This window comes from Bacillus sp. sid0103, assembly GCF_019219025.1.
This window is the reverse complement of the sequence record NZ_JAHUWN010000001.1, coordinates 115,343-173,013: the sequence shown is the minus strand read 5'-3', so window position 1 is coordinate 173,013 and position 57,671 is coordinate 115,343. Positions and strand designations below refer to the sequence as shown.

General features: G+C 39.5%; 55 protein-coding genes and 1 pseudogene (2 of these 56 running past the window's edge). 54 read left to right on the top strand and 2 right to left on the bottom strand.

Annotated elements, in window-relative coordinates:
• The 7 genes in view from KW850_RS00790 to pyrE are tightly spaced (each overlapping or abutting the next) and all read left to right on the top strand, a layout consistent with a single transcriptional unit that may run on beyond the window.
• Positions 1-158, top strand: the final stretch of a protein-coding gene (locus KW850_RS00790; RefSeq protein WP_218345680.1) for a dihydroorotase. The gene continues 1,129 nt to the left of window position 1, outside the view; 158 of the gene's 1,287 nt are visible here — the last part of the coding sequence; its start codon lies beyond the left edge, outside the window; the stop codon is at positions 156-158.
• Positions 155-1,246 carry a carbamoyl phosphate synthase small subunit gene (locus KW850_RS00785; RefSeq protein ID WP_218345679.1) on the top strand — a complete coding sequence of 364 codons (1,092 nt, stop codon included), beginning with the start codon at positions 155-157 and terminating at the stop codon, positions 1,244-1,246. The genes KW850_RS00790 and KW850_RS00785 overlap by 4 nt, the downstream gene beginning before the upstream one ends.
• Positions 1,239-4,445: a carbamoyl-phosphate synthase large subunit gene (carB, locus tag KW850_RS00780; protein WP_218345678.1), complete on the top strand. Its 3,207-nt coding sequence runs from the start codon at positions 1,239-1,241 to the stop codon at positions 4,443-4,445. The genes KW850_RS00785 and carB overlap by 8 nt, the downstream gene beginning before the upstream one ends.
• The gene (locus KW850_RS00775) at positions 4,442-5,215 is read left to right on the top strand and encodes a dihydroorotate dehydrogenase electron transfer subunit (RefSeq protein WP_218345677.1); all 774 of its coding nucleotides are present in this window, start codon (positions 4,442-4,444) and stop codon (positions 5,213-5,215) included. Before carB ends, KW850_RS00775 begins: the two co-directional genes overlap by 4 nt.
• Complete coding sequence (locus KW850_RS00770) at positions 5,212-6,153, top strand: dihydroorotate dehydrogenase (RefSeq protein ID WP_218345676.1); 942 nt, start codon at positions 5,212-5,214, stop codon at positions 6,151-6,153. Before KW850_RS00775 ends, KW850_RS00770 begins: the two co-directional genes overlap by 4 nt.
• Positions 6,125-6,841: an orotidine-5'-phosphate decarboxylase gene (pyrF, locus tag KW850_RS00765; protein ID WP_218345675.1), complete on the top strand. Its 717-nt coding sequence runs from the start codon at positions 6,125-6,127 to the stop codon at positions 6,839-6,841. The genes KW850_RS00770 and pyrF overlap by 29 nt, the downstream gene beginning before the upstream one ends.
• Complete coding sequence (gene pyrE / locus KW850_RS00760) at positions 6,838-7,485, top strand: orotate phosphoribosyltransferase (protein WP_218345674.1); 648 nt, start codon at positions 6,838-6,840, stop codon at positions 7,483-7,485. The genes pyrF and pyrE overlap by 4 nt, the downstream gene beginning before the upstream one ends.
• 112 nt (positions 7,486-7,597) lie before the next feature.
• On the opposite strand, the gene KW850_RS00755 is transcribed toward pyrE, so the two are convergent.
• Positions 7,598-9,307, bottom strand: a complete 1,710-nt coding sequence (locus KW850_RS00755) for an Rqc2 family fibronectin-binding protein (RefSeq protein ID WP_218345673.1) — start codon at positions 9,305-9,307, stop codon at positions 7,598-7,600.
• Between the two features lie 184 nt (positions 9,308-9,491).
• On the opposite strand from KW850_RS00755, the gene KW850_RS00750 reads away from it, so the two are divergent.
• The 17 genes from KW850_RS00750 (at position 9,492) to spoVM (ending at position 27,427) form a co-directional block, all read left to right on the top strand.
• Positions 9,492-12,170, top strand: a complete 2,679-nt coding sequence (locus KW850_RS00750; protein WP_218345672.1) for a calcium-translocating P-type ATPase, SERCA-type — start codon at positions 9,492-9,494, stop codon at positions 12,168-12,170.
• Between the two features lie 102 nt (positions 12,171-12,272).
• On the top strand, positions 12,273-13,148 hold the full coding sequence (locus tag KW850_RS00745) for a YicC/YloC family endoribonuclease (RefSeq protein WP_218345671.1): 876 nt from the start codon (positions 12,273-12,275) through the stop codon (positions 13,146-13,148).
• A 60-nt stretch (positions 13,149-13,208) separates the two neighbouring features.
• Entirely contained in the window at positions 13,209-13,472 is a 264-nt protein-coding gene (remA, locus tag KW850_RS00740) for an extracellular matrix/biofilm regulator RemA (protein ID WP_026566410.1), read from the top strand.
• Positions 13,473-13,483: 11 nt separating this feature from the next.
• Entirely contained in the window at positions 13,484-14,098 is a 615-nt protein-coding gene (gene gmk / locus KW850_RS00735; RefSeq protein ID WP_218345923.1) for a guanylate kinase, read from the top strand.
• 1 nt (position 14,099) lies between these two features.
• On the top strand, positions 14,100-14,321 hold the full coding sequence (rpoZ, locus tag KW850_RS00730) for a DNA-directed RNA polymerase subunit omega (protein ID WP_218345670.1): 222 nt from the start codon (positions 14,100-14,102) through the stop codon (positions 14,319-14,321).
• A 188-nt stretch (positions 14,322-14,509) separates the two neighbouring features.
• On the top strand, positions 14,510-15,733 hold the full coding sequence (gene coaBC / locus KW850_RS00725) for a bifunctional phosphopantothenoylcysteine decarboxylase/phosphopantothenate--cysteine ligase CoaBC (protein WP_218345669.1): 1,224 nt from the start codon (positions 14,510-14,512) through the stop codon (positions 15,731-15,733).
• Positions 15,720-18,131: a primosomal protein N' gene (priA, locus tag KW850_RS00720; RefSeq protein WP_218345922.1), complete on the top strand. Its 2,412-nt coding sequence runs from the start codon at positions 15,720-15,722 to the stop codon at positions 18,129-18,131. The genes coaBC and priA overlap by 14 nt, the downstream gene beginning before the upstream one ends.
• Before the next feature lie 114 nt (positions 18,132-18,245).
• Positions 18,246-18,731, top strand: coding sequence for a peptide deformylase (def, locus tag KW850_RS00715; protein WP_218345668.1), 486 nt, complete (start codon positions 18,246-18,248; stop codon positions 18,729-18,731).
• Positions 18,728-19,666 (top strand): methionyl-tRNA formyltransferase, encoded by a 939-nt coding sequence (gene fmt / locus KW850_RS00710; protein WP_218345667.1) that lies wholly within the window; start codon positions 18,728-18,730, stop codon positions 19,664-19,666. The genes def and fmt overlap by 4 nt, the downstream gene beginning before the upstream one ends.
• A 1-nt stretch (position 19,667) precedes the next feature.
• Complete coding sequence (rsmB, locus tag KW850_RS00705) at positions 19,668-21,017, top strand: 16S rRNA (cytosine(967)-C(5))-methyltransferase RsmB (RefSeq protein ID WP_218345666.1); 1,350 nt, start codon at positions 19,668-19,670, stop codon at positions 21,015-21,017.
• Positions 21,018-21,020: 3 nt separating this feature from the next.
• The gene (rlmN, locus tag KW850_RS00700) at positions 21,021-22,112 is read left to right on the top strand and encodes a dual-specificity RNA methyltransferase RlmN (protein ID WP_218345665.1); all 1,092 of its coding nucleotides are present in this window, start codon (positions 21,021-21,023) and stop codon (positions 22,110-22,112) included.
• Positions 22,113-22,117: 5 nt separating this feature from the next.
• On the top strand, positions 22,118-22,876 hold the full coding sequence (locus tag KW850_RS00695) for a Stp1/IreP family PP2C-type Ser/Thr phosphatase (protein WP_308128739.1): 759 nt from the start codon (positions 22,118-22,120) through the stop codon (positions 22,874-22,876).
• Positions 22,873-24,867, top strand: coding sequence for a Stk1 family PASTA domain-containing Ser/Thr kinase (pknB, locus tag KW850_RS00690; RefSeq protein WP_218345663.1), 1,995 nt, complete (start codon positions 22,873-22,875; stop codon positions 24,865-24,867). The genes KW850_RS00695 and pknB overlap by 4 nt, the downstream gene beginning before the upstream one ends.
• 93 nt (positions 24,868-24,960) lie before the next feature.
• Complete coding sequence (rsgA, locus tag KW850_RS00685; protein WP_218345662.1) at positions 24,961-25,842, top strand: ribosome small subunit-dependent GTPase A; 882 nt, start codon at positions 24,961-24,963, stop codon at positions 25,840-25,842.
• 2 nt (positions 25,843-25,844) lie between these two features.
• Positions 25,845-26,489 (top strand): ribulose-phosphate 3-epimerase, encoded by a 645-nt coding sequence (gene rpe, locus KW850_RS00680; protein WP_218345661.1) that lies wholly within the window; start codon positions 25,845-25,847, stop codon positions 26,487-26,489.
• 53 nt (positions 26,490-26,542) lie between these two features.
• Positions 26,543-27,190 carry a thiamine diphosphokinase gene (locus KW850_RS00675; protein ID WP_218345660.1) on the top strand — a complete coding sequence of 216 codons (648 nt, stop codon included), beginning with the start codon at positions 26,543-26,545 and terminating at the stop codon, positions 27,188-27,190.
• A 153-nt stretch (positions 27,191-27,343) separates the two neighbouring features.
• Positions 27,344-27,427 (top strand): stage V sporulation protein SpoVM, encoded by an 84-nt coding sequence (gene spoVM / locus KW850_RS00670; protein WP_035445740.1) that lies wholly within the window; start codon positions 27,344-27,346, stop codon positions 27,425-27,427.
• Positions 27,428-27,668: 241 nt separating this feature from the next.
• On the opposite strand, the gene rpmB is transcribed toward spoVM, so the two are convergent.
• Entirely contained in the window at positions 27,669-27,857 is a 189-nt protein-coding gene (gene rpmB / locus KW850_RS00665) for a 50S ribosomal protein L28 (RefSeq protein ID WP_026566424.1), read from the bottom strand.
• Between the two features lie 283 nt (positions 27,858-28,140).
• On the opposite strand from rpmB, the gene KW850_RS00660 reads away from it, so the two are divergent.
• The 30 genes and pseudogenes from KW850_RS00660 to trmFO form a co-directional block, all read left to right on the top strand.
• Positions 28,141-28,503, top strand: coding sequence for an Asp23/Gls24 family envelope stress response protein (locus KW850_RS00660; RefSeq protein ID WP_026566425.1), 363 nt, complete (start codon positions 28,141-28,143; stop codon positions 28,501-28,503).
• Between the two features lie 36 nt (positions 28,504-28,539).
• Positions 28,540-30,222: a DAK2 domain-containing protein gene (locus KW850_RS00655; protein ID WP_218345659.1), complete on the top strand. Its 1,683-nt coding sequence runs from the start codon at positions 28,540-28,542 to the stop codon at positions 30,220-30,222.
• 157 nt (positions 30,223-30,379) lie between these two features.
• Positions 30,380-30,565 (top strand): annotated as a pseudogene (locus KW850_RS00650) (L-serine ammonia-lyase, iron-sulfur-dependent, subunit alpha); the annotation flags it as partial.
• Positions 30,549-32,597, top strand: coding sequence for an ATP-dependent DNA helicase RecG (gene recG, locus KW850_RS00645; RefSeq protein WP_218345658.1), 2,049 nt, complete (start codon positions 30,549-30,551; stop codon positions 32,595-32,597). The pseudogene KW850_RS00650 and the gene recG, both read left to right, overlap by 17 nt.
• Positions 32,598-32,739: 142 nt before the next feature.
• Complete coding sequence (fapR, locus tag KW850_RS00640) at positions 32,740-33,306, top strand: transcription factor FapR (RefSeq protein WP_218345657.1); 567 nt, start codon at positions 32,740-32,742, stop codon at positions 33,304-33,306.
• 12 nt (positions 33,307-33,318) lie between these two features.
• Positions 33,319-34,323: a phosphate acyltransferase PlsX gene (plsX, locus tag KW850_RS00635; RefSeq protein ID WP_218345656.1), complete on the top strand. Its 1,005-nt coding sequence runs from the start codon at positions 33,319-33,321 to the stop codon at positions 34,321-34,323.
• A 12-nt stretch (positions 34,324-34,335) separates the two neighbouring features.
• Positions 34,336-35,283: an ACP S-malonyltransferase gene (gene fabD / locus KW850_RS00630; protein WP_218345655.1), complete on the top strand. Its 948-nt coding sequence runs from the start codon at positions 34,336-34,338 to the stop codon at positions 35,281-35,283.
• Positions 35,280-36,023 (top strand): 3-oxoacyl-[acyl-carrier-protein] reductase, encoded by a 744-nt coding sequence (gene fabG, locus KW850_RS00625; protein ID WP_218345654.1) that lies wholly within the window; start codon positions 35,280-35,282, stop codon positions 36,021-36,023. The genes fabD and fabG overlap by 4 nt, the downstream gene beginning before the upstream one ends.
• 143 nt (positions 36,024-36,166) lie before the next feature.
• A complete protein-coding gene (gene acpP, locus KW850_RS00620; protein WP_026566432.1) occupies positions 36,167-36,400 on the top strand; it encodes an acyl carrier protein in 234 nt (77 codons plus the stop codon).
• Between the two features lie 170 nt (positions 36,401-36,570).
• Positions 36,571-37,311, top strand: a complete 741-nt coding sequence (gene rnc, locus KW850_RS00615; RefSeq protein WP_218345653.1) for a ribonuclease III — start codon at positions 36,571-36,573, stop codon at positions 37,309-37,311.
• 54 nt (positions 37,312-37,365) lie between these two features.
• Positions 37,366-40,932 carry a chromosome segregation protein SMC gene (gene smc, locus KW850_RS00610; RefSeq protein ID WP_218345652.1) on the top strand — a complete coding sequence of 1,189 codons (3,567 nt, stop codon included), beginning with the start codon at positions 37,366-37,368 and terminating at the stop codon, positions 40,930-40,932.
• Positions 40,933-40,949: 17 nt separating this feature from the next.
• Entirely contained in the window at positions 40,950-41,936 is a 987-nt protein-coding gene (gene ftsY / locus KW850_RS00605; protein ID WP_218345651.1) for a signal recognition particle-docking protein FtsY, read from the top strand.
• A gap of 96 nt (positions 41,937-42,032) precedes the next feature.
• Positions 42,033-42,365, top strand: a complete 333-nt coding sequence (locus tag KW850_RS00600; RefSeq protein WP_218345650.1) for a putative DNA-binding protein — start codon at positions 42,033-42,035, stop codon at positions 42,363-42,365.
• Between the two features lie 12 nt (positions 42,366-42,377).
• The gene (ffh, locus tag KW850_RS00595; RefSeq protein ID WP_218345649.1) at positions 42,378-43,730 is read left to right on the top strand and encodes a signal recognition particle protein; all 1,353 of its coding nucleotides are present in this window, start codon (positions 42,378-42,380) and stop codon (positions 43,728-43,730) included.
• Between the two features lie 177 nt (positions 43,731-43,907).
• Positions 43,908-44,180: a 30S ribosomal protein S16 gene (rpsP, locus tag KW850_RS00590; protein ID WP_088086361.1), complete on the top strand. Its 273-nt coding sequence runs from the start codon at positions 43,908-43,910 to the stop codon at positions 44,178-44,180.
• An 11-nt stretch (positions 44,181-44,191) separates the two neighbouring features.
• Positions 44,192-44,422 (top strand): KH domain-containing protein, encoded by a 231-nt coding sequence (locus KW850_RS00585; RefSeq protein WP_218345648.1) that lies wholly within the window; start codon positions 44,192-44,194, stop codon positions 44,420-44,422.
• 126 nt (positions 44,423-44,548) lie between these two features.
• Positions 44,549-44,944 (top strand): YlqD family protein, encoded by a 396-nt coding sequence (locus tag KW850_RS00580; RefSeq protein WP_218345647.1) that lies wholly within the window; start codon positions 44,549-44,551, stop codon positions 44,942-44,944.
• Between the two features lie 4 nt (positions 44,945-44,948).
• Positions 44,949-45,467, top strand: a complete 519-nt coding sequence (rimM, locus tag KW850_RS00575) for a ribosome maturation factor RimM (protein WP_218345646.1) — start codon at positions 44,949-44,951, stop codon at positions 45,465-45,467.
• Positions 45,467-46,207 carry a tRNA (guanosine(37)-N1)-methyltransferase TrmD gene (gene trmD / locus KW850_RS00570; RefSeq protein WP_218345921.1) on the top strand — a complete coding sequence of 247 codons (741 nt, stop codon included), beginning with the start codon at positions 45,467-45,469 and terminating at the stop codon, positions 46,205-46,207. The genes rimM and trmD overlap by 1 nt, the downstream gene beginning before the upstream one ends.
• Before the next feature lie 145 nt (positions 46,208-46,352).
• On the top strand, positions 46,353-46,697 hold the full coding sequence (rplS, locus tag KW850_RS00565; protein WP_026566443.1) for a 50S ribosomal protein L19: 345 nt from the start codon (positions 46,353-46,355) through the stop codon (positions 46,695-46,697).
• 216 nt (positions 46,698-46,913) lie between these two features.
• Positions 46,914-47,471 (top strand): signal peptidase I, encoded by a 558-nt coding sequence (gene lepB, locus KW850_RS00560; RefSeq protein ID WP_218345645.1) that lies wholly within the window; start codon positions 46,914-46,916, stop codon positions 47,469-47,471.
• Positions 47,472-47,614: 143 nt separating this feature from the next.
• Positions 47,615-48,478, top strand: coding sequence for a ribosome biogenesis GTPase YlqF (ylqF, locus tag KW850_RS00555; RefSeq protein WP_218345644.1), 864 nt, complete (start codon positions 47,615-47,617; stop codon positions 48,476-48,478).
• 130 nt (positions 48,479-48,608) lie between these two features.
• Entirely contained in the window at positions 48,609-49,271 is a 663-nt protein-coding gene (gene sdaAB, locus KW850_RS00550) for an L-serine ammonia-lyase, iron-sulfur-dependent subunit beta (RefSeq protein WP_218345643.1), read from the top strand.
• 31 nt (positions 49,272-49,302) lie between these two features.
• Positions 49,303-50,208, top strand: a complete 906-nt coding sequence (gene sdaAA / locus KW850_RS00545) for an L-serine ammonia-lyase, iron-sulfur-dependent, subunit alpha (protein WP_218345642.1) — start codon at positions 49,303-49,305, stop codon at positions 50,206-50,208.
• Between the two features lie 100 nt (positions 50,209-50,308).
• Positions 50,309-51,076, top strand: a complete 768-nt coding sequence (locus tag KW850_RS00540; protein WP_218345641.1) for a ribonuclease HII — start codon at positions 50,309-50,311, stop codon at positions 51,074-51,076.
• Positions 51,077-51,476: 400 nt separating this feature from the next.
• On the top strand, positions 51,477-52,637 hold the full coding sequence (sucC, locus tag KW850_RS00535; protein ID WP_218345640.1) for an ADP-forming succinate--CoA ligase subunit beta: 1,161 nt from the start codon (positions 51,477-51,479) through the stop codon (positions 52,635-52,637).
• Positions 52,638-52,659: 22 nt separating this feature from the next.
• Complete coding sequence (sucD, locus tag KW850_RS00530; RefSeq protein WP_218345639.1) at positions 52,660-53,562, top strand: succinate--CoA ligase subunit alpha; 903 nt, start codon at positions 52,660-52,662, stop codon at positions 53,560-53,562.
• A 114-nt stretch (positions 53,563-53,676) separates the two neighbouring features.
• Entirely contained in the window at positions 53,677-54,564 is an 888-nt protein-coding gene (gene dprA, locus KW850_RS00525) for a DNA-processing protein DprA (protein WP_218345638.1), read from the top strand.
• A 539-nt stretch (positions 54,565-55,103) separates the two neighbouring features.
• The gene (topA, locus tag KW850_RS00520) at positions 55,104-57,182 is read left to right on the top strand and encodes a type I DNA topoisomerase (protein ID WP_218345637.1); all 2,079 of its coding nucleotides are present in this window, start codon (positions 55,104-55,106) and stop codon (positions 57,180-57,182) included.
• 211 nt (positions 57,183-57,393) lie between these two features.
• Positions 57,394-57,671, top strand: partial view of an FADH(2)-oxidizing methylenetetrahydrofolate--tRNA-(uracil(54)-C(5))-methyltransferase TrmFO gene (gene trmFO / locus KW850_RS00515; protein WP_218345636.1) — the 5' end (the start) only. 1,030 nt of this gene lie beyond the right edge of the window; only the first 278 of its 1,308 coding nucleotides appear in the window; the start codon lies at positions 57,394-57,396; its stop codon lies off the right edge, out of view.

Here is a 57,671-nt window from a genome sequence, read left to right as displayed (position 1 = left end):
TACTGTTGAACTTAGAGGAAGAACGTGCAATTAACACAGAAGAATTCTTATCAAAAGGAAAAAATACACCATTTGGCGGTTGGAAATGTAAGGGATGGCCTGAGATGACAATCGCTAGAGGAGAAATTGCTTGGGAAAAAGGATGTGTATTAGCATGAAAAAACAGCTAATTTTAGAAGATGGAACCATTTTTATCGGTAAAGGCTTTGGCAGTGATACGGAAACAATTGGTGAAGTCGTTTTTAATACAGGGATGACCGGTTACCAGGAAATCATTTCTGACCCATCCTACTGCGGACAAATTGTAACCCTTACCTATCCATTGATCGGGAATTACGGAATCAACCGAGATGATTTCGAATCAATCAATCCTGCAATAAAGGGATTGATTGTAAAGGAAGCAGCGGACTTCCCTTCTAACTGGAGAAACGAATACACTTTAGACGAATATTTTGATATGAAAAAAATCCCAGGAATTGCAGGGATCGATACACGTAAATTGACTCGGATTATCCGTCAATACGGAACATTGAAAGGGGCTATCTGCAGCATTGAAAAGGATGCGAATGAGGTTTTAGCCCAATTACGTAAAGCACCGCTTCCAACAAATCAAGTAAAACAAGTTTCCACTAAAAATGCCTATCCAAGTCCAGGACGCGGCAAAAGAGTAGTCCTCGTTGATTTTGGAATGAAGCACGGAATCCTGCGAGAACTCAACCAGCGGGATTGTGATATTGTGGTCGTCCCATATCACACAACTGCAGATGAAATCCTTCAGTTGCGTCCAGACGGAATCATGCTTTCAAATGGACCTGGGGATCCAAAGGATGTACCAGAAGCGATTGATATGTTAAAAGGAGTATTAGGCAGAGTACCATTATTCGGAATTTGCTTAGGCCATCAGTTGTTTGCACTAGCGTGCGGCGCTAATACGGAAAAAATGAAATTCGGTCATCGCGGTTCAAACCATCCTGTCAAAGACCTATCAACAGGAAAAATAGCGATTACCTCGCAAAATCACGGCTATACAGTAGAAGAAGACTCTATTAAGAATACAAGATTAGAAATTACTCACATCGCAGTAAATGACGGAACAGTCGAAGGATTAAAACATCTAGATTATCCAGCATTTACAGTTCAATACCATCCCGAAGCATCCCCAGGACCAGAAGATGCAAACGGCCTATTTAATCAATTTATTGACTTGATGGAAAAGAACAAACAGGAGGTTACAGCAAATGCCTAAACGTACAGATATCAACTCCATTTTAGTAATCGGTTCAGGACCAATTGTCATCGGGCAGGCTGCAGAATTTGACTATGCCGGTGCCCAAGCATGTATCGCTCTTAAAGAAGAAGGCTACCGTGTTATTCTAGTTAACTCCAATCCTGCCACCATCATGACAGATACAGAGATGGCAGATGCCGTTTATATCGAGCCCTTGACTGTAGAATTCGTCAGCAGAATCATTCGCAAAGAACGTCCAGATGCGCTTCTCGCGACTCTTGGCGGACAAACCGGTCTTAACCTGGCTGTCGAACTAACAAAATCAGGCGTTTTAGCTGAATGCGAAGTAGAAATTCTTGGTACGAAACTTTCAGCGATTAACCAAGCAGAGGACCGCGACCTTTTCCGCAGCCTTATGAATGAATTAAACGAACCAGTACCCGATAGCGAAATAATCCATGAATTAGCTGAAGCAAAAGCATTCGTTGAAAAAATTGGTTTCCCTGTGATTGTTCGACCAGCGTTTACATTAGGAGGAACAGGAGGCGGTATCTGTCATAACGACGAGGAACTAGAGGAAATTGTCACAAGCGGATTAAAGCACAGCCCAGTGAATCAATGTCTGCTAGAAAAAAGTATCGCTGGCTTCAAGGAAATTGAATACGAAGTAATGCGAGATAGAAATGACAATGCGATTGTTGTTTGTAATATGGAAAACATCGATCCGGTCGGGGTCCATACCGGAGATTCCATCGTCGTTGCTCCAAGTCAGACATTAAGCGATCGTGAATACCAGCTGCTTCGAAATGTTTCGTTAAAGATAATCCGTGCCTTAGGAATTGAAGGTGGCTGTAATGTTCAGCTTGCTCTAGATCCAGATAGCTTTAATTACTATATTATTGAAGTAAATCCACGTGTTAGCCGTTCTTCAGCACTAGCGTCCAAAGCAACCGGTTATCCAATTGCTAAGCTTGCTGCTAAGATTGCAGTCGGTTTAACACTTGATGAAATGTTAAACCCTGTTACAGGAAAAACGTATGCAAGCTTTGAACCGGCGCTAGATTATATCGTAACCAAAATCCCGAGATGGCCGTTTGACAAGTTTGAATCGGGTAACCGTTCACTTGGAACGCAAATGAAAGCAACGGGAGAGATTATGGCGATTGGCCGTACATTTGAAGAATCCTTATTGAAAGCGATCCGATCACTTGAGGCAGGGGTTTATCATTTCGAATTAAACGACGCTGCAGAAATCGATGATGAATTACTCGAAAAACGGATTCGCAAAGCAGGGGACGAACGCCTCTTTTACATCGCAGAAGGGTTAAAACGTGGATTAACCATAGAGACAATTCATCAATGGAGCAAAATAGACTTATTCTTCTTAAAGAAGATGGAAGGTATTATTGAACTGGAATCAATTCTTGCAGCCCACCCTTTTGATACTGAAATCCTGCTAGAGGCAAAACAAAAAGGCTTTACTGATAAAAAAATCGCCCAGCTTTGGAATACATCCGAAAAAGAAATTTATAATACAAGAAAAAATCTCGGTATTATCCCAGTTTATAAAATGGTTGATACTTGTGCAGCCGAATTTGAATCGGCAACACCATACTACTATGGCACATATGAAGACGAAAACGAGTCAATTGTGACAGAGAAAAATAGTGTCATTGTACTAGGGTCTGGCCCAATTCGAATCGGCCAGGGAATTGAATTTGATTATGCGACCGTACACTCTGTAAAAGCCATTAAAGAAGCAGGCTATGAAGCGATTATCATTAACAACAATCCTGAAACAGTATCTACCGACTTCAGTATTTCCGACAAGCTTTACTTCGAACCACTGACGATCGAAGATGTTATGAGTATTATTAATTTAGAGAAACCAATGGGGGTAGTCGTTCAGTTTGGCGGACAAACTGCGATCAACTTGGCTGCAAAACTTGAAGAAAACGGCGTGAAAATTCTCGGAACAAGCTTAGAAGACCTAGACCGTGCTGAAAATCGTGATAAATTTGAACAGGCGCTAGAAAAGTTAAACATTCCACAGCCATTAGGGAAAACAGCCATGTCAGTGGAACAAGCTCTTGTTATCGCCGAAGAAATAGGTTATCCAGTCCTTGTCCGTCCTTCTTATGTGCTTGGTGGAAGAGCTATGGAAATTGTCTACCATGAAGAAGAACTTCTTCACTATATGAAAAACGCTGTAAAAGTGAATCCAGAGCATCCAGTCTTGATTGACCGTTACTTAACAGGAAAAGAAATTGAAGTTGATGCTATTTGTGACGGCACTAATGTTTTAATCCCGGGTATTATGGAACATATCGAACGAGCAGGGGTTCATTCAGGTGACTCAATTGCAGTTTATCCTCCGCAAACTCTTAGTGAAAAAGTAAAACAAACACTTGTTGAGTACACCGAGAAATTAGCGAAGGGCCTAAATATTATTGGACTACTAAACATTCAATATGTGCTCGCGGGAGATCATGTTTATGTACTAGAGGTAAACCCAAGATCAAGCCGTACCGTTCCATTCTTAAGTAAAATTACGAATATCCCAATGGCAAAAATCGCAACGAAAGCGATCCTTGGGGTATCGATTCTCGACCAAGGCTTCATCCCAGGACTAGTTACTGAGAAAGAAGGAGTATACGTTAAAGTTCCGGTTTTCTCCTTTGCTAAATTGAAGAGTGTCGATATTACGCTCGGACCTGAAATGAAGTCGACAGGAGAAGTAATGGGTAAGGATGTTACACTCGAAAAAGCCCTATACAAAGGCTTAGTTGCTTCAGGTATGAAAATTCAGCAGTTCGGTACCGTATTGTTTACGGTAGCAGATAAGGATAAGCAGGAAGCCTTAAAACTTGCGAAACGTTTCTCTGCAAACGGCTATCGTTTAATGGCAACAAGCGGAACAGCGGCTATATTAGAAGAAGCAGGCCTAAGAGTGAAGGTTGTCGGCAAAATTGGTTCAGAAGGAAAAACTTTATTAGATGTCATTCATCATGGTGAGGCACAGTTCATTATCAATACATTAACAAAAGGGAAACAGCCTGAACGTGACGGGTTTAGAATTCGCCGGGAAGCTGTTGAAAATGGAGTCCCATGCTTAACTTCACTAGACACGGCTGATGCGATCTTAAAAGTAATTGAATCAATGAACTTTTCAGCAGAACCAATGACAGCGATGAAAAAGGAGGCCGTGTTTGCATGATCCAAAAAGAGTTATGCAAAGTACTCAGCCAAAAAGAAATTGCTTCAGATATCTTTGAGCTCACTATTCATGGAGATTTGGTCAGCCAGATAAATGCTCCCGGGCAGTTTGTGCACCTTAAAGTTTCAAATGGTCTAGATCCATTGTTGCGCAGACCGATTAGTATATCTTCATTTGACATCGAACAAAATAGTTTGACAATGATTTACCGCAAGGAAGGGAAAGGAACCTCCATGCTGTCAGAATTACGACCAGGGATGAATGTCGACATCCTTGGTCCATTAGGTAATGGTTTTCCTGTTGAGGAAGTCAGCACAGGAGATACTGCCTTACTTGTCGGCGGCGGAATTGGCGTTCCTCCATTATATGAATTATCAAATCAGTTAGTCGCAAAAGGTGTTAAAGTCATCCATGTGCTTGGCTTTCAGACTGCATCAGCTGTCTTTTACGAAGAGGAGTTTTTGAAAAATGGGGAAACCTATGTAGCGACTGTTGATGGTTCTTTTGGTAGAAAGGGCTTTGTGACGGATGTGATGAAAGAATTGCAATTTGATTGTATCTATACATGCGGACCAACTCCGATGTTAAGAGCAATTGAGCAGAATTATCAAGATAAAAAAGTATTCTTATCGCTTGAAGAGCGGATGGGCTGCGGCATCGGTGCCTGCTTTGCTTGTGTATGTAAAAAGAAGGATGATCCAACAGGAGTTTCTTATAAAAAGGTCTGCAGTGATGGTCCTGTATTTCGAGCCGGGGAGGTATTGATATGAGTCGATTAAACATTGAATTACCAGGCTTAAACTTAAAAAACCCAATCATGCCTGCATCCGGCTGCTTTGGGTTCGGCAGAGAATACAGTCAGTTCTATGATCTGAGTGTACTTGGCGCGATTATGATTAAAGCTACAACAGTAGAACCAAGGTTCGGAAATGCAACACCACGTGTCGCAGAAACCTCTGCAGGCATGTTAAATGCGATTGGCCTGCAAAATCCTGGACTAGAAAAGGTCCTTGGCGAAGAGCTTCCTTTTTTATCTCAGTACGATGTACCAATTATTGCAAATGTGGCCGGCTCGCTTGAAGAGGATTACGTGGAGGTAGCCCGTCAAATTTCTAAGGCCCCAAATGTTCATGCACTTGAACTGAATATCTCCTGCCCTAACGTAAAAACAGGCGGGATTGCTTTTGGAACCATTCCGGAAACAGCGAAACAATTAACCCGTAAGGTTAAAGAGGTATCAGAGGTACCTGTATATGTGAAGCTGTCGCCCAATGTTACTAACATTGTAGAAATGGCCAAGGCCGTAGAAGCCGGTGGTGCGGATGGGTTGACCATGATTAATACCCTTATTGGGATGAGACTTGATTTAAAAACAGGCAAACCGATTCTTGCCAATCGAACCGGTGGATTGTCTGGCCCAGCAATAAAGCCAGTGGCGATTCGGATGATTTACGAAGTCAGCCAGGCGGTTGAAATTCCAATTATCGGAATGGGCGGTGTTGAGACGGCTCAAGACGTGATCGAGTATTTTTATGCAGGGGCGAGTGCTGTTGCAGTCGGAACTGCCAATTTCGTTGACCCGTTTGTCTGTCCGACTATCATTGAGGAACTGCCTGAACTGCTTGAAAAATTAGGATTTGAACACATCAGTGAATGTACAGGAAGGAGCTGGAAGGAACATGGACAACTCGCTTATCATCGCGCTTGATTTTCCCGGCATAAACGAAGTTAATCAATTTCTTAAGCCGTTTGCTGGCAAAGAGCTTTTTGTAAAAGTAGGGATGGAATTGTTCTACCAGGAAGGCCCCGCGATTATTCATCAGCTAAAAGAACAAGGTCACCGTATTTTCCTGGATTTAAAGCTGCATGACATTCCAAACACAGTGAAAAGTGCAATGAAGGGTCTTGCCCGCTTAGAGTGTGATTTAGTTAATGTTCATGCTGCCGGTGGAATTGATATGATGCAAGCGGCACTGGAAGGTCTTGAAGCAGGTACCCCTGCAGGACGGAAACGACCTAACTGTATCGCAGTAACGCAATTAACAAGTACGTCTGAGGAACAAATGCAAAAAGAACAACTTATACCGGTCTCCTTAAAGGAATCGGTGCTTCATTATGCCTCTATTACAAAACAAGCAGGCTTAGATGGAGTTGTTTGCTCTGCATGGGAAGCAGCTTTGATAAAAGAAAAGGCCGGACAATCATTTCTGACGGTATGCCCCGGTATTAGGATGGCATCTGATCAGGTAGGAGACCAAAAACGGGTCACAACTCCTGAATCAGCACGGACAATGGGGGTAAGTGCAATTGTCGTAGGCCGCTCGATTACCCGTTCACAAGACCCGCTAACAAGTTATCAACAATGGATGGAAGCATGGAAGGGAGTAAAACAATGAAAAAATTAATTGCAGAAAAATTACTAGAAATCAACGCGGTTGCCTTGAAGCCCGAGGATCCGTTTACATGGGCATCAGGACTTCGTTCCCCAATCTATTGTGATAATCGCCTAACTCTTTCATACCCTGAGGTAAGAAAAGCAATTGCTGCTGGGCTGCAGCAGCTGATTCAAGAAAATTTCCCTGGAACGGAGGTCATTGCAGGAACTGCCACGGCAGGTATCCCTCATGCCGCATGGGTCAGCGACCTAATGGAGCTTCCTATGTGCTACGTTCGTTCGAAAGCAAAAGGACACGGTAAAGGGAATCAGATTGAAGGAAAAGCTGAGGCAGGCCAAAAGGTAGTCGTAGTCGAAGATTTGATTTCTACTGGAGGCAGTGTGATTACGGCTGTTCAAGCATTAAGGGAAGCTGGCTGTGACGTGCTTGGTGTGGTTTCCATTTTTACATATGGCCTTGAAAAGGGAAAAGAACTGCTTCAGGAAAACGAGATTAAAAGTAAATCACTGACTGATTTTGAAACATTAATAGAAGTAGCAATTTCTAAGGGTATAGTTACTGAAGAGGATCAGAAAAGTCTCCTTTTATGGAGTAAAGACCCTTCTGAATGGAGCAGCCACTTCGTGGAAACGCAGATTCGCTGATAAAATGAAATTAACGCTGATAAATCATGTGGTTTCGCTGATAAACAGGTAAAATCCGCTGATAAATAGAAAAAGAGGGCATCCGAGACCTTGCGGATGCCCTCTTTCCTTTCTATTTCTTCAATTTAAGTACCAATTCTTCATCCGGCGTGACAAATAACGTCTGTTGATTATCATAAATAACAAACCCCGGCTTGGCGCCGCTTGGCTTTTTAACAAACCGGACCCTGGTATAATCAACAGGGACTGAGCTGGAATTACGTGCTTTACTGAAGTAAGAGGCTAAAACGGCCGCTTCACGAATTGTTTCATTAGATGGTTCTTTGCTGCGAATCACCACATGAGAGCCAGGGATGTCCTTCGTATGGAGCCAAATTTCATCCCTTGCTGCCAATTTATTTGTTAAATAGTCATTTTGTTTATTATTTTTCCCAACGATAATATCCGTCCCATCGGTAGATACAAAATGATCTAAAATTGGCTTACTATTCTGTGCCTTCTTCAGTTTCTTCTTTTGCCGTTCGCGAATATAGCCGCCCTCTACCAGTTCTTCACGAATCTCTTGGATATCCTTAGGAGAAGCTGCTTGTATCTGCTGCAATAAATTATCAAAGTAGGTTACTTCCACATTTGCTTTATCAATTTGCTCTACAACAACCTCGACCGCATTTTTGGCCTTTTGGTATTTAGAAAAATACCTCTGGGCATTTTCAGAAGGTGTCTTCCGTGGATCAAGAGGAATTGTAATCGTCCCACCAGATTCATCATAATAATTAAGAACTTCAATTTCACGCATCCCTTTGCTGGCAGCATATAAATTAGCTGTTAATAGCTCCCCAAAGCGTTGAAATTGTTCAGCACGCTCTGCTTCTTTTAATGTTGCTTTCAGTTTGTCTATTTTCTTTTCATTCTTTTCTTTTTCATTATGAATAAATCGTTCGATATCATTTCCTTGCTGCTTTACCCGATCTCTTTCAGCTTTGCCAAAATAAAAACGGTCAAGCATTTCACTTAGAGTAGAAAAGGTTTTAACTTCTCCTTTTAAATGCTCAAGAGGGAATAAATAAAAGGAATCTTTACCGCCTGCTGTCATTATCGAAGGGAGAATCTCCCCTGTTTCCACCCTTTTTATCATATTAATGAACGTTTCCGGTACAGTTGTTCGATTGGCAAGACCGCTTTGGAACATTACTTCCTTGGCAAAAAGAGGCGATATTCCTGCGAATTGCTCAACTAATTGGCGGTCCATTTTTCCCGCATTAAAATCAAGTTTCCTTAGTAGATCATCTTTTTCACACTGAAATGGATTTTGCTTATGTTGTTCAGGTGGAGAAACATAAGGCTGGCCTGGCAAAATGGCCCTATGGCTGTTGAGTGCAAACGAGACATGTTTGATGCTGTCAAGAATGATATTCCGCGATTTATCAATCAGAACAATATTGCTATGTCTCCCCATTATTTCAATAATTAATTGCTTATAGCTGATATCACCAATCTCATTCCTGCCCTTAATTTCTAATACAATTATTCGGTCCGTTTCTTTTTGATATAAATCCTCTAAAATGTAACCCTCAATATGTTTCCTAAGCAGCATACAGAACATTGGCGGCTCACTTGGATTATCATAGGCTTCTTCAGTGAATTGGACCCTTGCATAGCTTGGGTGTGCTGATAATAGCAGCTTTTGATTAACACCATTGGCGCGAATGGTGAGAATCACTTCATTTTTATAGGGCTGATGAACTTTATTAATCCTTCCGCCCTTTAGCGAACGGACTAGCTCACCCACCATTGCTTTTGTAAATAAACCATCAAATGACATGGAAAACATCCTTTACTACAATCATATGAATTCATTATAGCTTACTATAAAAAGACTGTCTTATAATTAACCTATTATCTATTTTATCTTTCACTATATCATAGCATTTTTTGGGACGACCCTGAATAAGCTTTCTTTAGAGCATGTATTTATTGGTATTTAAAGGGGGAAGTGAGATGGTCGGATGAAATTTCATGAAATGAAGATAGAACAAGTAGAAAAGGCCTTAGAAACCGACTTTTCTTCTGGATTGACACATGAAGAAGTAAAAAAACGGATGAAACTGCACGGACTAAATGAATTGGATGAAGGAGAAAAGCAATCAGTTTTACTCTTATTTTTTAGTCAATTTAAGGATTTTATGGTCTTAGTGCTTCTCGCAGCTACACTGATATCGGGATTGCTAGGCGAATACATTGATGCCATCGCGATAATCGCCATCGTCATTATTAACGGATTTCTTGGCTTTTTTCAAGAAAGAAGAGCAGAAAAATCGCTACAGGCTTTAAAAGAATTATCTGCACCACAAGTTTCCGTTCTTCGAGACGGACAGTGGACCAAAATCCCTTCAAAAGAAATTGTCATTGGTGATATAGTGAAGTTTGGAAGCGGTGACCGTATCGGTGCCGATGTTAGGGTAATTGAGTCAAAAAGTTTAGAGATTGAGGAATCGGCCCTTACAGGTGAATCTGTTCCTGTTTCCAAGCAGATTGAGTCCCTATCCAATCCTAACCCAGGAATAGGTGATATGGAGAATATTGCCTTTATGGGTACGATGATCACGAGGGGAAGCGGGGTTGGAGTCGTTATTGCAACAGGAATGAAAACAGCTATGGGTCAAATTGCTGATTTACTCCAAAATGCCGAAACACAAGATACGCCATTACAGCGCCGCTTAGAGCAACTCGGAAAAATCTTAATAACGGTAGCATTGTTGTTAACAGTTCTTGTGGTAGCCGTGGGTGTTTTAAGAGGGCACGACATCTATGAGATGTTTTTAGCAGGTGTTTCGCTAGCAGTAGCTGCCATTCCAGAAGGGCTCCCAGCGATTGTAACAGTGGCATTATCTCTCGGTGTTCAAAAAATGATTAAGAAAAATGCGATTGTTAGAAAGCTTCCAGCCGTTGAAACACTTGGCTGTGCATCGGTTATTTGTTCTGATAAAACGGGAACAATGACACAAAACAAAATGACTGTTACCCATTTATGGAGCGGAGGTCAAACCTGGACAGTGGACGGGGTAGGCTATCAACCGCAAGGTAATTTTTATAGAAATGAGCGAACTATTAATCCTCGAGAGGAAAAAGCATTACAGCAAATGCTGATCTTTGGGATGCTATGTAATCATTCAGATTTAGTTGTCAGGGATGATGATTATTTTCTAGATGGAGATCCAACCGAAGGGGCACTGTTAGTTAGTGCCATGAAAGCAGGATTTGATCGTCTTAAATTATTAAATGAATTTTCAATTATTAAAGAATTCCCATTTGATTCTTCTCGAAAAATGATGAGCGTCCATGTGAAAGACAAGCAGGGAAGACATTTTATTGTCACCAAAGGGGCACCTGACGTCATCTTAGGAATTAGTGAATCTGTCCTTTGGGATGAGAGATCACAATTCCTAAATAAAGAAACACAGTTCAAGGTACAAGATGCAATAAACGGCCTTGCGGCACAGGCCCTGCGCACGATTGCGATTGCTTATAAACCAATACAAGCTAACACTGTTATATTAAGTGAGCAGGAAGCAGAGAAGAATTTAACGTTAATTGGTATCCAGGGAATGATTGATCCGCCAAGACCTGAAGTGAAAAAGGCGGTTAAGGAATGTAAGGAAGCAGGTATAAAAACGGTTATGATTACCGGTGACCATGTGATCACCGCAAAAGCAATTGCTTCCCAACTTGGAATCATCAACAATAAAAGTAAGGTTATTGATGGGAATGCCTTATCTCAAATGTCTGTCGAAGAATTAGAAGAAGTTGTTGATGATGTTTCCGTTTTTGCCAGGGTTTCACCAGAGCATAAACTAAAAATTGTCAAAGCATTACAAAATCGCGGTCATATTGTTGCGATGACGGGAGATGGAGTAAACGATGCTCCGGCTATTAAAGCTGCCGATATTGGAGTGGCTATGGGAATTACAGGAACCGATGTTGCCAAAGAAGCTTCTGCGCTTGTTTTGTTAGATGATAACTTTGCCACAATAAAAGCTGCAATCGTAGAGGGCAGAAATATATATGAAAATATTCGGAAATTTGTCCGTTACTTACTGGCTTCCAATGTTGGGGAAATTTTGGTGATGTTGTTTGCGATGCTTTTAGCGCTCCCACTCCCGCTTATCCCGATCCAAATTCTATGGGTAAATTTAGTTACAGATGGTCTGCCAGCTATGGCACTTGGACTTGATCGTCCAGAAGAAAACGTGATGAAACGTAAGCCTCGCAGTCCAGATGAAGGTGTTTTTTCTCGCGGGTTAGGCTGGAAGGTGGTATCGAGGGGCTTCCTTATAGGGATTGTAACATTGCTATCCTTTATAGTTGTCTATCATAACGACCCAGCAAAGTTACAATATGCACAAACCGTCGCCTTTGCTACACTCGTCATGGCACAGCTCATACATGTATTTGATTGCCGCAGTGAAAAATCAGTTCTCTCAAGAAATCCTTTCGGGAATCCATATCTTGTTTGGGCCGTTATCTCTTCACTTGCCTTGATGTTTGTTGTTATTTATTATCAGCCCCTGCAGCCGATTTTCCACACGCTGCCGATTGCAGCTAAGGATTGGTTATTGATTGTTGGGTTATCATCCATTCCAACTTTTTTACTAGCAGGGTCATTTTTGTTAAGAAAAACAAAATAAAGTGTGTTATAATCCAAAAGGTAATAGAATCCACTCTATTACCTTTTCTTTTTTGAAAAATTTAGGGAGCAATCAATTTTTCAGGAGATTGGATGTGCACAAATGGTTATTAGTATGACGGGATTCGGAAGAGCCAAGGCAGAATCAGATTTCTTCTCTGTTAATGTGGAAATAAAAACAGTGAACCATCGTTTTTGTGAAATGAATATCCGCATGCCCAGGCAGCTATTAAAAATAGAAGATCGAATGAAAAAGAAACTAAGTCAGTATATCCGTCGTGGTAGAGTTGAAGTATATGTCAGCCTAGAGGGTGAAGGTATCGTTACCCGAAAAGTCCATGTTGACTGGAAGCTTCTTGATGAGTATGCCCAAATCATCAAGCAGGTACGTGAAAATTTTGATGTTGAAGGAACGATAACACTTCAGGATTTGCTTAGTCGAAGTGAACTCTTACATATTGAAGAAAGTGAAATCGGCAATGATGAGCTTGAGAAGCTAGTTCTAGATGCAACAGAAGAAGCTGCCAAATTTTTAAAACAAATGCGCTTGGCAGAAGGTGAAGAAATAAAAAAGGATTTGCTCGCTATACTTTCACAATTAGAAATGAATGTGTTTGAACTTCAAAAGTTCGCCCCGCTCGTGGTGCAATCATATAAAGAGCGCCTAACAAGAAGGATGGAAGAATTTGTTAATGGGCAATTGGACGAAACAAGGATCTTAACGGAAGTAGCCGTTTTTGCTGATAAAGCAGATATCAATGAAGAAATTACACGATTAAAAAGCCACATTCAACAATTCGAGCAAACCCTTCAAAGTGTTGAACCAATTGGAAGAAAGTTGGATTTTATCGTCCAGGAAATGAACAGAGAAGCCAATACCATTGGATCAAAAGCAAATGACTCCAACATTGCTAAACAGGTGGTCGATATCAAAAGTTTGCTCGAGAAGCTGAAGGAACAGGTTCAAAATATCGAGTAAGCCTAGTTTAGAAATGGTTTGAGACGGTCAAAATATATTATTGATGATTGGATGAAGACCATGTCGATTAAATTAATTAATATTGGGTTTGGAAATATCGTATCTGCCAATCGAATTATTTCAATTGTCAGCCCTGAATCTGCTCCAATAAAAAGAATTATTCAGGATGCTCGAGACCGGGGGGCATTAATTGACGCCACTTACGGTAGACGGACACGAGCAGTCATTGTTATGGATAGTGACCATGTTATTCTATCAGCTGTTCAACCAGAAACGGTTGCACACCGTTTAGCTGATCGTGATGAAATAATTGATGAAGGGTAGGATTTTTGAAAATGCAGGAAAAAGGACTGTTAATTGTACTTTCGGGGCCATCCGGTGTTGGTAAAGGAACGGTACGGAAAGAAATTTTTTCCCATCCAGATACAGCTTTCGAGTATTCCATTTCGATGACAACCCGCTCACCGCGAGAAGGGGAGATTGATGGAGTAGATTACTTTTTTAAGTCAAGAGAAGAGTTTGAACAATTAATTGAACAGGGAAAGCTGTTGGAGTATGCTGAATTTGTCGGAAATTATTATGGTACTCCTGTGGACTATGTTCGTGAAACATTAGATGCAGGTAAAGATGTCTTCTTAGAAATCGAAGTAAAAGGTGCCCGTCAGGTTCGTGAAAAGTTTCCTGAAGGTTTATTTATATTCCTTATGCCGCCAAGTTTATCCGAATTAAAGAACCGGATCGTAACAAGGGGAACGGAAACCGATGATATTATCCAAAACCGCATGCTGTCTGCCAGGGAAGAAATAGAAATGATGGAATTATATGATTATGTTGTTGAAAATGACCAAGTGGAGCGTGCTTGTGAACGAGTGAAAGCTATTGTCACTGCAGAGCATTGCCGCAGAGAACGTGTAGAATATCGCTATAAAAAATTGCTGGAGGTTGAATAATATGTTGTATCCTTCTATTGATTCATTGCTTGAAAAAATTGATTCAAAATACTCACTTGTTTCCGTTGCTGCCAAGCGTGCACGTGTAATGTCCCAAGTTAAGGATGAAAGATTACCAAAATATGTTTCCCATAAGCATGTAGGGAAAGCACTTGAGGAAATTTATAGTGGTGAATTAACGTACCGGATTTCTACAAAAGCAGAAACTACAGGTGAGCAGTAATAATTATATCGTAAGAAATCATAAGAGAAGGCGTGACAAGAGGGAGAAACCTTACGTGTCAGCCTTTTTTATTTTGGTGAAGCTTTTTTGTAGTTTTTGTCGAATTACAGTAGGTAAAAGATGAAAATTTGCATTCATTCTTGCATAATAAAAAGAAAGACTGATGACAAGAAGCGGGGGAACAGAAGATGATGAAAGATAAAAAAATATTATTATGTGTTACAGGTGGGATAGCCGTCTATAAAGCAGCTGCGTTAACGAGTAAGCTCGTTCAAACTGGAGCACATGTAAAAGTTATTTTAAGTGAATCTGCTCAGAAATTTGTTACCCCATTAACCTTTCAAGCATTATCCCGCCATGAAGTATATGTTGATACCTTTGATGAAATCAATCCGCGTGTTATTGCCCATATTGATTTAGCAGATTGGGCCGATCTAGTCCTGGTAGCCCCTGCGACTGCAAATACAATTGGGAAAATAGCGAATGGGATAGCCGATAATATGATAACTACAACACTGCTTGCAGCAACATCACCTGTTTGGATTGCCCCTGCAATGAATGTGCATATGTACGACCATCCTGCCGTGAAAAAAAACATATCCCTCCTAGCGGAATATGGCTATCAATTCATTGAACCTAGTGAAGGATATCTTGCCTGTGGATATGTAGGAAAGGGCCGTTTGGAAGAACCAGAAAAAATGGTGGAACTTATCCGGGAATTCTTTAGCAGCCAAGGTCACCAGCCCTTAAAAGGAAAAACTGTTGTGGTAACAGCAGGACCTACCCGCGAAAAAATTGACCCTGTTCGGTTTATTTCGAATCATTCTACTGGAAAAATGGGTTATGCCCTTGCAGTTGAAGCAAAAAAACAAGGTGCTCACGTGGTATTAGTTTCGGGTCCTGTTACATTAACACCTCCTAATGGGATGGAAGTAATAAAAGTTGAAAGCGCAGAGGATATGTACAACGCTGTTCTATCGTATTATGACGGAGCGGATGTAGTCATAAAAACAGCAGCTGTAGCGGATTACCGCCCAAAAATCACTTATGAACATAAGGTGAAAAAGCAAGCAGGTGACTCGAGTATTGAATTGGAAAGAACAAAAGATATCCTCTTAGAACTCGGAAAGAAAAAGAAGAACCAAGTGCTTGTTGGCTTTGCCGCTGAAACTGAGAATGTTGAAGAATATGCTAGGAAAAAATTAACAAAGAAAAATGCTGATATGATTGTTGCCAACAATGTAAAAGCAGAAGGTGCAGGGTTTGGAACAGATACAAATATTGTAACGCTGTTCAAACGATCAGGTGACGTAATAGACTTGCCAATTATGTCAAAGAGCAATGCAGCAAAAAGGATTATCGAAGAAATTACTTCTCTATTGAAGGAAATGGATGAAAATGGAAATAGCTAGTGTCATTGTGGATGTACCGACAAAGCAAACAGATCGGGCCTTTGATTATTTGATTCCAGAGCAGTGGAGTGGAGTCATCCAGCCTGGGATGAGGGTAATCGTCCCATTCGGTCCGAGAAAAATCCAAGGGTTTGTCACTTCCTTAAAATCACAATCTGAATTTAATAAATTGCGAGAAATAATCGAACCGATGGAGCTTGAACCTGTATTAAATAAAGAATTATTAGACCTTGGTGACTGGCTTACCGAATATACACTTTGTTTTAAAATCTTTGCCTATCAGGTGATGCTTCCTGCGGCATTAAAAGCAAAGTATGAAAAAAAAGTAAAACTGGCTGCAGGTGTGCAGTTGGCTGATTTATCGGAACCCATCCGCGCTCTATTTGAAAACAAATTAATGGTGGACTGGGAAGAAGCTTTGAAGAATGGAATGCTTCCCTTGTTACAAAAGGAGGCAGCGAACGGGAAGCTGGAAGTCATATACATCGTTAAGGAAAAGGTAAAAAAGAAACAATTAAAGTTTGTCCGGCCGTTTGTTTCCTTTCCTGAATTAAAAGAGATCATTGAGGGTTTCCCTCAGAAAGCAGAAAAACAAAAGCAAGTCTTAAATTATTTTGTCGAACATTTCGATGCAGTTGAATTGAGACAGCTTGTCGCAGAACTAAAAACAACATCCGCTACCATTAAGGCACTTGTAGAAAAAAAGTTACTTACTGAGTATGTAATGGAAGTATATCGTGATCCATTTGAACATAGGACATTTAAACGAACAAAGCCCTTACCATTAACAAATTCCCAACAAACAGCAATTGAACCCATTCTAAACGCAATTGAAACCGATCGACATGAGGTATTTTTGCTTTATGGGGTAACCGGAAGTGGAAAAACAGAAATTTACCTCCAATCCATACAAGAGGTTATTGAAAGAGGGCAGGAAGCCATTGTCCTCGTTCCGGAAATTTCTCTTACTCCACAAATGGTTAATCGCTTTAAAGGAAGGTTCGGGGATTTAGTAGCAGTTTTGCACAGTGGTTTATCTGCAGGGGAAAAATATGATGAGTGGCGCAAAATTCAACGGAAGGAAGTAAAAGTAGCTGTTGGAGCTAGATCTGCAATTTTTGCACCATTTGAGAATTTAGGAATCATCATTATTGATGAGGAACATGAAACAAGCTATAAACAGGAGGAAATGCCTCGGTATCATGCCAGGGATGTGGCAATTGAAAGGGCAAAAACCTATAACTGCCCTGTTGTACTCGGAAGCGCAACCCCATCACTCGAGTCATTTGCCAGGGCTCAAAAGAACGTGTATCAACTCTTATCTCTGCCTAAACGGATGAATAATCAAACTCTGCCGTCAGTGGAGATCATTGACATGCGTGAAGAGCTTCGCAATGGCAATCGGTCCATGTTCTCTCAAAAGCTTTTTGACATGCTGAAGGACCGCATCGAAAAAAAGCAACAATCTGTTCTATTTTTAAATAAACGAGGGCACTCATCATTTGTGATGTGCAGGGATTGCGGATATGTGATGAATTGTCCTAACTGCGAGATTTCGCTTACCTACCACCGTGTTCATGAACAAATGAAATGTCATTATTGTGGGTATGAAAGTCATGTTCCTAAACATTGCCCTGAGTGTTCAAGTGAATATATTCGTTATTTTGGCACAGGGACCCAAAAGGTAGAAGATGAACTTGGAAAAATTCTGCCGGAAGCTCGGGTAATTCGTATGGATGTTGACACAACGGGAAGAAAGGGTTCACACGAACGATTATTAACAGATTTTCAAAATGGCAAAGCAGATATTCTCCTCGGTACACAAATGATTGCTAAAGGCTTGGATTTCCCCAATATCACCTTGGTTGGTGTTCTTTCGGCTGATACGATGCTTCATTTACCTGATTTCCGTGCCTCTGAAAAGACCTTTCAATTATTAACTCAAGTGAGTGGAAGGGCAGGACGTCACCAATTGCCAGGTGAGGTCATTATTCAGACTTATACACCTGAACACTATAGTGTCGAACTGGCCGGGACACAAGATTATGATCTTTTTTATCAACGAGAAATGATGATACGAAAAGCACACCATTATCCACCGTTCTTTTATTTATCATTGATAACTGTCAGTCATGACCAGTTGATGACAGTCGTAACGGCCACAGAGAAAATTGTGAACTATGTACGATCGCAGGTTTCAAACGATGCAGTCGTTTTAGGACCAGCAGCCTCGCCGATTCCTAGGATTAATAATAGATATCGCTATCAATGTCTGATAAAATACAAGCGGGAACCGAACTTGTCAAAAATGTTAAAAACTATATTAGATCAATATCAAGCAGATACAAAGAGCGGCTTAATGGTAACAATAGATGTTAATCCATTTATTTTGATGTAAGTTGTTTGATGTGTACAGAGTGAAAGGTTAATATTTCGCTTTTTTGGTGAAAATGTAAGCAATAAAAAAATTATATACGCCTTAATCAAAATGGCATTTAATGGGGGAAATGAGTTGCCTATACTGAAAGTAGTAAATTACCCTGCTGAAATACTTGAGCAGGCTTGCAAGCCAGTAGTGAAGTTTGATAGAAAACTGGCAAAATTGCTTGAAAATATGTATGACACGATGATTGAATACGATGGGGTGGGGCTTGCTGCTCCGCAAATCGGATTGGATGCACGGATCGCAATTGTTGATATTGATGATGAACTAGGGACCATAGAAATGATAAACCCAGTAATCTTAGAGACATCTGGTGAGCAAACTGGACCAGAGGGTTGTTTAAGTTTCCCAGGACTATTTGGCGAAGTGACAAGACCCAATTTTGTTAAAATTGAAGCATTTGACCGTAGAGGCAAAAAATACACATTAGAAGCAGAGGAATTCCTCGCGAGGGCGATTCAACATGAAATCGATCATTTAGATGGGATTTTATTTACAACAAAGGTGACGAGATATCTAGAGGAAGATGAGTTAAAAGGAGTAGAAGCTGAATGACCAAAATTGTTTTTATGGGTACTCCGGATTTTTCCGTGCCGGTTTTACAACAAATTATTAATGACGGATATGATGTCATTGGTGTAGTGACACAACCAGATCGACCGGTAGGAAGGAAAAAGATATTAACCCCCCCTCCAGTTAAGGTTGAGGCTTTAAAACATGATATTCCCGTCTTTCAGCCAGAAAAAATTCGTCAAGAAGAAGAACTCGAGAAAATTCTTTCCTTAAAACCTGATTTAATTGTTACGGCTGCGTTTGGTCAAATCTTACCAAATAAATTATTAGAAGCCCCAAAATACGGCTGTATTAATGTCCATGCATCCTTGCTTCCAGAACTTCGCGGCGGTGCTCCCATCCATTACGCAATTATTCAAGGAAAACAAAAAACAGGTGTGACAATCATGTATATGGTTGAAAAATTAGATGCTGGAGATATTTTAACTAGTATCGAAGTTCCCATCACTGAAGAAGACAATGTCGGAACACTTTTCGGCAAATTAAGTATAGCAGGGGCTAAGTTGTTATCGGAAACCTTGCCGCTTCTATTGGAAGGGCGACTTACTCCAAAGCCGCAAAACGATGCAGATGCAACCTTTGCATCCAACATTAAACGGGAACAGGAAAAAATTAACTGGACAAAAACTGGTGAAGAAATCTATAACCATATCCGTGGATTAAACCCTTGGCCAGTAGCGTTTACAAGCTTGAATGGTCAGGTTGTAAAGATATGGCGTGCAAACAAGGTAGAAGCGCTCATGGGAGAAGTTCCTGGAACCGTCCTTAAGGTAGAATCTGATGGATTCACGGTTAGCACGGGTAATGAAACAGCAATTAAAATCATTGAACTTCAGCCTTCTGGGAAATCAAAAATGATGAGTGAACAATTCTTAAGAGGTTCAAAAATTTCAGTAGGCACGAAGCTAGGAGAATAGAATGACATCAACGATAAATAATGTACGGACAATCGCAATGGATATGTTAGTAGCTATTGAGAAGAATCAATCCTACAGCAATTTACTGCTAAATACGACAATTGAAAAAAACGATCTGCCTGCTAAGGATGTTGGACTTTTAACAGAATTAGTCTATGGAACATTACAAAGACGAATGGCACTTGACTATTTTTTAGAGCCATTCGTCAAAGAAAATAAAAAGTTAGCAAATTGGGTTCATCATTTATTAAGGCTGACCCTGTATCAAATGTTGTATCTAGATCGAATACCGGACAGAGCTGCCATATACGAAGCAGTCGAGATAGCCAAAAAACGAGGCCATAAAGGAATTGGCAGTTTGGTGAATGGAGTCCTCAGGAGTATCCAGCGAGAAGGACTCCCGTCTTTGGAGGAAATTGCCGACCCCGATAAAAGACTCGCACTTGAAACGAGTCACCCTGAATGGCTGGTTACCCGGTGGGTTGGCCAATTTGGCTATGATAAAACGAAAGAAATGTGCGAAATTAACCTAACAGCACCATTACAAACAGCTAGAGTTAATCTCACGAAAGTCACAAGAGACGAATGTATTGCCATGCTAGAAGAAGATGGTTTTCAAATCGAAAAAAGTCCAATCATTCCTGAGGCAATTCGATCATTAAAGGGAAATCTGGCTTCAACCATTTCCTTTAAATATGGAATGTTTACCATTCAAGACGAAAGTTCAATGCTTGCAGCTTATGCGTTAGGTGCAAAGGAAAACGAATATATCCTTGATGCCTGTGCCGCACCAGGTGGTAAAAGTACACATATCGCTGAAAAAATGGACAATACCGGTGAAGTGATCTCAGTTGATCTTCATCAGCACAAAGTAAGGTTAATTAATGATAATGCAAAACGATTAGGGTTAGAAAATATAAAAACAAGTGTTTCTGATTCTAGACATTTACAGGAAAAGTTTAAGACTGAATCCTTTGATCGGATTCTTCTAGATGCGCCTTGCTCCGGTCTCGGCGTAATGAGAAGAAAGCCAGATATGAAATATACCAAAACAGAGATGGATATAAAACGACTAAGTACAATTCAGCAAGACTTATTAACTTCCGTAACTCCTTTATTGAAAAAGGGCGGCATTCTTGTCTATAGTACATGTACAGTCGATAAAGAAGAAAATGAATATACGGTTAAGACATTCCTGGAGAACAATCCTGACTTTGACGGGGATTTTACCTTTAAAAACCGGATGCCTGAAGCAATCCAGCCCTTAATTACAGGCTTTGATTTGCAGATATTCCCACAGGATTTTGGGTCGGACGGATTCTATATTGCAGTTTTAAGAAAGAAGGTGTAACAGTTGGAACAATTAAATACAACTGAGACAAACACAACTACGGAAATTAAGAAAAAATCAATTTATTCATTGCAGTTACACGAATTAAAGGATTGGCTTTCAGAAAATGGTGAAAAGCCATTTCGTGCGGAACAAATCTTTGAATGGCTTTATAAAAAAAGAATTACAACCTTTGAGGATATGAGTAATGTTTCGAAGGGGCTTAGAGAAAAAATCGCAAGTCATTTTGAACTAACAACATTAAATACAGCGATTCAACAAACCTCATCTGATGGAACGATTAAGTTTCTTTTTGAACTTCATGATGGATACTCCATTGAGACCGTATTAATGCGTCATGATTATGGGAATTCCGTTTGTGTCACAACGCAAGTGGGCTGTCGAATTGGTTGTACCTTCTGTGCTTCTACATTAGGCGGCTTAAAAAGACATTTAGAAGCAGGCGAAATTGTTGCTCAAGTTGTGAAAGTACAACAAACTCTTGATCAAACTGATGAGCGTGTAAGTTCAGTAGTTATCATGGGCATTGGTGAGCCCTTCGATAATTATGATAATATGATGTCATTTTTAAAAATAATTAATCATGAAAAAGCACTTAATATTGGCGCGCGTCATATTACCGTTTCAACAAGTGGAATTGTGCCGAAGATTTATAAGTTTGCCGATGAAGACACGCAAATTAATTTTGCTATTTCTCTGCACGCTCCAAATACAGAATTACGTTCACGGTTAATGCCAATTAACAAGGCCTATAAACTTGATGACTTAATGACTGCAGTAAGGTATTATATCGATAAGACAGGGCGTCGAATAAGCTTTGAATATGGTCTTTTTGGAGGAGTTAACGATTCAGTTGAGCATGCCGAAGAGTTAGCTGAATTATTAAAAGGATTGAAGTGCCATGTGAATCTAATTCCTGTCAACTATGTTCCTGAAAGGGATTATGTACGGACGCCAAGAGACAAAATTTTTGATTTCGAAAAAACATTGAAGAATCGTGGTATCAATGTAACCATTCGCCGAGAGCAAGGGTCGGATATAGCTGCAGCATGTGGGCAACTTCGTGCAAAGGAGCGGAAAGAGGAGACGAGGTGACAAAAGTGAAAGCTGTTTTTAAAACGGACCAAGGTAGAGTCCGTCAGAATAATGAAGATAGTGGTGGTACTTTTGTAAATCGGGACGGACACCGCCTTGCCATCGTAGCTGACGGCATGGGCGGTCACCTTGCCGGTGATGTAGCCAGTAAAATGAGTGTATCACATCTCCAAGAAATGTGGGAGAAGTCTGAAGGAATTCAAACCCCAGATCAAGCGGAAGCATGGCTGAAAAGCCATGTTCTCCAGGTTAATCAATTACTTTTTGAACATTCTAAATCACATGTGGAATGTGAAGGGATGGGCACAACCATAGAAGCTGTAATTGCTTCCGAGAATTTTACAAGTATTGCCCATGTCGGAGATAGTCGTTGTTATATTCTAAATGATACTGGGTTCAAGCAGCTTACGGAGGACCATACGCTCGTCAATGAATTAGTCCGAACAGGACAAATTACAAAAGAGGATGCGGAGCACCATCCAAGGAAAAATTGGATATTAAGAGCACTTGGAACAGAACAGGATGTTAAAATCGATATTAAAACGATCATGTTTGAAGAAGGAGATTACCTTCTATTATGCTCTGATGGATTGTCCAATAAAGTGAATGAAAAGGAAATGGTACAAATTCTTCAAAATGAAGATTCAATTGAAGAAAAGGCTTCTACCTTAATTAAGATCGCAAATGATAATGGTGGAGAAGACAATATTACCCTGATCATATTAGAATATGCTAATGATAATGAATTGGGTGATAATCAGTGATTATTGGGAAGAGAATAAGCGGCCGCTATAAAGTTCTTGAAATGATTGGCGGAGGCGGTATGGCAAATGTGTATTTAGCACATGATATGATTTTAGACAGAGAAGTTGCTGTTAAAATGCTCCGTCTTGATTATGTTAATGATGAGGAATTTATTCGCCGTTTTCATAGAGAAGCACAATCAGCTACCAGTCTTACCCATCCCAATATTGTAAGTATTTACGATGTAGGAGAAGAGGATTCACTTTACTATATTGTTATGGAATATGTGAATGGGCAGACATTAAAGCAATACATACATCAACATTCATCACTACGTGTCGAAAAAGCTGTAGATATTATGATGCAATTAACTTCTGCCATAACTCATGCCCATCAAAATCATATTATTCATCGTGATATTAAGCCGCATAACATACTAATTGATCGGAATGGCAATGTGAAAATTACTGATTTTGGCATTGCAATGGCACTAAGTGCTACAAGCATTACCCAAACAAATTCTGTTTTAGGTTCCGTTCACTATTTATCACCAGAACAAGCAAGAGGCGGCATGGCAAATAGAAAATCTGATATATATTCTCTAGGGATTGTTATGTTCGAAATTTTAACTGGGAGGCTTCCATTCTCTGGGGAATCGGCCGTTTCGATTGCGTTAAAGCATCTCCAATCGGAAACGCCTTCTTTAAGAAGATGGAATCCCAACATACCGCAAAGTGTAGAGAATATTGTATTGAAGGCTACTGCAAAAGACCCCTTCCATCGTTATAACAGTGTTGATGAAATGGAGGAGGATTTAAGAACAGCACTTAATCCTGAGAGAATGAATGAACCTAAGTTTAACATTCCAATTGATGATGAAGCAACTAAGGCAATACCGATTATTACGAATGACCGTCCGCATAAAAATCTTGATGAAACATTAGTTCATAGTGCCGATAAAATTTTACCAAACAAAATAGATACACCGAAGAAAGAGAAAGAAAAAGAAAAAGATAGTAAGAAAAAGCGGAAAAAATGGCCAGCTGTCTTAATTACCACTTTTCTTATCCTTGCTGTTCTTGGACTCTTAGCTCCTACCCTTTTACCTGCATTATTATCTGCTAAAGATATCAAAATCCCTGATGTAAGCGGGATGGAATTAGATGATGCGATTTCCAAGCTAAAGCTTAACGGTTTAGATGTAGAGAAAAAAATCAAAATAACAGATGATTTGATTGATGAAGGAGAAGTCATTAAGACAGACCCTGAAATTGGCACAACGGTCAAGGAAAACACAAAAGTTACACTATATGTGAGTACGGGCAAAGAAAAAACGGAACTCTCAGATTATAAGGGAAGACTATACGATGATGTTTTCCTATTATTGGAAAATAGGAATTTTAAAGATATAAGGAAGAATGAGAAATATGATGAAAGTGAACCAGGAACGATCCTTAATCAATCACCTCCTGGTGGTGAAAAAGTCGTCCCTGAAGATACTGTAATAGAATTTGAAGTTAGTAAAGGACCAGAAAAAATTGTCCTTAGTGATTTAACACAATACACATTAAAAAGTGCTCAGGATTACGCCTCCTTAGTAGGGCTCAAGATCGAGACTGAAGAAAAATATGATGAAAAAGTTCCTGCCGACATGGTTATTTCTCAATCACCAAAACCTGGAACGGAAATGACCAAGGGAGATACCATATCTGTTATTATCTCAAAAGGGAAAGAAGAAAAGCCCCCAAAAACGGTAGTGAAGGAAATAACCATTGATTATGAACCAACCGTTCCGGTCACTGGCGAACCTCTTCCTAAGCAGGAAGTCATCATTTACATCGAAGATATGAATCATAGCATGACAGAACCAGCAGAAACTTTTGACATTACTGAAACAACGAAAAAACAAATTGAGTTAACGATTCCTTATGGTGGAAAAGCTGGCTACAGGGTTATTCGTGATAGTCAGGTCATTGCGGAGGATGTCATAAACTATTCTGAAACAGAATAAGTCCATATTATGATGCTCTTTTAACTAAAGGATTTGAAAACGGGGAATATATGAAGGTTGATATTTTCTAATTGAAAGGCAAGGAGTGTGGCTATGCCGGAAGGAAAAATTGTTAAAGCATTAAGCGGTTTCTATTATGTACTTGGAAATGATAAGTTAATCCAATGCCGTGGCAGAGGGGTATTTAGAAAAAATAAAATTACCCCTCTTGTAGGTGACGAAGTTGTTTTTCAAGCTGAAAATGACTTGGAAGGGTACATTATGGAAGTAAAGTCTCGCAAGAATGAGCTCATTCGGCCACCGATTGCAAATGTAGATCAAGCCATTCTTGTGTTTTCCGCTGTTGAACCAGAATTCAGTACAGTCCTATTAGATCGTTTCCTCGTTCTTGTTGAATTTAATCGGATTGAACCGCTAATTTGCATTACCAAAATGGACCTTACTACCGATGATGAGAAAATGATGATAAAGGATTATGCAGAGCAGTATACAGCAGCAGGCTATAAAGTAATCCTTACTTCTTCCGAAACAGAAGCAGGAATTGAAATGTTAAGTCCGCATGTTGATAATAAAATATCTGTTTTTGCTGGTCAATCTGGTGTTGGGAAATCCTCGTTACTGAATGTTCTTAGGCCAGATCTTGATTTAAAAACAAATGATATTTCCTCCCATTTAGGCAGAGGAAAGCATACGACAAGACATGTGGAATTAATTAAGATCGGCAATGGACTTATTGCCGATACTCCAGGATTTAGTTCATTGGAATTTACTAATATTGAAGCGGAAGATTTAACTTTTTGTTTCCCTGAACTACAAAGTGCAAGTGAGAATTGTAAATTTCGAGGCTGTTTGCATGTTTCTGAACCCAAATGTGGTGTGAAACAAGCCGTAGACACAGGGGATATCCCAGGATATCGATACGAACATTATTTAGATTTCTTACAGGAGATAAAGGATAGAAAGCCGAGGTATTAATAATGGTTAAAATAGCACCTTCCATACTATCAGCCGATTTTTCGAAATTGGGTGAAGAAATTTTAGCGGTGGAAAAAGGGGGAGCTGACTACATTCATATTGATGTCATGGATGGTCACTTTGTACCTAATATTACGATTGGACCCTTGATTGTTGAAGCGATTCGTCCAATCACGAAACTTCCACTTGATGTACACCTTATGATTGAAAACCCTGATCAATATATTGAAGCATTTGCTAAAGCAGGTGCTGATTATATTACCGTCCATGTGGAGGCATGTCCTCACTTACATCGCACGATCCAAAATATTAAATCCTTTGGAATTAAGGCAGGTGTAGTTTTAAACCCAGCTACACCTGTGGAATCGATTCAACACATAATTGGGGACATCGATATGGTCCTATTAATGTCGGTCAATCCAGGATTCGGCGGGCAAAAGTTCATACCTGAGGTTCTTCCGAAAATTAGAAAAGTAAAAGAAATGGCAGAACAAAAAGGTTTAGACCTAGAGATTGAAATTGATGGCGGTGTTAATTCAGAAACGGCAAAACTATGCATGGAAGCGGGAGCCAATGTCCTTGTGGCAGGATCTGCTATATATAATGAAGAAGATTATGCGAAGGCAATTTCGCTGATACGAGGTTAATGGGAGGCCAGCTTACGTGCTGGCTTTTTGCATATTGAAAAAGGAGAATTGTTATGATTATCAATATTGTTGCCGGAGGCCCTGAAGACCTTTTGCCAGATTTAACTGAGTACATAGAAAGTGATGCAATTTGGGTAGGAGTCGACCGCGGCGTCTATCACCTCTTAAAAAGAAATATTAGTCCATTTATTGCTTTTGGCGATTTCGATTCTGTGTCTTTAGACGAATTAATGTTTATTGAAGACCGTGTTTCTGAATTGAAAAAGTATAAACCGGAAAAGGACGAAACAGACATGGAACTGGCCCTCAATTGGGCACTTGGTCAGCATCCAAGCGCCATTCGCTTATTTGGGGCTACCGGAGGCAGATTGGATCATTTGTTTGCTAATGTACATTTATTACTCAATCAATTCAACCAAAAAAAAGAAGTGGATATTTGTTTAATTGACCGTAATAACATCATTTTTATTAAAGAAGCAGGCAGCTATACGATTGAAAAAATGAATGCAAAAAAATATATTTCCTTTGTTCCTTTAACACTAAATATCCGCAATCTTACCCTTGAGGGCTTCAAATTTCCTTTGAATAATCGTCATATTTCAATTGGTTCAACACTATGTATTAGTAATGAACTTATTAGTGATTATGGTACTTTTTCATTTTCTGAAGGCATATTAATAGTGATAAGAAGTCATGATTAATATGTTTTTGTAACTAACTCAGAATAGCCCATTAAAGTTGGAATAGTGCCTTCAATGTTTTTGGTACTGATTTCGTTCGTTTGAATAAAATGGTAGGGCGTTCGAAAAAAGTTGGGTTGAAATAAGCTGGGGAGATTTGTGAGGAGGGACAGTATGAAATTTTATACGATTAAACTGCCGAAATTTTTAGGTGGACTTGTCCGCGCGATGATTGGAGCGTTTAAAAAGAACGAATAGCATATGCATATGTTAATAATCTTTAAGCTAATGGCACCCGTTTAATTTGGGTGCTTTTTATTTTGTTTATTGGGAAAAAATAAATATGTTGATTGGAGCGAAAGGTGCTTCCCTTCCACGGGCGGTCCGTGGAGCCTCCTCATCGCTTCACGCCTTCCGCTGGAATCAGCATTGACTTTTAATACAGCTTTTGAATAAAAAGAAAAGACATCCTTAACGGATGCCCATTCCAAACGTTCTATTAAACGCGTTCTACTTTACCGGATTTCAACGCTCTTGCAGAAACCCAAACACGCTTAGGCTTTCCATCAACAAGAATACGTACTTTTTGTAGGTTAGCACCCCATGTACGCTTGTTTGCGTTCATAGCGTGAGAACGTGCGTTACCAGTTGTTGTTTTCTTTCCAGTTACAACACATTGACGTGGCATAATGATTTCCCTCCTTAACTACCAAAAGCTTTATACAGCAATCTAAGATCCTCATCTGGAAAAAGAAAATTGTATGAACAAATTTTCTAGACTTGAGATACCTTAATAATTTATCATACAACCTATTTGATTGCAATAGTATCCTTTCAAGAAAAAAACCTTGACATCATCATTATTTAAATGCTCTTATACTAATCAGGCAGGAATAACTTTCAATATTGCATTGACTATAGTAAAATGACTGTAGTCAAGGAGCAATTTTTTTCAGGAGGGGGAACGATTCATGTCCATTGAATTAAAAACAAAGTTCGGACAAATTGATATTTCTAACGAAGTAATCGCGACCATCGCAGGAGGTGCGGCAATCGAATGTTATGGAATCGTTGGAATGGCCTCAAAGAATCAAATTAAAGATGGAATTACGGAAATACTACGTAAAGAAAATTTCACTCGTGGCGTAATTGTTCGCCAAGAGAATGAAGCATTACATATTGATATGTATATTATTGTTAGCTATGGAACGAAAATTTCCGAAATTGCCCACAACGTGCAATCAAAGGTTAAATATACCCTCGATAAGACTGTTGGACTTGCCGTTGACTCCGTAAATATTTACGTTCAGGGAGTTCGAGTGACGAACCCGTAAGTTCGTGTAACGAACTCTGTAGAGGAGGAAAGTTTAGTGTCAATAACAGCTTTAGATGGAAAACGTTTTGCCGAAATGGTGATTCAAGGGGCCAATCATTTAGCAGCGAATGCAAAAATGGTTGATGCTTTAAACGTTTTTCCCGTGCCAGATGGTGATACCGGAACTAACATGAATTTATCCATGACATCTGGGGCTAAGGAAGTAAAAAATAATGTTCAAGACCATATTGGTAAAGTGGGATCAGCCCTTTCCAAGGGATTGCTTATGGGGGCCCGCGGAAATTCAGGAGTTATTCTATCACAGTTATTCCGTGGTTTTTCTAAGGCGGTTGAAACGAAAGCAAACATCTCAGGGATAGACTTTGCTCACGCCCTAGAGGCTGGAGTAGAAACTGCATATAAAGCCGTAATGAAGCCTGTAGAAGGAACGATTTTAACTGTTGCTAAGGATTCTGCTAAAAAGGGCGTACAAGCTGCACAGAATTCAAATGACATCATTGTCATTATGGAAGAAGTATTAAAAGAAGCAAAGGTTTCATTAAAACGCACTCCAGAACTGCTTCCAGTTTTAAAGGAAGTTGGCGTGGTTGATAGTGGCGGCCAAGGACTTGTATTTGTTTATGAAGGGTTTCTTGCAGTTCTAAAAGGCGAAAAGCTGCCTGATACACCTACTGCAGCTCTTTCAATGGATGAATTGGTCAGTACTGAACACCATAAAAGTGTTCAAGGACATATAAACACAGAAGACATTGAATTTGGGTATTGCACCGAATTTATGGTGCGTTTTGAACAAGAAAAAACAGCAAAACATCCGTTTGATGAAGGCATGTTTAGAAATGACCTCAGTAAATTGGGCGATTCTTTATTGGTCATTGCGGATGATGATGTGGTGAAAGTGCATATTCATTCCGAACAACCTGGAGAAGTACTTACCTATGGGCAAAAGTATGGAAATTTAATTAACATGAAGATAGAAAACATGCGTCAACAGCACACCAATATTGTTGGCGAAACACATAGTGCCTCCGCTACTGACCGTAAAAAGTCCTCAAAAGAGAAGCAAGAATACGGAATTGTTACCGTGTCTATGGGCTCAGGGATTGCAGATTTATTTAAAAGTATTGGTGCTCATGAGGTTATTGAAGGCGGGCAAACGATGAATCCGAGTACGGAGGATATCGTCAAGGCTGTTAAGGAAGTAAATGCTAAAAAAGTATTTATCTTACCTAATAATAAAAACATCATTATGGCAGCTCAGCAGGCAGCAGATGTTTCGGAAGAGGAAATTTATGTGATCCCGTCTAAGACGGTCCCGCAGGGACTTTCAGCTTTGTTAGCGTTTAATCCTTCAGCTGAACTTCAGGCAAATCAAGATGCAATGAATGAAGCGTTAAAACACGTGAAAACTGGTCAAATAACCTATGCTGTTCGGGATACCCAGATTGATGGCTTAGAAATCGAGAAAGATGATTTTATGGGTATTGCTGAAGGAAAAATCGTTGTTAAAAACAAGGACAAAGGAAAAGTTGCTGAGGACCTACTTTCACAAATGCTAGATGAGGATTCAGAAATATTAACCATTATTTATGGGGAAGACATTAGCGAAGAAGAGGTAAACAAGCTAAGTCAGTTTGTAGAAGAACATTATGAAGATGTTGAAGTTGAAATCCATAATGGCAGACAGCCGTTATATTCATTTATCTTTTCAATTGAATAATGAAAAGCTAAAATAGAAGGGAGTTTTCCCTTCTTTTTTTGTGGAAAAAAGCAATTGGAAAAATAAGACAATAAAAACAGGGTTATGAGATAGAATAGCGCCCGAGGGGGAGAATGGAGTGAAATATAGGAGCGTGTTTGATATCATTGGTCCCGTCATGATTGGAATTACAAGTCAAATCCCTTGTGATGACGTGATAGAAGCAATGTATAGAATCGCTCAAACAATGCCAACAGCACTAAAAGAAACTGGGCAGGGAGGGTTGGCGGCAGCACCGACAGGTCGGAGACTGGAAGCTAAGATCTTCGGTATACCGCGAAGTAATAGTGAATCCACATCTTAATCAATCAATTACGGTCATAAAAGGAATTGGTGAAGAAACTGCTGACATTTTTTCAGAAATGAAAATCTTTACGATAGAAGATCTCTTAGAGTATTTTCCTTATCGCTATGAAGATTACCGCCTCCGTGAAATAACCGAGGTGCAGCATGATGAGAAACTAACAGTGGAAGGGAAGGTTCATAGTGAGCCTTCTCTTGTCTATTATGGCAGAAAGAAATCGAAACTTATGATTCGACTTTTTGTTGGAGCACATTTGATTAAAGTAGTCTTTTTTAACCAACCTTATTTAAAAAATAAAATCAGCATCAATGAAACCATTACGGTCACAGGAAAATGGGATGCCCATCGGCAAACCATTACGGCCAATGAGATGCAGATGGGAACAAATGCAAAGACAAAGGATTTTGAGCCTGTATACTCATTAAGAGGAAAATTAACGACAAAGGGAATCCGGAAATTTATCAGCATTGCTTTTCAACAATATGGACAGTTTATTGAAGAAACACTGCCAATCACTTTTCTAAAAAAATATCGACTATTTGATCGGCAAGCGGCGTTAAAAGCGATGCATTTTCCTGACAGCCAAGAAGATGTAAAACAGGCACGCAGGCGCATCGTCTATGAAGAATTTCTTTTGTTTCAATTAAAAATGCAGGCATTAAGGAAATTTGAACGGGAACATTCCCCAGGAGTCATTCAAAACTACGATGCAACAAAGGTAACGGAGTTTATTAATAGTCTTCCTTTTCCGTTAACGAATGCTCAATCCCGTGTGGTTAATGAAGTGTTAGCAGAACTAAAATCACGGCTTCGGATGAATCGATTGCTCCAGGGTGATGTTGGCTCGGGAAAAACAGTGGTTGCAGCCATTGGCTTGTATGCCAGTGTCACGGCAGGTTTTCAAGGTGCGCTTATGGTTCCAACAGAAATTTTGGCAGAGCAGCATGCAGAAAGCTTAAAAAGAATGTTAGAACCATTTCATGTTAGGTGTGAACTCCTGACGAGTTCAGTAAAGGGGAAACGGAGAAAAGAAATTCTTCACGAACTAGGAGAAGGGAACGTTGATATTTTAATTGGAACACATGCCCTAATTCAGGACGAGGTTACCTTCAAGAAACTCGGTTTTGTCATCACAGATGAACAACATCGCTTTGGGGTTGAACAGCGAAGAGTTCTGAGAGAAAAAGGTGAGAACCCAGACGTTCTATTTATGACTGCGACACCGATTCCTCGAACACTTGCGATTACAGTATTTGGGGAAATGGATGTTTCCATAATTGATGAAATGCCAGCAGGTAGAAAATCAATTGAAACGTATTGGGCAAAACCAGAAATGCTTGAACGTGTCCTGGCTTTTGTTGAAAAAGAATTACAAAAAGGCCATCAAGCCTATGTTATCTGCCCGCTAATTGAAGAATCCGAAAAGCTAGATGTTCAAAATGCTATTGACGTATATAATACATTAAGTCATTATTTTCAAAATCGCTATCAAGCAGGTCTGATGCACGGCCGCTTAAGCTCAGAAGAAAAGGACTCCGTGATGAAGGCATTTAGTGCCAATGAAGTACAAGTGTTAGTCTCAACGACTGTGGTCGAGGTAGGGGTAAATGTACCGAATGCTACTATTATGGTGATTTATGATGCTGAAAGGTTTGGCCTTTCGCAGCTTCACCAGTTGCGCGGCCGGGTTGGACGCGGCAGTGATCAATCCTACTGCATTTTGCTGGCTAGTCCAAAATCAGAAGTTGGCCAAGAAAGAATGCGGATCATGACTGAAACGAACGACGGGTTCGTTTTAAGTGAAAAAGATTTAGAGCTTAGAGGGCCAGGCGACTTTTTTGGCAGAAAACAAAGCGGTGTTCCTGAATTTAAGGTGGCAGATATGGTTCATGATTATCGGGCCCTTGAAACAGCGAGAAATGATGCGGTGATGCTAATCCAGTCTGAAGCTTTTTGGGCAGCCCCTGAATATCAATATTTAAGAAATATACTGGGTGAATCAGGCGTTTTAGAAGGGGAAAAGCTAGATTAAATCAAACTTTTTCTTTTTACTGTGCTCATTGATTGGAAAAAACAGAGGGTCAGGAGAAAAAACTAATTCTTGCAATCTGCTTTTTCAAATTTTATACTACTATTAGTACCTAGTCATAAGATCGCGGACGGTGTAAAAATTCATGAGAAAAAGTAAAAAAGAGCGACAACAATTGTTGACTTCTACAATTAAAGATAATCCATTTATTACTGATGAGGATTTAGCAGAAAAATTTCAGGTGAGTGTTCAAACAATTCGTCTAGACCGTTTAGAATTATCAATTCCTGAACTCAGAGAGCGGATTAAGACTGTAGCTGAGAAACGATTTGATGATGAAGTCCGCTCATTACCGCTTGAAGAAGTGATTGGAGAAATTATTCATATAGAATTGGATCAGAATGCCATTTCGATTTTTGATGTAAAGAAAGAGCATGTATTTAAACGAAATAACATTGCCCGGGGTCATCATGTATTTGCACAGGCGAATTCCTTAGCTGTGGCTGTTATCAATGATGAATTAGCGTTAACAGCAAAAGCGAATATTCAATTTAAACATTCGGTCAAATTAAATGAGCGGGTAATTGCCAAAGCAAGAGTATTGAAAATTGATGGAAACATAGGCAGGACGATTGTCGAAGTCACAAGTTTTGTAAACAATGAAATTGTTTTTACCGGAGAATTTGAAATGTACCGTTCGAAAAATCGGTAAAGGATGAGGAAAATGAAATTAGCAATTGATGCAATGGGAGGCGACAATGCTCCAAAAGAAATCGTATTAGGGGCACTTAAAGCCGTACAAGCATTTTCAGATATACATATTACCCTTGTCGGGGATGAAAATAAAATTAACGAAACATTAACCAATCATGAACGGATTTCTGTTGTTCATACAACCGAAGTGATCCTTGGAACAGATGAACCTGTAAAAGCGGTTCGCCGTAAAAAGGATGCCTCTATGGTGTTAGCCGCACAACAAGTAGCAGATGGATTGGCAGATGCGTGTATCTCTGCTGGAAATACAGGGGCGTTAGTAGCGGCAGGTCTTTTTGTGGTAGGCAGAATAGATGGAATCCACCGCCCAGCCTTATCCCCAACGCTTCCAACCATAGGCGGCGAGGGATTTCTGTTATTAGATGTAGGAGCGAATGCGGATGCCAAAGCAGAACATCTGCTCCAGTATGGTCAAATGGGCTCAATATATAGTGCAAAGGTAAGAGGTATTGCCAAGCCAAGAGTCGGTCTATTAAATATTGGAACTGAAGAAAAAAAAGGGAACGAACTTACTAAGCAAGCATTCGATTTGTTGAAAAATGCCGATATTAACTTTGTGGGAAATGTTGAAGCGAGGGATTTGCTAGAAGGTGTTGCGGATGTGGTTGTGACCGATGGATTTACGGGAAACATGGTCCTAAAGACAATAGAAGGAACAGCTCTTTCCATGTTTAAAATGTTAAAAACGGCCTTAATGAGTAGTTTTACTAGTAAATTAGCTGCAGCAGTACTGAAACCGAATCTTAAAACCTTAAAAAATACAATGGATTATTCGGAATACGGCGGTGCAGCCTTATTTGGCTTAAAGGCACCTGTTATTAAGGCGCACGGCTCATCCAATGGGCAAGCTATATTTAGTGCAATTAGGCAAACTAGGGAAATGGTAAGTAATGATGTTGTTGGTTTAATTAAGATGTCAACGGAAGAAGCAAATAGTGAAAAAGTAGAACGGTAAAGGAGTGTTGAAATGAATAAAATAGCATTCGTGTTTCCAGGACAAGGATCACAAGCAGTCGGAATGGGAAAAGAGTTAGCAGAAAAACACCATGAGGTTATGGATTATTTTAAAAGAGCCGATGAAAAGCTAAATATTCCACTGAGTAACCTAATTTTTGAAGGACCGAAGGAAGAATTGACCAAAACCTTTAATACACAGCCTGCCCTATTAACGACAAGTATTGCTATTTTAGACTACTTTCAAAAGTCTGGGATCAAAGCTGATTACGTCGCGGGTCACAGCTTAGGAGAATATACCGCGCTTGTTGCTGCAGGCACACTTTCTTTCGAAGAAGGAGTGTATGCTGTTAGAAAACGGGGCGAGTTTATGGAGAATGCAGTCCCAAATGGAGAAGGTTCTATGGCAGCCATATTAGGACTTGACCGTGACCGTCTTTTTGAGGTAACAAACGAGGTAAGTGAATCAGGCAATCCAGTATCATTAGCAAATTTAAATTGTCCTGGGCAAATCGTCATTTCGGGTTCGAGAAAAGGGGTCGAAATCGCGGGCGCTAAAGCAAAAGAAGCAGGAGCAAAAAGGGCGCTTCCATTAGAGGTTAGCGGTCCATTTCATTCCGCTTTGATGAAACCTGCAGCAGACCAACTGCGTGAAGTCCTGGATGGAATTGAAATGAAGGACGCGTCCGTGCCAATTGTAGCCAACGTAACGGCAGAACCAATAACGTCGGCTTTTGAAATGAAGGATAAATTAATTGAGCAGCTCTACTCCCCTGTATTATGGGAGGATTCCGTTCGCAAAATGATTGAGTTAGGTGTCGATACATTCATTGAAATTGGACCGGGTAAAGTTCTTTCAGGCTTAATCAAGAAAATCGATAAAACAGTTACCACTTTCTCTGTATCAGACGAGGAGAGTGCACAAACTGTTATAGATGCATTAAAGGAGGAAAGGCTATGAATCTTGATGGGAAAGCAGCCCTTGTAACAGGTGCTTCAAGAGGGATAGGAAGAGAGATCGCTCTTGAACTTGCACGACAAGGAGCAAATGTAGCTGTAAACTATTCAGGCAGTGAAGCAAAAGCAAATGAGGTTGTGGATGGAATTAAAGCTCTGGGCAGAGAGGCATTTTCTGTAAAATGTGATGTTTCAAACTCTGAGGAAGTTGCAGCAATGGTAAAAGGAACCATAGACAACTTTGGAAAAATTGATATTCTTGTTAATAATGCAGGTATTACAAAAGATAATTTATTGATGAGAATGAAAGAAGAAGAATGGGACGATGTTATTAATATCAATCTTAAAGGTGTGTTCCTTTGTACCAAAGCGGTAACAAGACAAATGATGAAGCAGCGCGCAGGACGCATCATTAATATCGCTTCGATTGTTGGAGTTAGCGGGAACCCAGGGCAGGCTAACTATGTTGCTGCCAAAGCAGGGGTGATTGGATTAACCAAAACAACAGCTAAAGAACTGGCATCTCGTAACATAACGGTAAATGCGATTGCACCTGGCTTCATCACAACCGATATGACAGATAAACTAACAGAAGAAGTGAAGACAGAAATGTTAAAACAAATACCTTTGGCGAGATTAGGAGAACCTAAAGATATTGCTAAAATCACGGCATTCATAGCTTCTGACGATTCTGCCTATATGACTGGACAAACCCTTCATATCGATGGCGGAATGGTGATGTGATTAGAAAAGCGGAAGCGCCCGTTCAGCAGCGTAGGGCGCTGTAGCTAGACAGTTCAAAAAGTTAAAAATGCAAATAGTAATAAAAACCTAGTGTATTATTTTGATGAAATACTCTATAATAGCTTGAGGGGAGGTGAACAGGCATGGCAGAGGTATTAGAACGTGTAACAAAAATCATCGTTGACCGCTTAGGTGTAGATGAATCTCAAGTTAAACTTGAAGCTTCATTTAAGGATGATCTTGGTGCTGATTCCCTTGACGTAGTTGAACTAGTTATGGAATTAGAAGATGAGTTCGATATGGAAATTTCTGACGATGATGCTGAAAAAATTAGCACAGTTGGTGACGCTGTTAATTACATACAAAGCACGAAGTAATCGTTGGATTTATTCACAAAAGCTCCGTTTTCAAACGGAGCTTTATTCTGTAAAATAGAACTTGGCTTCCAGCAGTGATGCCAAGTTTCTTTGCGTTTTGTGAAAAACTTTTTTAAACTAGTACTAAGTGTAGTTTGTAAATTATTTGATGCAAGGTGGAGAAGTTTTATATGCGCAAGAACGGTAATGAAAAAGAGTTGAATAATCGCGCAAAAGAAAATCTATTTAAAGGTTTTCAAAATACGATTGGTATTACGATGGAGAACGAGAAATTATTAAAACAAGCTTTTACTCATTCATCCTATGTGAATGAGCATCGCAGAAAGCCTTTCGAAGATAATGAGAGACTTGAGTTTTTAGGGGATGCTGTTCTAGAACTAACTGTTTCACAATTCCTTTACAAAAAATATCCAACGATGACCGAGGGTGAACTGACTAAACTTCGAGCAGCCATTGTTTGTGAACCGTCACTAGTTTCTTTTGCTAATGAACTAAATTTTGGAAATTTAGTATTGTTAGGTAAAGGAGAAGAGATGACAGGGGGAAGAGAGCGTCCCGCCTTATTAGCCGATGTTTTTGAAGCATTCATCGGTGCCCTGTATTTGGACCAAGGAATTGAAATAGTTATAAGTTTTCTAGAAAAAGTAGTATTTCCTAAAATAAATGCTGGTGCTTTTTCTCATGTGATGGATTATAAAAGCCAATTACAGGAGCTCATTCAACGAGATGGAACAGGGACAATTGAGTATCGTGTTCTTCAAGAGATTGGGCCTGCACACAACAAAGAATTTGTTTCTAAAGTCTCCTTGAACGGGAAGGAATTGGGTGTAGGAACGGGAAAATCAAAGAAGGAAGCCGAACAACATGCCGCCCAAATGGCTTTAGACATATTAAAGGCTAAAACATCTTAGAATGACAAAATGTATGTCAGTAGTCCAACTTGCATGCATAGGGAGGATTAAGAAATGTTTCTAAAACGGTTGGACATTATTGGCTTTAAGTCCTTTGCTGATCGCATTGGTGTTGATTTTGTTCCAGGAGTAACGGCGGTGGTAGGTCCCAACGGCAGTGGAAAAAGTAATATAACCGATGCCATCCGTTGGGTTTTGGGGGAACAATCAGCGAAATCGTTAAGAGGCAGCAAAATGGAGGATATTATTTTTGGCGGAAGTGATACCAGAAAACCTCTAAACTTTGCTGAAGTGACATTAACCTTAGATAATCAAGACCAAGGCGTGTCACTTGATTATAACGAAGTAAGTGTAACGAGAAGAGTATCACGCTCTGGTGAGAGTGAATTCTTAATAAATAAACAGCAGTGCCGTCTAAAGGATATTATCGATTTATTCATGGATTCTGGGCTCGGACGAGAAGCATTTTCGATTATAAGCCAAGGAAAAGTGGAGGAAATTTTAAATAGTAAAGCAGAAGAAAGACGGACGATATTCGATGAAGCCGCAGGGGTTCTAAAATATAAACATCGTAAGAAAAAGGCAGAAGTGAAACTGTTTGAAACACAGGACAATTTAAACCGTGTCAATGATATATTACACGAACTCGAAAGCCAAGTTGAACCACTAAAAATACAGGCATCGATGGCAAAAGATTACCTTGAGAAAAAAGAGGAATTAGAAAAATTTGAGGTAGCTTTAACAGTATATGAGATTGAAGACCTCCATAAAAATTGGGAAGAACTTTCCAAACAGCTTAAAGAACATCAGGAGGATGAACTCAAAATCTCTTCTGAACTGCAAGTAAAAGAAGCGAAAATAGTAGAAAAAAGAGATCAGATAGCCGCCTTTGATGAGTCCATCACAGACCTGCAAAACGTTCTTCTTCATGCAACAGAGGAACTAGAAAAACTTGAAGGTCGAAAAGAAGTCTTAAAAGAACGAAAGAAAAATGCCTCTCAAAATAAAGAGCAGCTGGAAACAAATATAACGGAACTAACAGAAAAAATTAGTCAGCTAAAAAAGAATCGCGACAGCCTTTTTATGTCAGCAGAAGAACTTGGGAATCAAGTAAAGCAATTACAAGACCAATTAAAGGAAAAACAATCAAAACTACATTTATTTAATGAGAATATAGAAGATAAAATAGAGAATTTAAAAAGTGAATATATTGAAATATTAAACGACCAGGCTGGCGCAAAAAATGAATTGAAATATATTGATCAACAGCTGGAACAACAAGAAAGAAAAAGTTCACGACTGGATATTGAGAATGATAAGTTTATAGAGGAACGGCAAATTGCAAAAAGTAAAAAATCCGAGATCCAATCAGCATTAGACGAAATCCGACAAAAAATTGAAGATCAAGTTGGAGACTTTCGAGGCAAGCAGCGAAAGCTTGAGACAACGAAAAACAATTATCAAAAGCAGGAAAAAACGCTGTATCAGGCTTATCAAATTCTCCAGCAGGCACAGTCAAGAAAAGAAATGCTCGAAGAAATGGAAGAGGATTACTCTGGCTTTTATCAAGGTGTAAAAGAGGTTCTTAAAGCACGTGGGAAAAGCCTCAATGGAATTGAAGGGGCTGTTGCTGAACTTGTAACCGTTCCAAAAGAATATGAAGCAGCACTTGAAACAGCGTTTGGCGGGGCACTCCAACATATCGTTGTCGATAATGAGCAAAATGCACGTACAGCCATACAATATTTGAAACAGAATTCTTTTGGCAGGGCAACGTTCTTACCTTTGAATGTTATTAAGGGGAGATCCTTGTCTGCTGTCCAATTATCTTCGATTCAAAAACATTCTTCCTTTATTGGAACTGCTGTTAGTCTAGTGAAATTTGATCCAAAATACGCCGAGGTTATGAGCAGCCTTCTTGGGAATGTGGTTATAACTAGAGACTTAAAGGGTGCAAATGAATTAGCAAAAATTCTTCAATATCGCTGCCGAATGGTTACACTTGATGGCGATATCGTCAATCCTGGCGGTTCAATGACAGGGGGGGCGATCAAGCAAAAAAATTCTTCATTGTTAACTCGTAAAGGCGAGTTAGAAGAATTAAAAGAAAAGCTGATCGTGATGGAAGAAAAAACGACCCAGTTAGAGAAACTTGTAAAGTCATTAAAAACAGAGGTTTCTGGTTTAGAAACTCAGCTGGAGGAATTGCGCAAAGATGGCGAAGATTTGAGACTAACTGAACTGACTCTAAAGGGTGACCTTCGTCAAGCAGATCTCGAAGAAAAAAACATCAATGAACGATTGGCCATTTACGACCTTGAAAAAGGGCAATTTTCAGATGAAAAATCAACCTTAACAAATAGAAAATTGGAATTATCAACTGCTATGAAAAACTACCAAATTTCAATAGCAGAGCTAGATACTCAAATATCGAAGCTTTCGGAACAAAAGTCGAGTGATCTGACATCGAAAGAAGCGCTTTCGAACGAAATAAATGATCTAAAAGTAGCTTTTGCCTCCAAAAATGAGCAGTATATGAGTACACAAGAACGATTAACTCTATTACAGGCTGATTTAGAAGAGAGTGAACAAAAGCTTTCACTTTATACGGAAGACCTTAATCTGTTAACTTCGGAAATGACGAACAGTTCATCCGGTGAGGAACAGTTAGTAACAGCGGCCATTAGAAAACAAGAGGATAAAGAAGCGGCATTGGAGTTAATATCTGTTCGAAGAGAAGAACGGCTATCCTTAAAGACGACATTAGATGATCTAGAATTGGAAGTAAAAGAATTAAAAAGACTTCACCGAGGATTGATTGTCGTTTTAAAAGACGAGGAAGTAAAAATCAACCGCTTGGATGTAGAACTTGAAAACCGTTTTGCCCGCCTCCGAGAAGAATATCTTTTATCATTTGAAGGAGCTAAGGAGCAATATCCATTAACAATACCATTAGAAGAGGCAAGGAAAAAGGTTAAGCTCATCAAACTTGCCATAGAGGAACTAGGAAACGTCAACATTGGGGCGATTGAAGAATATGATCGTGTATCCGAACGATACGAGTTTCTCAATGAACAAAAGACCGATCTCCAAGATGCCAAAGAAACTCTTTACAAGGTAATTGAGGAAATGGATGAAGAAATGAAAAAACGGTTTGAACAAACCTTCAATGGTATTCGTGAACATTTCGAGCCAGTATTTAGGTCGCTTTTTGGAGGTGGAAGAGCTGACTTAGTCCTTACCATTCCAGGAGATTTATTAAATACTGGTGTCGAAATAGTGGCGCAGCCGCCGGGGAAAAAACTGCAAAATTTAGGTTTATTATCAGGTGGAGAACGAGCATTAACAGCTATTGCACTTTTGTTTTCAATTTTAAAAGTACGGCCTGTTCCATTTTGTATACTGGATGAGGTCGAAGCTGCCCTGGATGAAGCAAATGTTCAACGTTTTAGCCAATATCTAAAACGGTATAGTACCGAGACCCAGTTTATTGTGATTACCCACCGCAAAGGAACAATGGAAGAAGCGGATGTATTATATGGGGTAACAATGCAAGAATCAGGCGTTTCCAAGTTGGTATCTGTTCGTCTCGAGGATACAAAAGAGCTTGTTGAATCTTAACATTAGGAAGTGAAAAAATGAGTTTTTTTAAAAAGTTAAAAGAGAAAATCACAAAATCGACCGATTCCGTCACAGAGAAGTTTAAGGAAGGTCTGACGAAAACAAGAGATAATTTTTCAGGAAAAGTTAACGATCTTGTCGCAAGATACCGCAAAGTGGATGAAGACTTCTTTGAAGAATTAGAGGAAATAATGATTCAGGCCGATGTCGGTTTTGAGACTGTAATGACACTAATTGAAGAGTTGAAAATGGAGGTAAAACGCAAGAACATCCAAGATCCTCAGGAAGTTCAAAGTGTCATTTCCGAAAAACTTGTTGATATCTATAATGCAGGTGAAGAGCAATCCTCCAAATTAAATATTCAAGAAAATGGTTTGACCGTGATCCTATTTGTAGGGGTTAATGGTGTTGGCAAAACGACCACCATTGGGAAACTTGGTTACAAATTTAAAAATGAAGGAAAGAAAGTACTATTGGCTGCAGGTGATACTTTCCGTGCAGGAGCGATAGAACAACTGGAAGTATGGGGAGAGAGAGTCGGTGTTGATGTCATCAAGCAAGCAGAAGGGTCAGATCCTGCTGCAGTTATGTATGATGCGATTCAGGCAGCGAAATCTCGCAAATCCGATATTTTATTATGTGACACCGCAGGACGCTTGCAAAATAAAGTGAACTTAATGAAGGAACTTGAGAAGGTTAAGCGTGTCATTGAAAAAGAAATTCCTGGAGCACCGCACGAAGTCATCCTAGTTTTAGATGCTACAACGGGGCAAAACGCTTTAATCCAGGCAAAAACATTTAAAGAAGTGACCAATGTAAGTGGAATTGTCCTTTCAAAATTGGACGGAACTGCTAAAGGTGGAATTGTCCTTGCGATTCGAAATGAATTAAAAATTCCTGTAAAATTTGTCGGACTAGGCGAAAAAATGGATGACCTTCAGGAGTTTGATGCAGAGAAATATGTGTATGGACTATTTGCCAATGAAATTGAAAAGACAGAATAGTGGATGTAAAGGTATTATCTTGACAGAAATTGTTCGACCCTGTAAACTACTTATGTAAAGGCTTTTCACTTAACATACGTGTTGGAGGGGATTGGCATGCTTGAAAAAACAACACGGATGAACTATCTTTATGATTTTTACCATTCGTTGTTAACACCAAAGCAGCAAAGCTATATGTCTCTCTATTATTTAGATGATTACTCATTAGGAGAAATAGCCGAAGAGTACGACGTCAGTCGTCAAGCCGTTTATGATAATATTAAGCGGACTGAGGCAATGCTTGAGGAATATGAAGAAAAGTTGCTGTTATTTCATAAATTTCAAGAGCGAAGCAAACTTTTGAGAAATGTTAAAGAATTACTTAACGAGGACGACCCTTCAAAACAGGCAATGCTAGAAGCTGTTGCCGAGTTGGAGAATTTAGATTAGGAGGCGGCATGAATGGCATTTGAAGGATTAGCCGACCGACTGCAGAATACAATCCAAAAAATCCGTGGTAAAGGGAAAGTTTCCGAAGCGGATGTAAAAGAAATGATGCGGGAAGTGCGTCTCGCTTTACTTGAAGCAGATGTTAACTTCAAAGTAGTAAAAGATTTTGTGAAAAAAGTCAGTGAACGTGCCGTAGGGGCGGAAGTACTGAAAAGCTTAACACCTGGACAACAAATTATTAAAATCGTTAATGAAGAATTGACGGAGTTAATGGGTGGGGAACAAAGCAAAATCGCTGCGTCAAATCGTCCCCCAACTGTCATCATGATGGTCGGCTTACAGGGTGCCGGTAAAACGACAACGTCAGGGAAACTTGCCAATTTACTACGCAAAAAGTATAACCGTAAGCCCTTGCTTGTTGCAGCAGATATTTATCGACCTGCGGCTATTAAACAGCTTGAAACACTTGGTAAGCAATTGGACATGCCTGTTTTCTCACTCGGTGATCAAGTTAGCCCTGTAGAAATTGCAAGGCAGGCAATTGCCAAAGCAAAAGAAGAACATAATGACTATGTCCTTATTGATACGGCTGGCCGACTACATGTTGATGAAGCATTAATGGGTGAGTTAAAAGACATTAAAGAATTGACTAAACCCGATGAAATCTTCTTAGTTGTCGATTCCATGACTGGTCAAGACGCGGTCAATGTTGCACAAAGCTTTAATGAACAGCTCGGACTTACTGGAGTTGTCTTAACCAAGCTCGACGGAGATACCAGAGGTGGGGCCGCTCTCTCTATACGCGCTGTTACACAAACACCTATTAAATTCGTCGGTTTAGGTGAGAAGTTAGACGCTCTTGAACCGTTTCACCCTGAACGGATGGCATCAAGGATCCTCGGTATGGGTGATGTCCTTACGCTAATTGAAAAGGCTCAAGCTAATGTTGATGAAGAAAAAGCCAAAGAGTTGGAACAAAAAATGCGGACAGCCTCATTTACGCTGGAAGACTTTTTGGAACAGCTTGGTCAAGTCCGTAATTTAGGGCCGCTAGACGAATTATTAAAGATGATGCCTGGTGCAAATAAAATTAAAGGGTTAAATAACCTGCAAATTGATGAAAAGCAAATTGCACACGTAGAAGCTATCATCCGTTCAATGACGAAGGCGGAAAAAAATAATCCTGAAATATTGAACGCAAAACGGAAAAACCGAATTGCAAAAGGCAGCGGTCGTTCTGTTACTGAAGTAAATCGTTTGTTGAAGCAGTTTGAAGATATGAAAAAAATGATGAAACAAATGACTGGAATGCAGCAAAAAGGCAAGAAAAAAGGCGGATTTAAATTCCCTTTTAAACCGTTTTAAAATCAAAAGCGGAAGCGCCTTGTTCAGGGGCTCGGGGTCATCTAAGTTCAAAAAATCATTTGTTTTATTTTGAAAAAATTTGGTAATACTGTATGTAAAGAAAAAACACTTTACAAACTATAAAAGAATTGATATTATACTATCTTGTGTGAAACTATTCGGAGGTGCTTTTTTAAAATGGCAGTAAAAATTCGTTTAAAACGTATGGGAGCTAACAAAACTCCTTTCTATCGTATCGTAGTAGCAGATTCTCGTTCACCACGTGATGGACGTTACATCGAGGTTGTTGGAACTTACAATCCAGTTGCACAACCAGCTAAAGTTGACATCAACGAAGAATTAGCTCTTAAGTGGTTACAAGACGGTGCAAAACCATCTGATACAGTTCGTAACCTTTTCTCAAACCAAGGCATCATGGAAAAATTCCATAATGCAAAATTAAGTAAGTAACAAATACGACTATGAAACAATTAGTCGAAACAATTGTTAAGCCTCTTGTTGATTTTCCAGAAGACGTTCGAGTTGATGTTGTGGAAGACGACAGCCGCGTAACCTATCAACTATCTGTGAATAAAGCAGATATGGGAAAAGTTATTGGTAAACAGGGGCGCGTTGCAAAGGCCATTAGAACTGTTGTTTATGCAGCAGGATCATCACAACAAAAGAAAATTTTTCTAGAAATTGGTGAATAGCTTTTTGCACCTAGATGAAAGGGAGGAATTAATTCCTCCCTTTTTTGCTATAGAAAAGCGAAAGCGTCCCTAGGCGCTGGAGTTAACAAAGAAAAACGAATGTGATAGCGTGAGGGAGGCATTTCTTTGCAAATCATTCAAACTGTTGTGGTAAAACAAATTCTAACGGAAGACAGCAAGAAAAAATTATTCGATCAATACGAAGCAAGAAAACTCCAGCTTCAAAGGGAAAAAAGTCAACTTCAATTTGAGTTAAAGCGCATGGAAAAAACCAAGAACTTTTCACCTGGAACGTTGAAAAATCATTTTGAAAAAGAAATCAATAAGCGTTTAGAAAAAGAAAAGCTTCTTGAGTTTCAAATCGAACAATTACATATGCTACCTTTAGGCAGTGAATTAAAGGAAAAGGAAATCCAGGCACTCATTGAGGTAAAAGTTGGCGATTCATGGACCGATCGTTTAGGACAGCCTGAAATCATTATTAAAGATGGTGTAATCGAGGAAATAAGAGAAGGTGAATAAGGAAATGGAAAAATGGTTTAATGTCGGAAAAATTGTTAACACTCAGGGGATTAAAGGGGAAGTCCGGGTCATATCAAAGACTGATTTCCCAGAGAAACGCTATAAGGCTGGCAATGTATTATCTTTATTTATGCCAAATTCAAGTACGCCGATTGAACTGACAGTCAAAAGCCACCGCACCCATAAAAATTTTGAATTACTAACATTTGAAGGGTACAACAACATCAATGAAGTTGAAAAGTTTAGAGATGGAATTCTGAAAGTACCTGAATCGCAACTTGAAGCACTTGAGGAAGATGAATTTTATTACCATGAGATAATTGGATGCCTTGTTGCTACAACAAAAGGGGAGGAACTAGGAAAAGTGATTGAAATTCTATCCCCTGGAGCCAATGACGTTTGGGTGGTTAAAGGTAAAGGCGGCAAAGAACTACTAATCCCTTATATTCATGATGTGGTCAAGAAAGTGGATGTGAAAGAAAAAGTCATACTAATTGATCCGATGGAAGGGTTACTTCCATGATGCAAATTGATATACTGACATTATTTCCGGAAATGTTTTCCGGGGTACTGGGCCAATCCATACTGCAAAAGGCTGTTGAAAAATCAGCAGTCAATTATAATGTTGTTAATTTCCGAGAATATGCAGATAACAAACATTCTTCGGTTGATGATTATCCTTACGGCGGCGGTGCTGGTATGGTTTTAAAACCGCAGCCTATCTTTGATGCGGTTGAATCACTTAAAGAGAAAGCAAAAAGCGGGAATCCAAGAGTGATTCTTCTATGTCCACAAGGCGAACGCTATGAACAGCGAAAAGCTGAGGAATTGGCAAAAGAAGAGCATTTAATTTTTATTTGTGGTCATTATGAGGGGTATGATGAACGCATCAGAGAACATGTTGTAACGGACGAAATCTCGATCGGTGATTATGTTCTGACTGGTGGTGAACTTGGCGCCATGGTTGTAGTCGATAGCGTTGTCCGCCTTCTGCCAGAAGTGTTAGGTAATCAGGAATCACATATGAAAGACTCTTTTAGTACAGGTCTGCTTGAACATCCACACTATACAAGACCAGCTGATTTCAGGGGACTAAAGGTTCCAGACGTTCTATTATCAGGGAATCATAAGTTAATAGAAGAATGGCGTAATAAAGAAGCATTACGTCGAACGCTTGTAAGACGGCCAGACCTTTTCGAGAAAATGGAATTAACAGCCGAACAGGAAAAATGGCTAAAAGAAATAAAAAAAGAATATGAGTAGTATTGCACGTCTCTAGCAATTATGGTATGATACTTCTTGTGACTTAAGCTGATACCTATCAGATTGTGGTCTTATAACGATGTTCCGCTGCAATTGTTTTAGAAGTTTGATGTGCATGAGCGTCTGTTGGAAGGAGTTGAAAACGATGCAAAAATTGATTGAAGAAATCACAAAAGAACAACTTCGTACTGATCTTCCTGCTTTCCGTCCTGGTGACACTGTACGTGTACACGTTAAAGTTGTCGAGGGTACTCGTGAGCGTATTCAGTTATTTGAAGGTGTAGTGATTAAGCGTCGTGGTGGTGGAATTAGCGAAACTTTTACAGTTCGTAAAATTTCTTACGGAGTAGGCGTTGAGCGTACTTTCCCAGTACACACACCAAAAATTGCGAAGCTAGAAGTACTTCGTCGCGGTAAAGTTCGCCGTGCTAAGCTTTACTACTTGCGTAACCTTCGCGGTAAAAAAGCAAGAATTAAAGAAATTCGATAAAATGAAAAGAAAAAGAGCTTGCTCGGGAGCAGGCTCTTTTTTTTATGATTTGATGCCCTTCACAATAAGAATTATGGGGTTTCCAGATTGTTGCTGATTTTTTAACAAATTATTAAAGTTTGATTAAAAAATATAATCCCATCGTGTTAAATTTGTTGAAGTTATGTAAAATAAGCTTTATAAAACATCTTTTTACAGAGATTGGCGGGGATTACGATGACAAAAAAGAAAAATGAACTCTGGGAATGGACAAAGGCCCTTTTAATAGCAGTTATATTAGCTGCCGTAATTCGTTACTTTTTGTTTGCACCGATCGTTGTCGATGGATTATCGATGATGCCTACATTAAAGGATCAGGATCGGATGATAGTAAATAAATTTAGTTATGATATTGGTGAGCCAAAGCGATTTGATATCATTGTCTTTCATGCACCTGAGCAAAAAGATTACATAAAGCGCGTGATTGGACTGCCTGGCGACACCATTGAATATAAAAATGATATATTATACGTTAATGGAAAAGCGTATAAAGAACCTTATTTAGATAAGTATAAAAAAGAAGTTCAAGATGGACCATTAACAGATGCATTCACATTGGAAGAGAAAATAGGTCGAAAAACAGTTCCTAAAGGTGAATTGTTTGTGATGGGTGACAATCGCCGCTTCAGTAAAGATAGTCGCCACATTGGGACCATTCCATATAGCAAAATTATCGGAAAAACAAGTTTTGTTTACTGGCCTTTAAATGATGCACATATCGTATCTGTGAAATAGAGTTTGTTATCTAGCTTCAGCGCCTAGCCGCTCGATTCAAATAGCCACCAGCAAGTAAAGTCAAAGTGTGGACTTTTTTACTGGTGACCATTTGCTTGTCGGAGCTTACGAGGCGCTTACGCTATTAAAGGAGGTGGCCAACTATGACGATCCAATGGTTTCCAGGCCATATGGCAAAGGCGCGCAGAGAGGTCACGGAAAAGTTAAAATTAGTAGATATTATTTTTGAATTGGTGGATGCGAGAATCCCCTACTCCTCGAGAAATCCAATGATCGATGAAATCATTCAACATAAGCCAAGGCTTGTCTTGTTAAATAAAGCTGATATGGCTGATAGAGAAGCCACAAGGGAATGGATTCAATTCTTTGCCGAAAAAGGAATTAAAGCACTGGCGATTAATTCTCAGGCTGGAGAAGGGATGAGAGAAATTGCCCAGGCTTCACAAGAAATATTGAAAGAAAAGTTTGACCGCCTAAGAGCAAGAGGTGTTACGAATCCAAGGGCGATTCGAGCCATGATTGTCGGTATTCCCAACGCTGGTAAATCGACGTTAATTAATCGGTTAGCGAAGAAAAATATCGCTAAAACTGGAAATACTCCAGGTGTTACGAAAGCCCAACAATGGATTAAAGTAGGGAAAGAAATGGAACTTTTAGATACCCCTGGGATATTATGGCCGAAGTTTGAGGACCAGGAAGTTGGTAAAAAACTAGCTGTAACGGGCGCAATCAAAGATACATTACTGAACCTGCAAGACCTTACTGTGTATGTCCTTAGGTTTTTAGAGCGGGAATATCCTGAACGCTTAAAGGAGCGGTATAATCTTGAAACCTTACCAGAAGATGTCGTAGAAATGTTTGACAAAATAGGCGAACTGCGTGGATGCCTAATGGCAGGTGGTGTCGTTGACTATGATAAGGTTTCAGAATTAGTCATCAGGGAAATTAGGTCGGAAAAATTTGGCCGGATTACATTTGAACGACCAGTAGATTTTGAGGTTGAATAAGAAAAACATTTGTTATAAACTCTCCCTGACGGAGAGTCTTTTTTATGGTTAATTCCCAATATTTTTTGAAGGCTATTTGTTCGCAAATCATGTAAAATTAATTAGTAATGAATTTAAAGGAGCGTCTTAAATGAAATATCGATCTGCATTTGATATTATTGGTCCTGTAATGATTGGACCATCAAGCTCACACACAGCAGGGGCGGCACGAATTGGCCGCGTTGCAAGAACCTTATTCGGTCGTCTGCCAAAGAAAGCCATAATCTCATTATACGGTTCATTTGCAAAAACCTATAAAGGACATGGAACAGACTTTGCCATTGTGGCGGGACTGTTAGATTTTGATACATTTGATGAACGTATGCCACAATCGTTAACAATAGCAAAAGAAATGGGTCTAGATGTGACCTTTTCTGTTGAAGAAGCAGTGACAGATCATCCGAATACTGTGAAAATTAATTTGTATCATGATGATAATGAACTTGAATTAGTTGGGATTTCAATTGGCGGCGGTACGATAGAGATTACAGAATTAAACTCTTTCCCGTTAAAACTTTCTGGAGAGCATCCCGCCATCCTTGTCATTCATCAAGACCGTTTTGGAATCATCTCAGCGGTAACAAGTGTGTTATCAAATTATAAGATTAACATTGGTCATATGGAGGTTTCGCGTTTGGAAAAAGGTGAAATGGCATTAATGATTATTGAAGTTGACCAGAAAATTGATGAAAAGGTAATCGAGGAATTACAGCAGCTTTCTAGTGTCTCGCAAATCATTCGAATGGCTGAATAGACCATCTATAATGTCATCAGGAGGTGTTCAAATGTTTCGAAATGTAGCGGAACTTGTTCTACTAGCAGAAACCAATCAAGTAAAGATTGCAGAAATTATGATCCGTCAAGAAATAGAAGTTTCGGGTCTATCAAGAGAAGAAGTTCTAAGTAAAATGGATAATAACTTAATGGTTATGGAGCAAGCGGTGGAAAGAGGCCTAAAGGGTGTACACTCCCATACAGGGCTGACAGGCGGCGACGCTGTATTGCTCCAAAACTATATTAATAGTGGCAGAGCATTAGGGGGAACGATTTTATTAGATGCCGTTAGTAAAGCGGTTGCAACCAATGAAGTAAATGCTGCAATGGGTGTTATTTGTGCTACGCCAACAGCTGGTTCAGCAGGTGTAGTCCCTGGAACATTATTTGCTGTAAAAGAGAAATTAAATCCAACCCGACAAGAAATGATTGAATTTTTATTTACCGCAGCTGCTTTCGGTTTTGTAGTGGCTAACAATGCCTCAATATCAGGCGCGGCAGGGGGCTGCCAGGCAGAAGTAGGTTCTGCGAGCGGAATGGCAGCAGCAGCGATTGTTGAATTAGCTGGCGGCTCACCAAAGCAGGCTGCGGAGGCGATGGCGATTACTTTAAAAAATATGCTTGGTTTAGTTTGTGATCCCGTCGCTGGTTTAGTAGAAGTTCCATGTGTGAAACGAAATGCGATGGGCGCATCTAATGCCATTACTGCTGCGGATATGGCGTTGGCGGGAATTACAAGCAGGATCCCATGTGATGAAGTTATTCATGCTATGTTTTTAATAGGGCAATCCATGCCATCAGCGTTAAGGGAAACAGCAGAGGGTGGTCTTGCCGCTACTCCAACAGGAAAAAGACTAGAACAGGAAATTTTTGGCACAGACAAACCATTTAAACTAAAAGACTTAGTGTTATCCTAACAAGAGTGAATAACACCCAATTTATATAAAATATTGGGTGTTATTTTATGTTGTGGATAGTAAATGATATCGGTCATAACAGCGGGTGGAATGAATGAGAATGAAACAATTAACAATTGCAGAGATTGAACGACATTTAGAAAACATAGAAATCGAATCTGATCCGTTCTTAATGGATCTTCATCAAGATGAACGTAAAGGTGTCCAACAGTTGGTACATAGATGGAAAAGGAAATTTGCCGAGAAACAACAACTAAAAGAAAAGTTTGTTGAAATGAATGTCTATGAGCAGAAATGGCGCTTAAAAGGATATGAAATGATTGCAGGTGTGGATGAAGTAGGAAGAGGACCGCTTGCAGGCCCAGTAGTTGCCGCAGCTGTCATTTTGCCGAAAGATTTCTTCTTAGCAGGCATAGACGATTCGAAAAAGTTATCTGAAAAAAAAAGAATGGAATATGATGCAATCATTAGAAAAGAAGCAATTTCCTTCAGTATTTCAATGATTCATGCAGAGGAAATTGATGAAATGAATATTTACCAAGCAACAAAAAAAGCAATGAACGTTGCAATAGCATCATTAGAGTCCAAGCCTGACTTATTACTAATTGATGCCATGAAGCTTGAAATTCCGTTTCCTTCTGAATCTATTATTAAAGGTGATGCAAAAAGTATATCCATTGCTGCAGCATCGATTGTAGCAAAGGTTGCCAGAGATAATCTGATGAAAGAAATTTCATCCATACACCCAGTCTATGGATTCCAGCAAAACATGGGATATGGAACAAAAGAACATATCGAAGCAATCAAACAATACGGGATAACCTCCTATCACAGAAAAAGCTTCGCACCAGTAAAGGATTTTATCTAAATAAAAGAATTAGAATTGATTTTAGCCACTATATTGATTGGAATGGATACAGCGAGACTCCTGTGGGAGTACAGGGCTGGGGAGACCCCGCAGGCGTGCAATTCGCCGAGGAGCTCCCCGCAACGCCTGCGAACCGCACGCGCCTGGAGCGCAAATCAACATCAAACTATATCACAGCAAAAAAAAGCAGGTACTTTCCTGTTTTTTTATTATATTACAAAACAAATTATTCCATATGAGGTGTGGATTTCCTAAGAGAAATCGAACAAAAATTATTGACTGCTTAGAATGTTTTTAACATGTATATAATTTTTTAGCATAATGGTAGACAAGGTATGTATCATTATATAAAATGAAAACGGAGTCAGTTTTTAGAAGAGTTTGAATAGGAGGATGGGAAATGAATATCCATGAGTATCAAGGGAAAGAGATCCTCAGAAAATACGGGGTTGCTGTTCCAAATGGAAAAGTAGCATTCACTGTAGAAGAAGCAGTGGAAGCAGCGAAAGAATTAGGTACACAGGTTTGTGTGGTAAAAGCACAAATCCATGCCGGTGGACGGGGAAAAGCCGGTGGTGTTAAAGTAGCGAAAAACCTTGATGAGGTTCGTACATATGCAAGCGAAATCCTCGGAAAAACTTTAGTAACACACCAAACAGGTCCAGAAGGTAAAGAAGTAAAACGTCTGCTTATTGAAGAAGGCTGTGATATTAAAAAAGAATATTATATTGGACTAGTTTTAGACCGTGCAACTTCTAGAGTTGTATTAATGGCTTCTGAAGAGGGCGGTACGGAAATCGAAGAGGTTGCTGAAAAGACTCCAGAGAAAATTTTTAAAGAAGAAATTGATCCTGTGGTCGGCTTACAGCCTTATCAGGCACGTCGAATTGCGTTTAATATTAATATTCCAAAGGAATTAATTAATCAAGCTGTAAAATTTATGACTGCTCTTTACAATGCTTACATTGACAAAGATTGTTCGATTGCAGAAATAAATCCACTTGTTGTTACAGGTGATGGTAAAGTAATGGCTCTTGATGCTAAATTGAACTTTGACTCAAATGCTTTATATCGTCAAAAAGACGTTCTTGAGTACCGTGACCTTGAAGAAGAGGATGCTAAGGAAATCGAAGCCTCTAAATTCGATCTAAGCTATGTTGCTTTAGATGGCAATATCGGCTGTATGGTTAACGGAGCAGGCCTTGCCATGTCAACAATGGATATTATTAAACACTACGGCGGCGACCCTGCAAACTTCCTTGATGTTGGGGGCGGCGCGACAGCTGAAAAAGTTACAGAAGCATTCAAAATTATCCTTTCTGATCCAAACGTAAAAGGTATTTTCGTTAATATCTTTGGTGGAATCATGAAGTGTGATGTTATTGCTGAGGGTGTAGTAGAAGCAGCTAAGCAAGTTGGACTAAGTGTTCCACTGGTTGTTCGCTTAGAGGGAACAAATGTTGATTTAGGTAAGAAAATCTTAGCTGAGTCAACAGTAGAAATAATTGCTGCTGAATCCATGGCTGATGGCGCACAAAAAATCGTTTCATTAGTGAAATAGGATCATAGAAAGGGGAATTAACGTGAGCGTTTTTATTAATAAAGATACAAAAGTTATTGTTCAAGGGATTACTGGTTCAACGGCCCTTTTTCATACAAAACAAATGCTTGAATATGGTACACAAATTGTTGGTGGAACATCTCCAGGAAAAGGCGGAATGGAAGTAGAAGGCGTGCCGGTTTTTAACACTGTTAAAGACGCTGTGGATGCAACAGGCGCTACTGCATCTGTTATTTACGTACCAGCACCTTTTGCAGCCGATGCGATTATCGAAGCTGTTGATGCAGAGCTGGATCTTGCGATTTGTATAACTGAACATATTCCAGTTTTGGATATGGTAAAAGTAAAACGTTATATGGAAGGCAAAAAGACTCGCTTAGTTGGTCCAAACTGCCCAGGTGTTATCACGGCTGACGAATGTAAAATCGGTATCATGCCTGGTTACATTCATACAAAAGGCCATGTAGGTGTTGTATCCCGCTCAGGAACATTGACTTATGAAGCTGTTCATCAATTAACACAGGCTGGTATTGGACAAACAACGGCTGTTGGTATCGGCGGCGACCCTGTTAATGGGACAAACTTCATCGATGTATTAAAGGCATTTAATGAAGATCCTGAAACATACGCAGTAATCATGATTGGTGAAATCGGCGGTACTGCTGAAGAAGAAGCTGCTGAATGGGTTAAAGCGAATATGACAAAACCTGTTGTCGGCTTCATTGGGGGACGTACTGCGCCTCCAGGGAAACGTATGGGCCATGCAGGTGCTATTATTTCAGGTGGTAAGGGTACAGCAGATGAAAAAATCCGTATCATGAACGAATGCGGTATTAAAGTTGCTGACACACCATCTGTTATGGGTGAAACATTAATTGAAGTCTTAAAAGAACAAGGTTTATACGAAAAGTGTAAAACTCACTAAAAGCGAAAGCTAAACAGTTATCAAAGATAAAACTCATCAGGTATTTTTCAAATAGTCCCTCATAATTGAGGGGCTATTTATTCTACTATAAATCTATAAGGAGGAAATTTTTTTATGGACGACTTTAAAGAAAAACTTATTTCTTTGCTGCATTATCCAGAAATCTCTTGGAGTACTGTATTACAAATACTAAAAAGAGACCCAACTCTGAACAACATTTATAAGTTACATGCCCAATTCCCACAACAAACTAGTTTATTTCCACCAAGTACCTCCAGTAACCCTTCAAAAAAACCTTCAAGCATTACCCTGCATCCTGACATCATTCGTGACCAAATCCGCCAATACGAAACCAATGACATTACCGTGATCACAATTATGGATAAAGAATATCCGCCATTGTTAAAAGAAATTTATCAACCACCATGGGCGTTGTTTGCTAAGGGCGACCTCTCACTGCTTGAAAAAGATCCCAAACTTGCAGTTGTTGGTTCACGTCAGGCTACCCAATATGGGAAAAATGCGATTCGTTTGATTTTTCCACAGTTGATAGACAATGGGGTGCTGATTGTAAGTGGTTTAGCTCGAGGCATTGACGCACTAGCCCATGAATATGCAATAAAAAATGGCGGAAACACAATTGCTGTGATTGCTGGTGGTTTTTATCATATTTATCCAAAGGAAAATCTAAACTTAGCACTAGAAATGATGAAAAATCAGCTCGTTCTTTCGGAGTACCCACCCGATACAAAACCGCTTAGATGGCATTTTCCGTCAAGAAATAGAATCATTAGCGGACTGTCAAAAGGAACACTTATAATAGAAGCAAAGCGAAAGAGCGGGTCCTTGATTACCGCAAATTTTGCTGTTAATGAGGGAAGAGATGTTTTTTCCTTACCTGGCAGCATTTTTAATCCATATTCCATCGGTGCAAACGAACTAATTCAACAAGGCGCAAAGTTAGTGAAAGATGCTGAAGATATATTAGTTGAAATTAAATAATAGTCTAGTTTACCTATAAATTTTTGGCTATGTTAAAGCTCATTGTTGATTCTTCTGCTATGTTGATTTGGAACGGATACAGTGAAACTCCTGCGTGAAAAGAGAGTCAAGGGAGACCACGCAGGCGTTCAGCGCCGAGTAGGCTCCCGGACGGACCTCCCGTGGAAAGCGAATCGCCTAAAGCGTAAATCAACAGGCATGTTTAAAAGAGCTAAATTTTTAAGGAAAATGATTTAATTTTAAAGGTTTTTATGAATAAATGGAGAAATTAGCTTAAAAAGGTTGCAATATTTTCTAATTTGTTATACATTTTCCAACAGATGTTCGAAAAAAAGAATATTTGCAAATGGAATAAATAATATTGTAAATAACATATAACTAAAAACTTTGGGATAGGGCAGTTTTGTAAAGTATTTTCTCCGGTCTTTTTAGGTAAAACTGGTATATAGGAAAGCTTCTCAAATGAAAAGCAACTTAGAAACAGACCTTTGCCGGATTCGGGGCGCTTCTACACTTTCCCTCTTAAGGAGGATATTTGAATGGCAGATTTTCTTGTAATCGTTGAATCGCCGGCAAAAGCGAAAACGATTGAACGATATTTAGGAAATAAATATAAAGTAAAAGCATCAATGGGACATATTCGCGATTTGCCACGGAGCCAGATGGGGGTCAATGTAGAAAATAGCTATGAACCAAAATATATTACGATTCGTGGAAAAGGTCCTGTTTTAAAAGAATTAAAAACAGCGGCAAAAAAAGCCAAAAAAATCTATCTCGCAGCTGACCCGGATCGCGAAGGGGAAGCGATTGCGTGGCATTTGGCCCATAGTTTATCAGTCGACATTCATTCAGACTGTCGTGTGGTTTTTAATGAAATCACAAAAGATGCAATTAAAGAATCGTTTAAGCATCCACGTCCAATTAATATGGATTTAGTCGATGCACAGCAAGCACGGAGAATTCTAGATCGTCTTGTAGGTTATAATATCAGTCCGCTTCTATGGAAAAAGGTAAAGAAGGGGTTGAGTGCAGGCAGGGTTCAATCTGTTGCCGTCCGTCTAATTATAGATCGGGAAAATGAGATCAAAGCTTTTATTCCTGAAGAATATTGGACGATTGATGGAGAATTTTTAAAAGGAAAAGACCATTTTAGTGCCCAATACTTTTCATTAGCTGACAAGGAAAAATTCGAACTAAAATCCGAACAAGATGTCCAAAACATCTTAAGTCAAATGGATGATAATAAGTTCAGAGTCATGTCGGTTACAAAAAAAGAACGAAAAAGAAACCCTGCACCACCTTTTATTACTTCATCATTACAACAAGAAGCAGCTAGAAAACTAAACTTCCGGGCTAAGAAAACGATGATGCTCGCGCAGCAGTTATATGAAGGGATTGAGCTTGGTAAAGAAGGAACGGTTGGTCTTATTACGTATATGAGAACAGATTCAACTCGGATTTCTGAAGTCGCCCAAGCAGAGGCTGCAAGTTACATCAGGTCGGAATATGGGGAAGAATATTTAAAAGATGATCAAAGAAAAGAAAAGAAACAATCGAATGCTCAAGATGCACATGAAGCGATTCGTCCGACCAGTACATTACGTGACCCAAATAGCTTAAAAGCATTTTTATCAAGAGACCAACTTCGCTTATATAAATTAATCTGGGAACGATTTTTAGCGAGTCAAATGGCACAAGCAGTAATGGATACAATGAGCGTAGACTTACAAAATGGTAATGTTCTATTCCGTGCCAATGGCTCAAAAATTAAGTTTCCTGGTTTTATGAAGCTTTATGTGGAAGGGTCAGACGATCATGTCGATGATAAGGACAAAATGCTTCCTGACCTGAAAGAAGGAGATGAAGTGTTTAAGAAGGACATCGAGCCGAAGCAGCACTTTACACAACCACCTCCAAGATACACTGAGGCAAGACTTGTTAAAACACTTGAAGAACTCGGCATTGGACGCCCGTCTACCTATGCACCAACCCTTGACACAATTCAAAAGCGGGGCTATGTAGCGCTCGATAATAAAAGATTTGTTCCAACCGAGCTTGGTGAAATTATCGATGAGTTGATTTTAGAGTTTTTTCCAGATATTCTAGATGTCGAATTTACTGCCAAAATGGAACAGGGTTTAGATAATATCGAAGATGGAAAAGTTCCTTGGGTCAATATTATTGATGACTTTTATCAAGATTTTGAAATTCATTTAAAAAAAGCTGAAGAAGAAATGCAATCTGTTGAAATCAAAGATGAGCCTGCCGGGGAAGATTGTGAGAACTGTGGCAGCCCTATGGTCTTTAAAATGGGCCGTTATGGAAAATTTATGGCTTGCAGCAATTTCCCAGATTGCCGGAATACAAAACCGATTGTCAAGGAAATCGGGGTAACTTGCCCGAATTGCAAAGAAGGACAAATCATTGAACGTAAAAGCAAGAAAAAGAGATTATTTTACGGGTGCACCAAATACCCTGAATGTGAATTTATCTCCTGGGATAAACCACTTCCGAGGGAATGCCCGAAATGTGAAGGCATGCTAGTTGAAAAGAAATTAAAAAAAGGCGTGCAAGTTCAATGTGTTAATTGTGACTACAAGGAAGAACCGCAAAGCTAAGGGAGAGTGGACAAAGTCCACTCTTTTCATTTTGCATCATTCTTGTTAAGAAACTACCCAAATTAAAAACATTTCTGTATTACTTAAAACTTTTTTCTTTTTCATTCGTATAGTACAATGCAAGATGGACTTAAATGTGGGAAAAGTATGTATAGGTATGTGAACTCTTTTACATGTACATAAACCAAGGTTAATATTAGGAGGTTAATAAATGAATGAAGTAACAATAAATGTCATCGGTGCTGGATTGGCAGGAAGCGAAGCAACCTGGCAGATTGCGAAACGCGGAATCAAGGTACGATTATATGAAATGAGACCAGTGAGGCAAACCCCTGCCCATCATACAGATAAATTTGCGGAATTAGTGTGCAGTAATTCCTTGCGTGCAAATACATTAACCAATGCAGTAGGCGTGTTAAAAGAAGAAATGAGAAAGCTTGATTCCGTCATCATCGCTGCTGCTGATGCTTGCTCTGTTCCTGCCGGCGG

What these genes read in the sequence shown, in the direction of transcription:
- KW850_RS00785 (WP_218345679.1), top strand. Translation starts at nt 155, where the DNA reads ATGAAAAAACAGCTAATTTTAGAAGATGGAACCATTTTTATCGGTAAA.
- carB (WP_218345678.1), top strand. Translation starts at nt 1,239, where the DNA reads ATGCCTAAACGTACAGATATCAACTCCATTTTAGTAATCGGTTCAGGA.
- KW850_RS00775 (WP_218345677.1), top strand. Translation starts at nt 4,442, where the DNA reads ATGATCCAAAAAGAGTTATGCAAAGTACTCAGCCAAAAAGAAATTGCT.
- KW850_RS00770 (WP_218345676.1), top strand. Translation starts at nt 5,212, where the DNA reads ATGAGTCGATTAAACATTGAATTACCAGGCTTAAACTTAAAAAACCCA.
- pyrF (WP_218345675.1), top strand. Translation starts at nt 6,125, where the DNA reads ATGGACAACTCGCTTATCATCGCGCTTGATTTTCCCGGCATAAACGAA.
- pyrE (WP_218345674.1), top strand. Translation starts at nt 6,838, where the DNA reads ATGAAAAAATTAATTGCAGAAAAATTACTAGAAATCAACGCGGTTGCC.
- KW850_RS00755 (WP_218345673.1), bottom strand. Translation starts at nt 9,307, where the DNA reads ATGTCATTTGATGGTTTATTTACAAAAGCAATGGTGGGTGAGCTAGTC.
- KW850_RS00750 (WP_218345672.1), top strand. Translation starts at nt 9,492, where the DNA reads ATGAAATTTCATGAAATGAAGATAGAACAAGTAGAAAAGGCCTTAGAA.
- KW850_RS00745 (WP_218345671.1), top strand. Translation starts at nt 12,273, where the DNA reads ATGGTTATTAGTATGACGGGATTCGGAAGAGCCAAGGCAGAATCAGAT.
- remA (WP_026566410.1), top strand. Translation starts at nt 13,209, where the DNA reads ATGTCGATTAAATTAATTAATATTGGGTTTGGAAATATCGTATCTGCC.
- gmk (WP_218345923.1), top strand. Translation starts at nt 13,484, where the DNA reads ATGCAGGAAAAAGGACTGTTAATTGTACTTTCGGGGCCATCCGGTGTT.
- rpoZ (WP_218345670.1), top strand. Translation starts at nt 14,100, where the DNA reads ATGTTGTATCCTTCTATTGATTCATTGCTTGAAAAAATTGATTCAAAA.
- coaBC (WP_218345669.1), top strand. Translation starts at nt 14,510, where the DNA reads ATGATGAAAGATAAAAAAATATTATTATGTGTTACAGGTGGGATAGCC.
- priA (WP_218345922.1), top strand. Translation starts at nt 15,720, where the DNA reads ATGGAAATAGCTAGTGTCATTGTGGATGTACCGACAAAGCAAACAGAT.
- fmt (WP_218345667.1), top strand. Translation starts at nt 18,728, where the DNA reads ATGACCAAAATTGTTTTTATGGGTACTCCGGATTTTTCCGTGCCGGTT.
- rsmB (WP_218345666.1), top strand. Translation starts at nt 19,668, where the DNA reads ATGACATCAACGATAAATAATGTACGGACAATCGCAATGGATATGTTA.
- rsgA (WP_218345662.1), top strand. Translation starts at nt 24,961, where the DNA reads ATGCCGGAAGGAAAAATTGTTAAAGCATTAAGCGGTTTCTATTATGTA.
- rpe (WP_218345661.1), top strand. Translation starts at nt 25,845, where the DNA reads ATGGTTAAAATAGCACCTTCCATACTATCAGCCGATTTTTCGAAATTG.
- KW850_RS00675 (WP_218345660.1), top strand. Translation starts at nt 26,543, where the DNA reads ATGATTATCAATATTGTTGCCGGAGGCCCTGAAGACCTTTTGCCAGAT.
- spoVM (WP_035445740.1), top strand. Translation starts at nt 27,344, where the DNA reads ATGAAATTTTATACGATTAAACTGCCGAAATTTTTAGGTGGACTTGTC.
- rpmB (WP_026566424.1), bottom strand. Translation starts at nt 27,857, where the DNA reads ATGCCACGTCAATGTGTTGTAACTGGAAAGAAAACAACAACTGGTAAC.
- KW850_RS00660 (WP_026566425.1), top strand. Translation starts at nt 28,141, where the DNA reads ATGTCCATTGAATTAAAAACAAAGTTCGGACAAATTGATATTTCTAAC.
- fapR (WP_218345657.1), top strand. Translation starts at nt 32,740, where the DNA reads ATGAGAAAAAGTAAAAAAGAGCGACAACAATTGTTGACTTCTACAATT.
- plsX (WP_218345656.1), top strand. Translation starts at nt 33,319, where the DNA reads ATGAAATTAGCAATTGATGCAATGGGAGGCGACAATGCTCCAAAAGAA.
- fabD (WP_218345655.1), top strand. Translation starts at nt 34,336, where the DNA reads ATGAATAAAATAGCATTCGTGTTTCCAGGACAAGGATCACAAGCAGTC.
- fabG (WP_218345654.1), top strand. Translation starts at nt 35,280, where the DNA reads ATGAATCTTGATGGGAAAGCAGCCCTTGTAACAGGTGCTTCAAGAGGG.
- acpP (WP_026566432.1), top strand. Translation starts at nt 36,167, where the DNA reads ATGGCAGAGGTATTAGAACGTGTAACAAAAATCATCGTTGACCGCTTA.
- rnc (WP_218345653.1), top strand. Translation starts at nt 36,571, where the DNA reads ATGCGCAAGAACGGTAATGAAAAAGAGTTGAATAATCGCGCAAAAGAA.
- smc (WP_218345652.1), top strand. Translation starts at nt 37,366, where the DNA reads ATGTTTCTAAAACGGTTGGACATTATTGGCTTTAAGTCCTTTGCTGAT.
- ftsY (WP_218345651.1), top strand. Translation starts at nt 40,950, where the DNA reads ATGAGTTTTTTTAAAAAGTTAAAAGAGAAAATCACAAAATCGACCGAT.
- KW850_RS00600 (WP_218345650.1), top strand. Translation starts at nt 42,033, where the DNA reads ATGCTTGAAAAAACAACACGGATGAACTATCTTTATGATTTTTACCAT.
- ffh (WP_218345649.1), top strand. Translation starts at nt 42,378, where the DNA reads ATGGCATTTGAAGGATTAGCCGACCGACTGCAGAATACAATCCAAAAA.
- rpsP (WP_088086361.1), top strand. Translation starts at nt 43,908, where the DNA reads ATGGCAGTAAAAATTCGTTTAAAACGTATGGGAGCTAACAAAACTCCT.
- KW850_RS00585 (WP_218345648.1), top strand. Translation starts at nt 44,192, where the DNA reads ATGAAACAATTAGTCGAAACAATTGTTAAGCCTCTTGTTGATTTTCCA.
- rimM (WP_218345646.1), top strand. Translation starts at nt 44,949, where the DNA reads ATGGAAAAATGGTTTAATGTCGGAAAAATTGTTAACACTCAGGGGATT.
- trmD (WP_218345921.1), top strand. Translation starts at nt 45,467, where the DNA reads ATGCAAATTGATATACTGACATTATTTCCGGAAATGTTTTCCGGGGTA.
- rplS (WP_026566443.1), top strand. Translation starts at nt 46,353, where the DNA reads ATGCAAAAATTGATTGAAGAAATCACAAAAGAACAACTTCGTACTGAT.
- lepB (WP_218345645.1), top strand. Translation starts at nt 46,914, where the DNA reads ATGACAAAAAAGAAAAATGAACTCTGGGAATGGACAAAGGCCCTTTTA.
- ylqF (WP_218345644.1), top strand. Translation starts at nt 47,615, where the DNA reads ATGACGATCCAATGGTTTCCAGGCCATATGGCAAAGGCGCGCAGAGAG.
- sdaAB (WP_218345643.1), top strand. Translation starts at nt 48,609, where the DNA reads ATGAAATATCGATCTGCATTTGATATTATTGGTCCTGTAATGATTGGA.
- sdaAA (WP_218345642.1), top strand. Translation starts at nt 49,303, where the DNA reads ATGTTTCGAAATGTAGCGGAACTTGTTCTACTAGCAGAAACCAATCAA.
- KW850_RS00540 (WP_218345641.1), top strand. Translation starts at nt 50,309, where the DNA reads ATGAAACAATTAACAATTGCAGAGATTGAACGACATTTAGAAAACATA.
- sucC (WP_218345640.1), top strand. Translation starts at nt 51,477, where the DNA reads ATGAATATCCATGAGTATCAAGGGAAAGAGATCCTCAGAAAATACGGG.
- dprA (WP_218345638.1), top strand. Translation starts at nt 53,677, where the DNA reads ATGGACGACTTTAAAGAAAAACTTATTTCTTTGCTGCATTATCCAGAA.
- topA (WP_218345637.1), top strand. Translation starts at nt 55,104, where the DNA reads ATGGCAGATTTTCTTGTAATCGTTGAATCGCCGGCAAAAGCGAAAACG.